48 protein-coding genes (1 of these 48 running past the window's edge) are annotated in these 57,671 nt (G+C 48.1%); 16 read left to right on the top strand and 32 right to left on the bottom strand.

Annotation, left to right across the window (positions count from 1 at the left end):
* Positions 1-30: 30 nt before the first annotated feature.
* On the top strand, positions 31-825 hold the full coding sequence (locus tag PTQ21_RS10925) for an SDR family oxidoreductase (protein WP_063564608.1): 795 nt from the start codon (positions 31-33) through the stop codon (positions 823-825).
* A 156-nt stretch (positions 826-981) separates the two neighbouring features.
* Here PTQ21_RS10925 and PTQ21_RS10920 read toward each other — a convergent pair whose 3' ends face one another.
* The gene (locus tag PTQ21_RS10920) at positions 982-1,743 is read right to left on the bottom strand and encodes a YwaF family protein (protein ID WP_274569860.1); all 762 of its coding nucleotides are present in this window, start codon (positions 1,741-1,743) and stop codon (positions 982-984) included.
* Between the two features lie 227 nt (positions 1,744-1,970).
* On the opposite strand from PTQ21_RS10920, the gene PTQ21_RS10915 reads away from it, so the two are divergent.
* Positions 1,971-2,945: a ring-cleaving dioxygenase gene (locus tag PTQ21_RS10915; protein WP_063564610.1), complete on the top strand. Its 975-nt coding sequence runs from the start codon at positions 1,971-1,973 to the stop codon at positions 2,943-2,945.
* Between the two features lie 103 nt (positions 2,946-3,048).
* On the opposite strand, the gene PTQ21_RS10910 is transcribed toward PTQ21_RS10915, so the two are convergent.
* From PTQ21_RS10910 to PTQ21_RS10900, 3 genes are all read right to left on the bottom strand, one after another.
* On the bottom strand, positions 3,049-3,762 hold the full coding sequence (locus PTQ21_RS10910) for a stalk domain-containing protein (protein WP_274569859.1): 714 nt from the start codon (positions 3,760-3,762) through the stop codon (positions 3,049-3,051).
* Between the two features lie 247 nt (positions 3,763-4,009).
* A complete protein-coding gene (locus PTQ21_RS10905; protein WP_274569858.1) occupies positions 4,010-4,855 on the bottom strand; it encodes a hypothetical protein in 846 nt (281 codons plus the stop codon).
* A gap of 169 nt (positions 4,856-5,024) precedes the next feature.
* Positions 5,025-6,302, bottom strand: a complete 1,278-nt coding sequence (locus tag PTQ21_RS10900; protein WP_090807939.1) for a methyl-accepting chemotaxis protein — start codon at positions 6,300-6,302, stop codon at positions 5,025-5,027.
* A 321-nt stretch (positions 6,303-6,623) separates the two neighbouring features.
* On the opposite strand from PTQ21_RS10900, the gene PTQ21_RS10895 reads away from it, so the two are divergent.
* Positions 6,624-8,054 (top strand): aspartate ammonia-lyase, encoded by a 1,431-nt coding sequence (locus tag PTQ21_RS10895; RefSeq protein ID WP_063564614.1) that lies wholly within the window; start codon positions 6,624-6,626, stop codon positions 8,052-8,054.
* 158 nt (positions 8,055-8,212) lie between these two features.
* Here PTQ21_RS10895 and rpoN read toward each other — a convergent pair whose 3' ends face one another.
* Both rpoN and pruA read right to left on the bottom strand, forming a co-directional pair.
* The gene (rpoN, locus tag PTQ21_RS10890) at positions 8,213-9,517 is read right to left on the bottom strand and encodes an RNA polymerase factor sigma-54 (RefSeq protein WP_274569857.1); all 1,305 of its coding nucleotides are present in this window, start codon (positions 9,515-9,517) and stop codon (positions 8,213-8,215) included.
* A 118-nt stretch (positions 9,518-9,635) separates the two neighbouring features.
* A complete protein-coding gene (gene pruA / locus PTQ21_RS10885; RefSeq protein WP_063564616.1) occupies positions 9,636-11,183 on the bottom strand; it encodes an L-glutamate gamma-semialdehyde dehydrogenase in 1,548 nt (515 codons plus the stop codon).
* Between the two features lie 245 nt (positions 11,184-11,428).
* On the opposite strand from pruA, the gene PTQ21_RS10880 reads away from it, so the two are divergent.
* The gene (locus tag PTQ21_RS10880; RefSeq protein WP_063564617.1) at positions 11,429-12,352 is read left to right on the top strand and encodes a proline dehydrogenase family protein; all 924 of its coding nucleotides are present in this window, start codon (positions 11,429-11,431) and stop codon (positions 12,350-12,352) included.
* A gap of 216 nt (positions 12,353-12,568) precedes the next feature.
* Here the strand turns inward: PTQ21_RS10880 and PTQ21_RS10875 are convergent, their stop codons facing one another.
* The 3 genes from PTQ21_RS10875 to PTQ21_RS10865 are packed head-to-tail and all read right to left on the bottom strand — an operon-like array spanning position 12,569 to position 16,547.
* On the bottom strand, positions 12,569-14,323 hold the full coding sequence (locus tag PTQ21_RS10875; protein ID WP_274569855.1) for a beta-propeller fold lactonase family protein: 1,755 nt from the start codon (positions 14,321-14,323) through the stop codon (positions 12,569-12,571).
* Between the two features lie 54 nt (positions 14,324-14,377).
* Positions 14,378-14,734 carry a hypothetical protein gene (locus tag PTQ21_RS10870; RefSeq protein ID WP_072735198.1) on the bottom strand — a complete coding sequence of 119 codons (357 nt, stop codon included), beginning with the start codon at positions 14,732-14,734 and terminating at the stop codon, positions 14,378-14,380.
* A 58-nt stretch (positions 14,735-14,792) separates the two neighbouring features.
* Positions 14,793-16,547 (bottom strand): beta strand repeat-containing protein, encoded by a 1,755-nt coding sequence (locus PTQ21_RS10865; RefSeq protein WP_274569853.1) that lies wholly within the window; start codon positions 16,545-16,547, stop codon positions 14,793-14,795.
* A 455-nt stretch (positions 16,548-17,002) separates the two neighbouring features.
* On the opposite strand from PTQ21_RS10865, the gene PTQ21_RS10860 reads away from it, so the two are divergent.
* Entirely contained in the window at positions 17,003-18,697 is a 1,695-nt protein-coding gene (locus PTQ21_RS10860) for a sigma-54 interaction domain-containing protein (RefSeq protein WP_274569851.1), read from the top strand.
* Between the two features lie 280 nt (positions 18,698-18,977).
* On the opposite strand, the gene PTQ21_RS10855 is transcribed toward PTQ21_RS10860, so the two are convergent.
* Positions 18,978-21,047 (bottom strand): nSTAND1 domain-containing NTPase, encoded by a 2,070-nt coding sequence (locus tag PTQ21_RS10855; RefSeq protein ID WP_274569850.1) that lies wholly within the window; start codon positions 21,045-21,047, stop codon positions 18,978-18,980.
* A gap of 344 nt (positions 21,048-21,391) precedes the next feature.
* Between PTQ21_RS10855 and PTQ21_RS10850 the strand changes: the two genes are divergently transcribed.
* Positions 21,392-21,676: a hypothetical protein gene (locus PTQ21_RS10850; RefSeq protein ID WP_139295722.1), complete on the top strand. Its 285-nt coding sequence runs from the start codon at positions 21,392-21,394 to the stop codon at positions 21,674-21,676.
* Positions 21,677-21,730: 54 nt separating this feature from the next.
* Here the strand turns inward: PTQ21_RS10850 and PTQ21_RS10845 are convergent, their stop codons facing one another.
* Positions 21,731-23,401 carry a PucR family transcriptional regulator gene (locus PTQ21_RS10845; RefSeq protein ID WP_274569848.1) on the bottom strand — a complete coding sequence of 557 codons (1,671 nt, stop codon included), beginning with the start codon at positions 23,399-23,401 and terminating at the stop codon, positions 21,731-21,733.
* A gap of 190 nt (positions 23,402-23,591) precedes the next feature.
* On the opposite strand from PTQ21_RS10845, the gene ald reads away from it, so the two are divergent.
* Positions 23,592-24,725, top strand: coding sequence for an alanine dehydrogenase (gene ald, locus PTQ21_RS10840; protein ID WP_063567665.1), 1,134 nt, complete (start codon positions 23,592-23,594; stop codon positions 24,723-24,725).
* Between the two features lie 150 nt (positions 24,726-24,875).
* Here the strand turns inward: ald and PTQ21_RS10835 are convergent, their stop codons facing one another.
* A complete protein-coding gene (locus PTQ21_RS10835) occupies positions 24,876-25,793 on the bottom strand; it encodes a PD-(D/E)XK nuclease family protein (protein ID WP_338020324.1) in 918 nt (305 codons plus the stop codon).
* 264 nt (positions 25,794-26,057) lie between these two features.
* Between PTQ21_RS10835 and PTQ21_RS10830 the strand changes: the two genes are divergently transcribed.
* Complete coding sequence (locus PTQ21_RS10830) at positions 26,058-26,741, top strand: hypothetical protein (RefSeq protein ID WP_063567667.1); 684 nt, start codon at positions 26,058-26,060, stop codon at positions 26,739-26,741.
* A 126-nt stretch (positions 26,742-26,867) separates the two neighbouring features.
* Here PTQ21_RS10830 and PTQ21_RS10825 read toward each other — a convergent pair whose 3' ends face one another.
* Positions 26,868-27,755 carry a helix-turn-helix transcriptional regulator gene (locus PTQ21_RS10825; RefSeq protein WP_063567668.1) on the bottom strand — a complete coding sequence of 296 codons (888 nt, stop codon included), beginning with the start codon at positions 27,753-27,755 and terminating at the stop codon, positions 26,868-26,870.
* A 130-nt stretch (positions 27,756-27,885) separates the two neighbouring features.
* On the opposite strand from PTQ21_RS10825, the gene PTQ21_RS10820 reads away from it, so the two are divergent.
* Complete coding sequence (locus PTQ21_RS10820; RefSeq protein WP_274569846.1) at positions 27,886-28,773, top strand: sugar phosphate isomerase/epimerase family protein; 888 nt, start codon at positions 27,886-27,888, stop codon at positions 28,771-28,773.
* 75 nt (positions 28,774-28,848) lie between these two features.
* On the top strand, positions 28,849-29,904 hold the full coding sequence (locus tag PTQ21_RS10815; RefSeq protein WP_274569845.1) for a Gfo/Idh/MocA family protein: 1,056 nt from the start codon (positions 28,849-28,851) through the stop codon (positions 29,902-29,904).
* 307 nt (positions 29,905-30,211) lie between these two features.
* Here PTQ21_RS10815 and PTQ21_RS10810 read toward each other — a convergent pair whose 3' ends face one another.
* Positions 30,212-31,531 (bottom strand): glycoside hydrolase family 125 protein, encoded by a 1,320-nt coding sequence (locus tag PTQ21_RS10810; RefSeq protein ID WP_072735189.1) that lies wholly within the window; start codon positions 31,529-31,531, stop codon positions 30,212-30,214.
* A 247-nt stretch (positions 31,532-31,778) separates the two neighbouring features.
* Here PTQ21_RS10810 and PTQ21_RS10805 point away from each other — a divergent pair, with 247 nt between their 5' ends.
* On the top strand, positions 31,779-32,837 hold the full coding sequence (locus tag PTQ21_RS10805) for a LacI family DNA-binding transcriptional regulator (protein WP_274569844.1): 1,059 nt from the start codon (positions 31,779-31,781) through the stop codon (positions 32,835-32,837).
* A 149-nt stretch (positions 32,838-32,986) separates the two neighbouring features.
* Here the strand turns inward: PTQ21_RS10805 and PTQ21_RS10800 are convergent, their stop codons facing one another.
* The 3 genes from PTQ21_RS10800 to PTQ21_RS10790 form a co-directional block, all read right to left on the bottom strand.
* Positions 32,987-34,585, bottom strand: coding sequence for a DUF4179 domain-containing protein (locus PTQ21_RS10800; protein ID WP_274569842.1), 1,599 nt, complete (start codon positions 34,583-34,585; stop codon positions 32,987-32,989).
* Positions 34,566-35,138 carry an RNA polymerase sigma factor gene (locus tag PTQ21_RS10795; RefSeq protein WP_064641084.1) on the bottom strand — a complete coding sequence of 191 codons (573 nt, stop codon included), beginning with the start codon at positions 35,136-35,138 and terminating at the stop codon, positions 34,566-34,568. Before PTQ21_RS10795 ends, PTQ21_RS10800 begins: the two co-directional genes overlap by 20 nt.
* 198 nt (positions 35,139-35,336) lie before the next feature.
* The gene (locus tag PTQ21_RS10790) at positions 35,337-35,852 is read right to left on the bottom strand and encodes a mismatch-specific DNA-glycosylase (RefSeq protein WP_274569840.1); all 516 of its coding nucleotides are present in this window, start codon (positions 35,850-35,852) and stop codon (positions 35,337-35,339) included.
* A gap of 121 nt (positions 35,853-35,973) precedes the next feature.
* On the opposite strand from PTQ21_RS10790, the gene PTQ21_RS10785 reads away from it, so the two are divergent.
* Positions 35,974-36,894 carry an AEC family transporter gene (locus PTQ21_RS10785; protein ID WP_063567676.1) on the top strand — a complete coding sequence of 307 codons (921 nt, stop codon included), beginning with the start codon at positions 35,974-35,976 and terminating at the stop codon, positions 36,892-36,894.
* 196 nt (positions 36,895-37,090) lie between these two features.
* On the opposite strand, the gene PTQ21_RS10780 is transcribed toward PTQ21_RS10785, so the two are convergent.
* From PTQ21_RS10780 to PTQ21_RS10760, 5 genes are all read right to left on the bottom strand, one after another.
* Positions 37,091-37,342, bottom strand: coding sequence for an RNA-binding protein (locus PTQ21_RS10780; RefSeq protein ID WP_063567677.1), 252 nt, complete (start codon positions 37,340-37,342; stop codon positions 37,091-37,093).
* A gap of 247 nt (positions 37,343-37,589) precedes the next feature.
* On the bottom strand, positions 37,590-40,268 hold the full coding sequence (locus tag PTQ21_RS10775; RefSeq protein ID WP_274569836.1) for a polynucleotide kinase-phosphatase: 2,679 nt from the start codon (positions 40,266-40,268) through the stop codon (positions 37,590-37,592).
* A 2-nt stretch (positions 40,269-40,270) separates the two neighbouring features.
* On the bottom strand, positions 40,271-41,713 hold the full coding sequence (locus PTQ21_RS10770; protein WP_274569834.1) for a methyltransferase domain-containing protein: 1,443 nt from the start codon (positions 41,711-41,713) through the stop codon (positions 40,271-40,273).
* A 25-nt stretch (positions 41,714-41,738) separates the two neighbouring features.
* Complete coding sequence (locus PTQ21_RS10765; RefSeq protein ID WP_274569832.1) at positions 41,739-42,542, bottom strand: nucleotidyltransferase domain-containing protein; 804 nt, start codon at positions 42,540-42,542, stop codon at positions 41,739-41,741.
* 24 nt (positions 42,543-42,566) lie between these two features.
* Complete coding sequence (locus PTQ21_RS10760) at positions 42,567-44,060, bottom strand: TROVE domain-containing protein (protein WP_274569831.1); 1,494 nt, start codon at positions 44,058-44,060, stop codon at positions 42,567-42,569.
* 435 nt (positions 44,061-44,495) lie between these two features.
* On the opposite strand from PTQ21_RS10760, the gene PTQ21_RS10755 reads away from it, so the two are divergent.
* Positions 44,496-45,851 (top strand): helix-turn-helix transcriptional regulator, encoded by a 1,356-nt coding sequence (locus PTQ21_RS10755; protein ID WP_274569829.1) that lies wholly within the window; start codon positions 44,496-44,498, stop codon positions 45,849-45,851.
* Positions 45,817-46,692 carry a WYL domain-containing protein gene (locus PTQ21_RS10750; RefSeq protein ID WP_274569828.1) on the top strand — a complete coding sequence of 292 codons (876 nt, stop codon included), beginning with the start codon at positions 45,817-45,819 and terminating at the stop codon, positions 46,690-46,692. The genes PTQ21_RS10755 and PTQ21_RS10750 overlap by 35 nt, the downstream gene beginning before the upstream one ends.
* Positions 46,693-46,843: 151 nt before the next feature.
* Here the strand turns inward: PTQ21_RS10750 and PTQ21_RS10745 are convergent, their stop codons facing one another.
* The 6 genes from PTQ21_RS10745 to PTQ21_RS10720 form a co-directional block, all read right to left on the bottom strand.
* A complete protein-coding gene (locus PTQ21_RS10745; RefSeq protein ID WP_274569826.1) occupies positions 46,844-47,341 on the bottom strand; it encodes an LURP-one-related/scramblase family protein in 498 nt (165 codons plus the stop codon).
* Between the two features lie 135 nt (positions 47,342-47,476).
* Positions 47,477-48,217, bottom strand: a complete 741-nt coding sequence (locus PTQ21_RS10740; protein ID WP_063567683.1) for a hypothetical protein — start codon at positions 48,215-48,217, stop codon at positions 47,477-47,479.
* On the bottom strand, positions 48,214-48,912 hold the full coding sequence (locus tag PTQ21_RS10735) for an ABC transporter ATP-binding protein (protein WP_063567684.1): 699 nt from the start codon (positions 48,910-48,912) through the stop codon (positions 48,214-48,216). Before PTQ21_RS10735 ends, PTQ21_RS10740 begins: the two co-directional genes overlap by 4 nt.
* Positions 48,905-49,315 (bottom strand): GntR family transcriptional regulator, encoded by a 411-nt coding sequence (locus PTQ21_RS10730; protein WP_063567685.1) that lies wholly within the window; start codon positions 49,313-49,315, stop codon positions 48,905-48,907. The genes PTQ21_RS10735 and PTQ21_RS10730 overlap by 8 nt, the downstream gene beginning before the upstream one ends.
* A gap of 189 nt (positions 49,316-49,504) precedes the next feature.
* Complete coding sequence (locus tag PTQ21_RS10725) at positions 49,505-50,371, bottom strand: aldo/keto reductase (RefSeq protein ID WP_274569823.1); 867 nt, start codon at positions 50,369-50,371, stop codon at positions 49,505-49,507.
* A gap of 35 nt (positions 50,372-50,406) precedes the next feature.
* Positions 50,407-50,976 (bottom strand): STM3941 family protein, encoded by a 570-nt coding sequence (locus PTQ21_RS10720; protein ID WP_083584837.1) that lies wholly within the window; start codon positions 50,974-50,976, stop codon positions 50,407-50,409.
* A gap of 343 nt (positions 50,977-51,319) precedes the next feature.
* Here PTQ21_RS10720 and PTQ21_RS10715 point away from each other — a divergent pair, with 343 nt between their 5' ends.
* Together PTQ21_RS10715 and PTQ21_RS10710 are read left to right on the top strand one after the other, a co-directional pair.
* On the top strand, positions 51,320-53,320 hold the full coding sequence (locus PTQ21_RS10715) for a S9 family peptidase (RefSeq protein WP_274569821.1): 2,001 nt from the start codon (positions 51,320-51,322) through the stop codon (positions 53,318-53,320).
* 360 nt (positions 53,321-53,680) lie between these two features.
* Positions 53,681-54,877 (top strand): MalY/PatB family protein, encoded by a 1,197-nt coding sequence (locus PTQ21_RS10710; RefSeq protein ID WP_274569820.1) that lies wholly within the window; start codon positions 53,681-53,683, stop codon positions 54,875-54,877.
* 235 nt (positions 54,878-55,112) lie between these two features.
* Here PTQ21_RS10710 and PTQ21_RS10705 read toward each other — a convergent pair whose 3' ends face one another.
* The 4 genes in view from PTQ21_RS10705 to PTQ21_RS10690 are tightly spaced (at most 2 nt apart) and all read right to left on the bottom strand, a layout consistent with a single transcriptional unit that may run on beyond the window.
* On the bottom strand, positions 55,113-55,715 hold the full coding sequence (locus PTQ21_RS10705) for an ABC transporter ATP-binding protein (RefSeq protein WP_274569818.1): 603 nt from the start codon (positions 55,713-55,715) through the stop codon (positions 55,113-55,115).
* Entirely contained in the window at positions 55,705-56,661 is a 957-nt protein-coding gene (locus PTQ21_RS10700) for an oligopeptide/dipeptide ABC transporter ATP-binding protein (RefSeq protein WP_274569817.1), read from the bottom strand. Before PTQ21_RS10700 ends, PTQ21_RS10705 begins: the two co-directional genes overlap by 11 nt.
* Positions 56,662-56,663: 2 nt before the next feature.
* Positions 56,664-57,647 (bottom strand): ABC transporter permease, encoded by a 984-nt coding sequence (locus PTQ21_RS10695; protein WP_274569816.1) that lies wholly within the window; start codon positions 57,645-57,647, stop codon positions 56,664-56,666.
* Positions 57,644-57,671, bottom strand: the final stretch of a protein-coding gene (locus PTQ21_RS10690) for an ABC transporter permease (RefSeq protein WP_274569814.1). Its footprint extends 968 nt past the window's final position; the window shows 28 of its 996 coding nt (coding positions 969-996); the start codon falls outside the window, past its right edge; its stop codon occupies positions 57,644-57,646. The genes PTQ21_RS10695 and PTQ21_RS10690 overlap by 4 nt, the downstream gene beginning before the upstream one ends.

The following is a 57,671-nucleotide window of genomic DNA, read 5'->3' as shown; positions in this document are numbered from 1 at the left end:
TGATAATCCATACGATACGGAGGGATCAGGATGACTGAACAACGTTTGCAAGGGAAAGTTGCGATTGTAACCGGAGGTGGCTCAGGAATTGGTCAGGCAACAGCCATTCGTTTCGCTGAGCATGGGGCCAAAGTGTTCATGCTGGACCGGACCCCGGAGAATGCTGAGAAAACCAAACAGACGATTGAGAATGCAGGCGGAGAAGGCCACGTCATTGAATGTGATATATCCAAACCGGACAACGTGCAGAAAGCAATCAATCAGGTGGCAGAGCAAGCTGGACAGCTTGATATTGTATTTGCCAATGCGGGCATCAACGGCACGATGGCTCCCATTGAAACGATGGAACCTGAGGACTGGGATCAGACGATGGGCATCAATATGCGCGGTACGTTCGCAACTGTGAAGTACGCCATACCCCATTTGAAAGACCGCGGAGGAAGCATTATTATTACGAGTTCCATCAACGGTAACCGTGTATTCTCTGGCATAGGGTTCTCTGCATACGCTTCCAGTAAAGCAGGTCAGACGGCTTTTACAAAGATGGCAGCATTGGAACTGGCTCGTTACAAGATTCGTGTCAACGCCGTCTGCCCAGGAGCCATAGACACGAACATCGATGACAACACCTATCCTTCGGACGATCTGAAAGAAGTACAGATCCCGGTTGAATTTCCGGAAGGTCATGAACATCCACTCAAAGGTGAACCTGGAACGTCGAAGCAAGTCGCCAATCTGGTGCTCTTCCTCGCTTCCGATGAATCTTCCCATGTGACCGGTACCCGGATCTATGTGGATGGAGCGGAATCTTTGCTCCGTGGATAAAGATTAGAAACATGTTCCATGTGGAGTTAACAGCCAAACATCCCGCTAACGATCTGGATATCCAGACCGCTGCGGGATGTTTAGTTTGAAATATATCTTTATAGAAGAACGAAGAACAGCTCCCGCTGCCTACTATCGGTATCGGATGACCTTTAACTAGAGCGCTGAACTCTTTCCTCTCTTCACTCGATTATTCAGCCGCTCCGGAATGGCAAAGAGCAGGACGTACATTAGGGAGAACATGACTAACGCCAATACCTCTTCCCCAAGAATGTACAAGGGGTAGGGGCCCAACATGTCGAGCACTGAAGGCGTATTCGGTTTGTGTCTCAGGAACATATAATTGGCGTCAAGCAGGACATCCACACCATATACGACCAACGCAGCCACGTTCACGAATATCATCGAACCCAACACAGATCTCCAGCTTGGACGAAGCTGTTCCACCCAAGTCATATAGAGCAACGCCAGAATAATACAAGCGTGAGCAGTAAAAAATTGAATGAAACGAAAATGTGCAAAACCATAACCGAGATTAGGCGTTACAATTGCCATCAATGCCCCTGCTATTCCTGCGAATAACAATGCAGAATGCAGCAGTCGGCTGCGTGTCAATAATAGCAGCGCAGATAACAATAGTGACAGACTGCATAACTCCAGCGGCAATGAAGTCTGTAGACTCCACACATCCCCATATACATACCAGAACTGAAGCACAATCTCACAGCCGAACATGACACATGCCAGAGCGATCCGAAAGGTACGACGTGTGTGCGGTGCCCAGGACCGCAGCCAATTCCGAAACAGGAATATCAATATAACCAGTGCAGCAATCACACCGATCGCCCATAGGTGGGAACTGGAAAACAGCATAAACGGTTTTGCATCATAAGGGTCTAGCCACTGAGGATAAGCCATGTTCCTCTTCTCTCCTTCTCATTACACAAACACAGTTTATCTCTTTAATGTTAACTTTTTCATTTTGTCATTGAATGAATGCACTGTCCAGATGGAATTCTAAATTAGGATTGTATTTTAAATATCTTTATGTTAAGATAAATCCAACAACAAAACACACAAAAAGTTAGTAACTTTCTTAACGGAAATATTATAAACAATAAATTAGCCACCAGGAGGAATTTATAATGCAAATTAAAGGACTTCACCATGTATCTGCACTGACCGCACACGCCGCTGAGAATTATCGGTTCTACACCAACGTCATGGGTTTGCGACTGATCAAAAAAACAGTCAATCAGGATGATGTTTCGGTCTATCACCTCTTCTATGGAGATGAAAAAGGGAATCCGGGTACCGAACTTACTTTCTTTGAAATTCCGATGGCCGGACAGACACGCGAAGGCGTGAACAGTATCTCAGCAACATCACTTCGTGTTCCTAGCGATGCAGCCCTGACTTACTGGCAACAGCGTTTTGACGAATTCGATGTTCCTCATGGAGAAATCACTGAACGCGGTGGGCGTGCCACTCTCTCGTTTACGGACTTTGAAGGACAACGTCTGATTCTGGTTTCTGATGAACACAATACAGGTGTTGCAGGGGGCAAACCTTGGGAACAAAGCCCTGTACCTGTCGAGTATGGCATTGTAGGCTTAGGCCCAGTCCATCTTACCGTTAGAGATGCGTCCCTTACGGCTCCAGTTCTTACTGAACTGCTCGGCTTCCGTCAAAAAGGAACCTATCCTGCTTTTGTCGCAGGCCAACCCGATGTACTCGTCTTCGAATCCGGTGAAGGTGGAAATGGCTCTGAGGTGCATGTCGAAGAACGAAATGACCTTGCCCAAGAACGCCCTGGACGAGGCAGCGTGCACCATGTTGCCTTCCGCGTCGATAATGAAGAAGAACTGAAACAATGGGTAGAACGGGTTCATAATTTCCGATTCCCGAATTCCGGTTTCGTAGACCGTTTCTACTTCCGCTCCCTGTACTTCCGTGAAGCCAATGGCATTCTGTTCGAGCTGGCAACCGATGGTCCCGGCTTCGACACGGATGAAGAATTGGCTCATCTTGGAGAGTCCCTGGCATTGCCTCCATTCCTTGAAGGTCGCCGTGCAGAGATTGAAGCGAATCTCAAACCGCTCGATACAGCAATTCGCTAACCTGATCATACGTCCCAAAAGAACAAAAAAACGATTATCACTATGCCAATCCGGAACAACCATCCGGCTGATGCATAGGCGATAATCGTTTTTAATATCTCGTTTATTTTTTGGTTAAATATGAGGTCGTCAACGGAACAAACAGGGAGGCACCCGGGTCCTCATCAACGATTTCAACAAAGACGGCATCCGTGTCTGCAACATCCACGTCTACCCCAACCAATCCGTCTTCAGGAGCAAGCGATACCGTCTTGAGCGTTGTATTGTTTTCGTCCATAATCTCAAGCTTCTGTGAACCGCCAAGAACAGCCAAATCGAGATGAAGCTTGGCATACTTTTTCTGGGTCATAACTTGGAAGCTCTTGCCTTGCTTGGCTGTGTCGGTATGCAGGTAAACATCTTTGTAATCTTTGCCTTTGTACGCCGTTTCGGCCGGATCTTTGGTATGCCAGTCCGAGGTGCCCAAGGCTGCAGTTCCCAGCGAACTTAATGTCAGCTTGCCGGTTTCGGATGGCGGTGCAGATCCATTACTGCTGCCAATGTTAACGGATGATGTCGCGCTGTCATACGTAATTTCTGTACCGAGCAGTGTGCCGACTGCACGCACTGGCAAATAGGTCGTTCCGTTGTAAGTAATCGGCAATACCGTTTTCCCATTAGCATCTTTGGCTGTTACCGTCGTCCCGTTTAATTTCAGAGATATCTTGCTGTTCAAATATGCTTTGATCGGTTCCAGACCCGTTGCTGCGAGTGCGCCAGTGCCGATGCCGAGAGTTAGTGTACCCACCATTAAGCCCAATACAACCTTCTTCTTCATGAATGATCCCTCCTAAAGTATGAAATAGATGAGTTCCATCCTTTATACATTTAAACGACTAAAGTGTTTGTGTCAACCATTTCATGGTAAATCTCTGAAAAAAAATTCGATTTTGGATAGCACAAAGCGAGGCTAAAGGTACATCATTTTTTCAGCCTCACCCGTTTCCCTCTGTCATTTCAGACCGTGGGGACATATTTTTTTATCATTGTTCTCAGCTATTCTGCGCTTCTCTGATTACTTCCGATCAATCAAAAGATTCATAGTACTCATCTTCATACTCTTCCGTGCTGTATTCCAAGTCCACAGCCTGCCACTCGCCATCTTTATAGTCATAGGCAAAGTTCAAGTCACCGTCATATAAACCCATACCGTATGCACCGGATGCCGACACAACCAACTTGCCATTCTCCACACTGTAATAAACAACACCGCCGAACTTGAGCTGCTCGTTATACACTCCCTCGCTCGTGTCTTCCTCCATTAGGGAAGGTTCTGAATGAACACCATCAACGGTAACGTTGATCGTCACCTGACCTGGTGTAACACTGATTTTCGAATTTACATGCTGCTTCACAATCTCATCCAGTGATTGCATCTTCATCTCTTCCAGCGTTTCTGGATCGATAATATGTGCTTCACCCAGATAGATGCCTGTACCATGACCAGCTGTAAACAACACAACAATCTCCTTCTTGCCATCTCCATTCAGATCCAGTTCGTGCACTTCGGGTTTGTAGGATCCGCCTTCTCCTTGCCATTTGCTGAATTCACGTTTCTTGCCGTTCACTTCCAACACCATTCCGTTATATATATATCCTGAACCTTCGACTTTCATGGGGTATAGTCTTACATTCTCATTTTCTGGAGCAACCGAAACGTACTCTCCCTTTACAGGAATCGTTTCCTTCGTTGTAAACGCTGCTTCATTCATTGTTTCTATATTGGAAGCCACGACCGCTGAGGTCTGGCTGGATTGATCATCTATGTTAAGCTGTTTTTGCGATTCATTCATGGTTCTGGCAGACGAAGTTGTACTAATCGTCGCTACCGCCAAAATAATCATCAGCAGGATACCTGTCCAAGTTTTCAATATGCTGGGCTCCTTAATCTGTAGTGGAATACTACCATTATATCTTCATTTATCGCCCAAGCGTTGCGATTTTGTTAATGTTTCATAAAAAAATCTTTACATATTTCAGTTTCTACGAAAGAACGTTCGGCTTTAACCATAATAAGCAAAAAAACACCCCGGAAACAGCTTAAGGCTGCATCCGAAATGCTTTCGTTTTGTCCATTAATCGATCTGTTAACTGTCTCAGTTCTTCAGCCGAGGATGAAATCTCCTGCATAATTGCCGTCTCTTCATGTGCCGCATCCATAATCCGTCTTGCCTCATCCGAGAAAGATCCGGCTTTCCCTTGAATCTTTTTCACATGGCCGTGCGTTTGTTCTACGCGGCTGGTCTGTTCCCCAATTTTGGATCCGATTTCATGAGCGCCCTTCATAAACACTTCTACCGTACCTGTAAGCTCCTGCAATGTCTGATCAACAGAGATCGTGCGCTCGGACTCATTCACAACGAGGCCATGCTGTTCATGAATCAGTTGGGCTGTATCCTTGATACGCTGCTGAACACGGCTGATCAGCTCATTAATCCGATGCACCGATTGTTTGCTCTCATCTGCCAGCTTACGAATCTGCTGAGCAACGACAGCAAAGCCCGATCCCTCTTCTCCCGCACGTGCAGCCTCAATGGAAGCATTCAGGGCAAGCAGCCCTGTTTCCTCTGCAATGTTTTTGACAGACTGAGTAATGGCTTCAATATCCGAGGCTTCCTTCTCAAGCAGGACCATGATGTCCCGGGAACGGTTGTGTGACTCCGTCAGCTCGTCCATTCCTTTCATCAAAGAAGAGAAGGTCTGCTTCGTATGATCTACAGAACGTTCCATCTGGCCGGACATCTCTGTCATCCCAATCGACTGACTGTGCATACGCTGAAAATCGTTCAACATCTCATCCGCTGTAATCAAAGACTGATGTGATGTCGTCTTCTGGTCTTCCACACCCACAGCAATATGATCCACCGCATCAGACATCATCTCGATCTGCTCCGCTGCCTGGGCGATTGCTTCACTAAGTGACTGGGCGTTCTGTGAGGTTGTACGTGTACTATCTGTAATATCGTTTACAATGCTTCTCAAATTAAAAACCATTACTCGAAAAGCATCATATAATACAGTAATTTCATCCTGTGTTCTCCGCTCTGGAATCTCGGCCGTCAAATCCCCCGATGAGACTTGTTGTGCCGCACGGGACAAATGCACAATTGGACGAGTCAACCAACGAGAGGCAAACCAGCCCAGAATCGCGTTCCAGCATACGCCCATGATGAGTACGATAGAGATATACAACCAGCTTGGCATGGAGAACGAGAGCCAATCCTGAAGGAAAAATATAAAAAAGCCGCTAGTTCCGTACGTAATCAGTGAAATCAGTACCAAACCTGCGACGGTTTTTGCGCCTAAAGTCCATTTCATATTCACACCTCATAGTCCTTTTTTCCTATTTTACCAATAGATAACCAAATTACATGTGATTTAGATCACTGAAAACGACAAATTAACACCCATCTTATTCTTCATGCATGACTTCTCCTCTAAGTGGAGCATAATTGATAAGACGAGTTTTGACTGACTGAACCTTTAATCCACCAAAGTGATATCCTTAATTTAAATTATTTATCGGCAAGTAGGATGAAATGATTTAGCTTGGCATCCATTTTGCTTAAATGATATACTGAGTGCGCTTCGGCATTGCCGGAGCTGACCTATTTTTGGATGCCACTGGAGGCGAACGAAATGTCTACAATGTCCACAAGGACGGAGAAAGATTTTATTGGAGAAAAAGAAATTCCTGCTTATGCTTATTACGGAATACAGACGGTTCGGGCTGTAGAGAACTTCCCGATTACCGGCGTTCCTGTACACCGGGAACTGATTACAGCTCTGGCTGCGGTGAAAAAGGCTGCGGCAATCACGAATATGGAGCTGAAGATGCTGCCACGCAAAATTGGCGATGTCATCGTCATGGCTGCTGAAGAAATGATGAAAGGCCATCATCTGGATCATTTTATTGTTGACTCCATTCAGGGCGGTGCAGGCACCTCCATGAATATGAATATGAACGAAATTCTGGCCAATCGTGGACTGGAACTGTTATTGCAGAACAAGGGTGACTATTTCCACTGTAACCCGAATAACCATGTGAACATGTCCCAATCCACCAATGACGTGATCCCAACTGCACTGCGCATTGCTGCGTATCGGTTGTCGGAAACGTTGCTTGATACGATGAAGCGTTTGCAGGATGCGTTCCGCAAAAAAGAACAGGAATTTAACGATGTAGTCAAAGTAGGCCGGACACATCTTCAGGATGCTGTGCCTATTCGACTTGGACAAGAGTTCGGTGCCTATGCGCGTGTTATCGGACGTGATATTGAGCGTCTGGAGTTCGCAAATCGCCGCCTGCTCACCATTAACTTGGGTGCAACGGCTGTAGGTACAGGTCTCAACGCGAAACCCGAATACATCGTTAAAGTCACGGAGCATCTGTCCGATGTGACAGGATTGAATTTGCAAACGGCCGAGGATCTTGTGGATGCCACACAGAATACGGATGCCTATCTGGAATTGTCGGCTGCACTGAAAGTATGTGCTGTCAGTCTGTCCAAAATCTGTAACGATATTCGTATGATGGCTTCTGGCCCACGCGCAGGATTCAATGAGCTGCGTCTTCCACCGCGTCAGCCAGGTTCGTCCATTATGCCGGGCAAAGTGAATCCGGTTATGGCGGAAGTGATCAATCAGGTATCCTTCCAGGTTATGGGGAATGACCATACGATCTGCATGGCCTGTGAAGCTGGTCAATTCGAATTGAACGTCATGGGCCCTGTTATTGCGTTCAACTTGCTGCAATCGCTGAAAATCATGAATAATGGTATCGACGTCTTTACTCGTTATGCCGTTGAAGAGATGGAAGCGAACCGTGAGCGTTGTGCATTGATTATGAAGCAGAGCTTTAGTGTAATTACAGCGCTTAATCCACATCTGGGCTATGATGTGGCAGCCTCCATTGTGAAGGAAGCGTTGAAGACCGGAAACACCTTGCAGGAGATCATTCTGGAACGGGGTCTACTGACACCGGAAGAACTGGAAGAAATTTTGCATCCGGAGCAGATGACTACTCCTGGTATTGCAGGTGAGCACTTCCTGCACAATATGGAACGGTAGTAAGCTGTTTAAGTTCCACTAATGAATATTTACATTGACACTCCGATGATAGAACAACCTTCCGATTGCTGTTAAATCGGAACGAATAACCCCCGCAGACCGTTACCACGGCTCGCGGGGGTTACTTGTTTAGGATATATAATGAAGGCAAACGTCATTCATGCCCAGCGCTTCCGTTCAAGTGAAGGCAAAATCTGAAGCTCTTCCCTGTATTTCGCAACCGTTCTGCGGGAGATAACGATGCCTTCATTCGCGAGTAATGCGGTGAGTTGGCTATCCGAGTATGGGCGTTCCGCCCGTTCAGAACGAATCAGCTCTTTCAGTCTGAGCTTCACCGCCGGCGCAGAGGCCATTTCTCCATTCGTTGTTTCAAGACCTGATGCAAAAAAAGCCTTGAGTTCAAAGACACCATGCGGTGTCTGAACATATTTGCCATTGACCGCACGGCTCACCGTCGACTCATGCATGCCGATGGCCTCTGCAATAATCGCCAGATTGAGCGGCTTCAAACCGGCAGGTCCTTCACGCAGAAAAGATTCCTGTTCGCTCATGATTGCAGCTAGGACACGCATCAGAGTTCGGCGACGCATGCGTACACTGCGAATGATCGCTCTCGCCTCTGCTGCCCGGCCTGACCATACCTCATCTGCATCAATCTCCTTGATCCAGCGATAACAAGCTTCGTTCAGGGATACCCGCGGCACACCCGCTGAATTTAAACGTAGAGAAAGTTCATCATTCCTTATCTGCACAACGGCATCCGGAATAATATAATGTGGACGTTCCGTACAACCGATGGATCTGCAAGGTTTCGGGTCTAGACAAGCAATATAGTCATAGGCTGCCTGAGCCTGCTGTGAAGAAATCCCTAGTCTTGTTCCTGCTCTGCCTGGGTGGAAACGAACCAACTCCTCCAGACCTTTCGCCACCATGTACTCCGCATGCTGGTTAGCTAATGGATCACGCCTAATCTGAAGCAACAAGCATTCACGCAAGTTGCGCGCTCCCACACCTGCCGGGTCCAGCGACTGGAGAATGTCCAGGGCTGCTTCAGCCTCAGGCATCGATATTCCCCTTGCCGATGCAACCTCAGTCAATTCCATCGGTAGATAGCCATCATCGTTGACACAACCAGCCAAATATACAGCTGTTGTCTCCATTGCAGGTGTAAGATTCTGCAACCGAAGCTGAGATATCAACAGTTGTTCAAGTGTAGGTTCAGCGCCTTTCATCTGTAACAGCGGATCATAAGAGGAGAACCTCTCCTGATTCAACCGTCGGGGAAGACGGGTGCGCAGGGTAGAGGGCTCTTCTAGCTCAAGCACCGGATTTTCATCCGCCGCCTCCTGCAAATAACGAGTCAGCTCCTGACCCGACAAGGTCAGCAGATGAATGGATTGCTTCATCTCCGGCGTAATGGATAATCGAATACGCCCCTCCTGCACCAACTGAAATCCTAACATCCGTCTCCCCCCTTAAGCGCTACTCAAGCTACTCCAGTATACTGACGAACAAAGACTATTTCAGGAAATGATAGCATAAAAACCAAGCGATTACAGCGGGCCCAGACCCAATTTTCAACTAATATTTCTCGGATACCAACTTCGCTTGGGTGAACAGCAGCAAGTAGTCTCTTCCCCCTGCCTTGGAATCTGTTCCCGACATGTTAAATCCGCCAAATGGATGTGTACCCACGAGTGCACCTGTGCATTTACGGTTAAAGTATAGATTCCCCGCAAAAAATTCCCGTCTGGCTTGTTCCAGATGTTCGCGATTGCGCGAGATCACCGCACCTGTCAGTCCATAATCGGTATTATTGGCAATATCCAATGCATCCCCGAAGGATTCTGCCTTGATAAAGGCCAACACCGGTCCAAAAATCTCTTCCTGTGAAATCCGCGCTTGCGGGTCCACATCGGCAATAATGGTCGGTTCAATGAAATAACCTGCCTCGTTTCCTGTACTACCACCGAGTACAAGGCGTCCTTCACCCTTGCCTATTTCAATATATTCTGTGATCTTGGCATACGCCTTGTCATCGATAACCGGACCTACCTGATTTCCGACTTCAAGCGGACTGCCCATGCTCAGTTGCTTGGTACGTTCAATCACTTTTTGCAGTACCTCGTCATATACATCTTCATGAATAATGGCACGGGAACACGCAGAGCACTTCTGTCCCGAGAAACCAAACGCTGAAGCCGTGATGGATTCCGCAGCCAATTCCAGATCACTGTCGCTATCTACAACAATTGAATCCTTGCCACCCATTTCAGCAATCACCCGTTTAATCCATTTCTGTCCCGGCGCGGTGCGTGCTGCACGCTCATTGATCCGCAGACCGACATCTCTGGAGCCTGTGAAGCTAATAAAACGGGTGAGCGCATGGTCCACCAGATAATCGCCAACCTCACTGCCCGGTCCTGGCAAATAGTTCACTACGCCGTCCGGCACACCCACTTCTGCAAGCAGCTCCATGAATTTGGCAGCAATAACCGGTGTTGTACTGGCTGGCTTCAATACAACCGTGTTGCCAGATACCAATGCAGCAGAAGTCATACCTGCCATAATCGCCAGTGGGAAGTTCCATGGTGGAATTACAACTCCCACACCAAGCGGAATATAACTCAATTCATTATCTTCGCCTGCAATTCGTGTGAGCGGCTGTGGTTCACTCAGACGCTGCATCTCACGGGCATAAAACTCCATAAAATCAATAGCTTCCGCTGTATCTGCATCCGCTTCTGGCCATGTTTTGCCTGCTTCGTACACCATCCATGCCGAAAATTCATGCTTACGCCGCCGCATGAGCGCCGCCGCTTTGTACAAATAACGGGCACGTTCATTCGGGTCCGTATGTTTCCATGTGCGGAATGTTTCCGCAGCTGTTTGGATGGCCTGCTCGGCAAGCTCTTGATCGGCCTGATAGATCTTTCCGACGATCTGATTTTTGTACGCAGGATTCACGGAGGATACCGTGCGGGCGCTTGTTATTTTTTGTCCACCAATAATAATGGAGTATTCCTGGCCAAGTTCAGCCTCCACCTTGCGAAGTGCGTTCTCAAAAGCTTCCCGGTTGGCCGGGACTGCAAAGGATGTGAATGGTTCGTTAACAAAAGGGATATTCATGAATGATTTCCTCCTTCAGATGTGGGGGTTCGCTGGCTGTTTGCCTGAGTTGCCATGCATTTTACTCATCACCCAATATATGTAGCAAGATCCGTGCCAACTCCGGTTGATGAAGGAATATTTTTTAAAAATAAATATTATCCTTCAAAATTACCGCCCATTTTCTTCTATGCAGAACAACCTTGGCATGATTATTGCTTGATATCTTTGTTATAAAGAAACATGATCCATAAGGAGGAACCCCGATGAGTATCGGAACCGAAATGTACCGTAAAACGCTGCTGACCGTCGCAGGTAATAAAGCTGTGGAGAATCTCTCCATCAAATACGGCAAAAAGCTGGCTGGAAAGTTTATCGCAGGCAACACACTGGAAGAAGCTCTCGAAGAGATTCGGGTACTCAACAACAAAGGCATTATGGCTACACTGGATCATCTGGGCGAGGGCATTACCCATTTAAGAGAAGCCGCGTTGTATCGGGATGAGTATATACGTCTGGTCGAAGGCATTGCCCGTCAGGGTGCAGACTCCAATGTCTCGCTAAAACCAACCCAAATGGGACTCGCGCTGGACCCTGAGGAAGGTTATCGAAATATACGTGCGGTTGCCACCCAAGCGAAGCTGCATAATCTGTTCGTCCGGATCGATATGGAGGACAGCCCGTTTACCCAAGCGACTTTGGATATTGTGCGCCGTTTACACTCGGAGGGACTGGATAATACAGGTACGGTACTGCAAGCCTACTTGCATCGTACCGTAGAAGATACACGTGATATGATTCGGGAAGGAATCCGGCTACGTCTGGTGAAAGGTGCTTACAAGGAGCCTGCATCCGTAGCTTATCAGAACACTTCAGAAGTGATTGATCAATTCAAAACGATGATTCGCAATCATCTGGATCAGGGTGTATACACTGCGGTTGCTTCACATGATGACCACATTATCTCCTGGACCAAGCAATATGCGAAGGATCGGGGAATTTCCCCGGATGCATTTGAATTTCAAATGTTGTACGGTTTGCGTATGGGCGAGCAGGAACGCCTGGCCAGGGAAGGCTACCGCATTCGTTGTTACGTGCCCTATGGAACCATGTGGTATCCATACTACACCCGCCGTCTGGCCGAGAAACCAGCAAATCTCTGGATGGTGGTCAAAAACATGTTCAGATAATTTCTCGACTGGACTCAGACATAAAAACACAAGCATAAAAAAAACAAAAACCATGCTGCCACTTTCTTTCAGGGCACATGGTTTTTCTGTATACACAGCATTCCAGAGCATCCAACTTTTCTTCTCTCCGGCTTATCTCTTAATGTCTAAAAAATGAGCATCCCCAATTTAAAATGTCTATTTTTTTGGACACATCAATTAATTGATGCATTCTCATTAAGGATTTATCCCTATTCCCAATGGTCCGGAATTTACGGTAATTGTAGCTGTAACGGTATTGGTATTTCCATCAATAACCGAGATCGTGCCACTCGTATTGTTCGCGACATAAACTCCATTAGTTAAAGGATCCACTCCTACACCGGATGGTGCAGATCCCACTGGAATGGTGGCAACGACGGTATTGGTATCTCCATCAATGACAGATACATTATTGCTGCCGTTATTTGCAACATAGACAAAGTTCGTATTTGCGTTCAGTCCTGCTTCAAACGGCCCAGTCCCTACTGGAACGGCAGTTAGAACGGTATCGGAAAATCCGCTAATAACAGAGACCGTATCGTCCCCATTATTTTCCACATATAACCGGTTATTTGTTGGATTCACCGCTACTCCCAACGGCTGTGCTCCTACATTAATAGTATTTACGACGGTATTGGTACCTCCATCAATGACAGAAACTGTATCGTCCCCTACATTAGTTACATAGATGAGGTTGGTTATCGGATTTACCCCTACACCAAACGGTTCAGTACCCACTGGAATGGTAGTCACAACTGTGTTGGTATTTCCATTAATAACGGAAACGGTGTTGTCGCTGAAATTATTCACATAAATGAGGTTCGTGTTTAGATTCACAGCTATTCCCTCTGGCTGAACACCCACTGGAATGGTTGTGACGACGGTGTTGGTATTTCCATTAATAACAGAAACAGTATCATCCCCAAAATTAGTTACATAAATCAGGCTCGTGTTTGAATTTACTGCTATAAACTGGGGTTCGCTGCCCACGAGAATCGTGGTTACAACGGCATTGGTATTCCCGTTAATTACACTAACATTATTACTTCCAGAATTAGCTACATAAATTAAATTCACGGAAGTAGGTATACCAGTGGCTCCTGTGGCTCCCGTGGCTCCCGTAACTCCAGTAGCTCCCGTTGCACCTGTTGCACCTGTAACCCCAGTAGCTCCCGTGACTCCTGTTCCTCCGGTAACTCCAGTATCGCCTGTTGCCCCTGTTGCTCCGGTAAACCCAGTAACTCCCGTTACCCCCGTTGCACCTGTAACACCAGTAGCTCCCGTAACTCCAGTAGCTCCCGTGACTCCTGTTCCTCCGGTAACTCCAGTATCGCCTGTTGCCCCTGTTACTCCGGTAACTCCAGTATCACCCGTTGCCCCTATTGCACCTGTAGCCCCAGTAACTCCCGTGACTCCTGTTGCACCTGTAACACCAGTAGCTCCCGTGACTCCTGTTCCTCCGGTAACCCCAGTATCGCCCGTTGCTCCTGTTGCACCTGTAACACCGGTAGCTCCCGTGACTCCTGTTCCTCCGGTAACCCCAGTGCTGCCTGTTGCCCCTGTTGCTCCGGTAACGCCTGTTATACCCTGAGACTCACCCAGCAACTCCTGAGAAACCAACCGATGAGCCGTCACCAACTCACCTTCAGCATCTTTGCCCCAGACAGAAATTTGCGCTTCCGGAGCAGCCGTGTCTGCAGTTGAAAATACAAACTCGAACCCATCAAAATTCGCCACATAGTCTTTGGTCATAACCTGATTAGGCAACACATTAAATAGTTCTTCCACATACAACGTTCTAACCCCATCCAAGAAGTACCCCAAAAGAAGTACATTATACACATCAGTCAAATTTCGGTTATCAATTTTAATTGTGACAAATTGAGTGGGACGTGTACCCGTTACACCTGAAATATTATTTTCAATGGGACCAGTTGATAAAATGGTCATTCAATCACCCTCCTTTGTACCATGACTTAATTCCCCTCAAGTTGCCTATCTATTTCATCCCGAGCCTAATTGTTCGGCAGATACTAGTCGGTGCGCGTCTACCAACTCACCCATTGATGTCTTTCCCCACACGGAAACCTCGGTCTCATTCACAGCTGGACCACTGATGGTGAATACGAACTCGTAAGCAACGAAGTTTGTACTATAATTCCTTGTGAGTACCTGGTTAGGAAACACTTCGATCAACTCACTGACATACATCGTTCTCTCACCGTTCAAGATGTAACCATAAATCTGAAGAGCTGAACTATTGACCAAATCCCTGTTCACAATCCTCACCGTTACAAAACTCGAAGGATTCACACCAAGAACTGGACTATTGTCAATGGGTCCGGTTGATAGAACAGTCATACAATCCCCTCCTTCAGGCAGCCTATTCCCCATTCTGCTTCAGAGCTCATAGCTTGAGTTAGCTGCTCAATTGTTGAATAAGAATAGACGCATTGGCATTGATCTGTGATCCACCTGCCAGAGTTTGCAGATCAACAGTCGATGCACTTGAATGATTTCGTAATGTCAACACATCACCGGGAGCGGCGGTGATAATAATCATTCCTGGATTCGGTTGAGTGCCGGCTCCTGAACCATAGACACTACCGCCTACAGGGGCTCCGTTTTGATAAAGGGTGAATTGGTTTGCCTGAACGCCTGCAACGATGAAGAATATCGCATAGTCCCCAGCATTACCAATAATAATTCCAGCCGTACCCGGTGTATGAGTAATGTTAGTAAGGTTTTCATTGCTATCGAAGGTTATATCCGTCTCGGTAGCTACAGACTGAGTTGAAGTATTAAAAATGTAGCCATAGGACGACAAACCTTGCCCTGTAGAACCCGTGGCTCCTGTCACTCCGGTGGCGCCTGTTGCACCCGTCACTCCGGTGGCTCCGGTTACTCCTGTCGCTCCAGTGCTGCCTGTTACTCCCGTCACTCCAGTGCCGCCTGTTGATCCCGTAACCCCGGTATCGCCTGTCGCTCCTGTTACTCCAGTCCCACCCGTTGATCCCGTCACTCCGGTGCTGCCTGTTGATCCTGTCACTCCAGTGTCGCCTGTTGATCCTGTCACTCCAGTGCTGCCTGTTGATCCTGTCACTCCAGTGCTGCCTGTTGATCCTGTCACTCCAGTGGCTCCCGTTGCCCCGGTAGCGCCTGTTGCACCTGTGACTCCAGTATCTCCAGTTGCACCCGTAACCCCGGTATCCCCAGTTGCACCCGTAACCCCGGTATCCCCAGTTGCACCCGTTACTCCAGTTACTCCAGTGCTTCCTGTTGATCCCGTCACTCCAGTGGCTCCTGTTGCACCCGTAACCCCGGTGGCGCCTGTCGCTCCTGTTACTCCTGTTGCTCCCGTTACTCCTGTTGCTCCCGTTACTCCAGTGGCTCCTGTTGCTCCTGTCACTCCAGTGTCGCCCGTTGATCCCGTAACCCCGGTGGCGCCTGTTGCTCCCGTTACTCCAGTGGCTCCTGTTGCTCCTGTCACTCCAGTGTCGCCCGTTGATCCCGTAACCCCGGTGGCGCCTGTCGCTCCTGTTACTCCAGTGCCGCCTGTTGCTCCTGTCACTCCAGTTTCGCCCGTTGATCCCGTCACTCCAGTGCCGCCTGTTGCTCCTGTCACTCCAGTGGCGCCTGTTGCTCCTGTCACTCCTGGTACTCCGGTGGCGCCTGTTGCACCCGTAACCCCAGTGTTGCCTGTTGCTCCCGTCACTCCGGTGGCTCCCGTTGCTCCGGTTGAGCCTGCCCCTACACCTGTGGCACCTGTTGCACCTGTGGCTCCTGTCGCTCCGGTTACACCTGTTATGCTCAGGGTTTCACCCAGCAACTCCTGTGATACCAATCGGTGAGCCGTGACTAACTCTCCTTCGGCGTCTTTGCCCCATACGGAAATTTGCGCTTCCGGGGCAGCGAGGTCTGCTGTGGAAAATATAAACTCGAACCCATCAAAATTTGCGCTATAATCTTTGGTTATGACCTGATTGGGCAACACATTAAACAGTTCTTCTACATATAACGTTCTGACTCCATCGAGATAGTACCCCAAAAGGAGAACATTATATACATCTATTGAATCCCGATTATCGATTTTGACGGTGACGAATTGAGTGGGGCGGGTACCGGTTACACCTGAAATATTGTTTTCAATGGGTCCGGTTGATAGAATGGCCATTTCATCATCCTCCTTTTTTATTCTTCTTCATGCGGATTGAGCCTTCGTATAGCATTATTCAGAAGTTTCTTAATGGTGTGGACAATTCATGTTCTATATGAATAATCACTTAAACAGCCCGGTACTGGGTGAGAGATAACAGTGTAGTTCACTGTTTCTAATGTTAGTTTTAATAACTCATATCTCCCCTAAAATTTTAATTCGCCCATTTTAATTAACAATTATTCCTAAACTGCAAAAATGAAAGCGCATAACAAAAATAATAAATTGATATCCCTCTCTTCTGCGCCGATATCATGTATGCTTCATGTCAAAAAATATATACACACTTCATTTGGAAAGCTATAATATGGGTAACCATCATCCCCCCAATCATTTCAATTGGGGGCCACTTGTAAGTAGCTCGTGCAACAGGTGTACTTTCCGAAAGTTATGCCCTAACTGAGGTGATATCGATGAAACATTTACTTCCAGAATTAATGACCTTATTACGTACAGATACGAGTATCCTGGATTCGGGCCTCCCCATGCCCACCATCCCTTCAACCACTGGACTGGCAGATGCCATCCCCCTTTTCAATACCAGTCCTTATCTGTTAATTCAGGATGATGGACCTCTATTGGGCTATATCGCTGTATCCGATGTTCTGCAAGAAATGATGCATGCCCATCGGCTTATGGAAGCTTATTTCGAGACAACACTGGAGACAGCAGGCTCAGCTCTGACGTTGATTAATGAAGAAGCAAAGGTGACCTACTGGACATCGGGTGCGGAGCATGTTTTTTCCATTCACAAAAAAGATATCATTGGGAAACCGGCAGCGGATTTCTTTCCCCCGGATCGCCTTCAATCGCTAAAAACGTTATATACAGGGGAAACCGTGTATCGAAAGCAGCACCAACCAAGACCCGATCTGTTCGCCCTGATTAATGCACGTCCAGTGCAACTCGATGGACGTATTGTAGGCGCGGTTGCCGCCGAAGTGGATATAACAACCGAAATTCGTCTGCATCAAGAGTTATTACATATGACATCCAAAGTCCAGCATCTGGAGAAAGCCGTTGCCCGTCTGCGCCCGGATTCCGATCCGTTTGCCAGAATCAAGGGTAGCAGTCCGGTAATCAACCATTGTCTGGAGACTATACGCAAGATCAGTACTACCTCAGCTACCGTGCTCATTCTAGGAGAGAGTGGAACGGGCAAGGAGCTATTCGCCAAAGCCATTCACGACCTGCGTGAACCGCAGACAGCGCCGTTTATTGCCATTAACTGCGGAGCTATTCCTGGTTCATTATTTGAAAGTGAGTTATTTGGCTACGAGAAGGGTGCATTTTCAGGGGCTGATCCCAAAGGAAAAAAAGGGAAAATTGAACTGGCCGAAGGCGGTACGCTCTTTTTGGATGAAATAGGTGAAATGCCGCTGGAGCTTCAGGTGAAGCTATTGCGTGTATTACAGGAGAAAAGTTACTTCCCTGTTGGCGGAACACGTATGAAACAGGCAAGCTGTCGGATTATCGCCGCAACCAATCAGAATCTACTGGGCATGATTGCCCGCAATCAGTTCCGGGAGGATCTCTACTATCGATTAAATGTCATTAACCTCGTCATCCCTCCCCTGCGTAAGCGCAAGGAAGATATTTACGAGTTGACACAGACCTTCCTGCAAGAGTTTTCCTTGCTCTATAATCGTCATATTGAACTGGTCCCTCCCGAGGTGTTCAAGCTGTTATTCCAGTATGACTGGCCGGGTAACGTACGGGAATTAAGAAATGTGATTGAACGGATTACCATTCTCACCACGGATGGCGAGGTCAAGCCTGAATATCTCCCTGACACCTTTATTTCATCCATGGATGAGGCACAATCCATTTTGAACGAGACGGTACAGCTTCATCCACAGTCTGGCCTGGAATCGGGCTCGTCTCCTTTCTCCGAGAGCACGGACCCTTCTGTTCCAATACATGAAGAAGAAAAAGAGGAGTCGACGGATCCTTCCACCCTATCCTATCAGGAGCAGTTGGACATCTATGAGTCGGAACTCCTGCTGCAATACCTGAAAGCCGCCGGAGGCAACAAAAGAACACTCGCCCGGCAGCTCGGCATCTCCAGAGCAACGCTCTATAACCGCATGAAGAGGCTCGGTCTATGACCAGCCTCTTCTTGTCGTTATAACGGTACTGACGGAACCCTATTGCCACCATCATCCAGATAGAAGAACTGGCCGACTGGTTAGCGGAAACGAATCGTTAATGCTTCAATTTCACTAACCTATCGGCCTCATGTAACCCTGGATCTTATAGTCACTGATTGAGAATGATTCCATCAAAAAAAACACACAGGACCAGCTCTATAGGCCGGTTACTGTGTGTTTTTTTGGTTTATTCCGATAATGCTAATTTCCAATGAAATTATATTATGCTTTCTATCACCTATAGCACTCTTGCCAGTCGGACCAAAGCCGCTCGCAGATGCCGATAGAATGTCGCCCGACTCATCGAGCATGCTTGTGCTGCGGCAGTTGGATTGCCAGCATGTGTCCAATAGGCCGTGTATAACAGCATCTGATCCTGCTGGGAGATACCATGAACCCGACCCTCCAGCAAATCCAGGATATGAGTCTGTAATTGAATTCCATCCGTCATGCCATTCACTCGCGCTGCGGACTCATGCAATTCTCCGGGAGAGTGCAGATGAGTCAACATTTTGCGTACATCCTGTTCGGACCAGGGAACCTGATTCACGCCAGATGTCCCCTGTTGTAACCCGCTGCTCTTTGTATCCGGACCCAAAAGGGACATCACCCAGTCACCGAATTGCCCGCTACGTAAATCCAGATCCAGCACAGATGCCTGATCTTCATACAAGTCACATAAACGAGTACGTGCTCTTTTACTCCGAAAACCAATGTTCTGCAAAAACAGCTTCAGATACGGATTGGTTGCGACCAATATGACCCTGGCCCCTTCTCCCAGTAGTGACAGACGATCCAGCGACATATAACCCACAAGTTCTTCACGTTTGTAACCTGGCACATCATCCCTTGCTGCAGCGAGTACCGCAAAGTGAGTATCCGTCTGGTCCGGATCACAATCCAGCTCTTCTGGTGTGAAACATTCCTGCATTTCGGCCGGAAAATATTTGCACAACATCCCGCTGCTCTCCCGGTGCACGAGCACCGTAATGAACATCGCGATCGGATCGCCCTCCTTGTCACGCATCAGTACAATTCCCTCAGGATAACGCTGTGCAAGTTCGTCTAAAAAAGCAGGATAAGACGGCGCCTGCCAGGGCTCCACACTATATTCACACCACTGTTGGAGCAATTTGTGCAACGCCGGCAAATCTTCCGCTCGCATCACTTCCATCGGAGAAAATAGTGAATCTGCCGATACATCAGCATACTTCCGATGCTGTAGCATGGATTCCTGACACAAAAGGAGCATTTTCCTGGTAATCTGGCGTCTCTCATGTGGACCCGCTTGTTCATGGAGCGGCTTCAACAGCCCCGCTATTCGCACACGCATGGCTTGCAGACGCTGTGGTTCACGTTGGCGGAAATCCCGAAGCAAATGCAGTCTGGCCATATCATGCAGCGCCAAACCATTAGGACCGGAACGGATAAATGACATACGCCTCAGGACGTTGTATTCCTCAAGCGTCACCTCTGTTTGCAGCACAGATGCCAACAATTCCTGATTCGCCGTTTCCAGCAGCGTTAATACCTCTACCATTGGGTGCAGGCGGGGAAGCGTCAATTCAAGCAGCAGCCTGGCACTAATCATTTGTGATACTTCGGTCCAATCGGAGATGGGAATATTCCTGCGCTGATCCGCAGCCTCTACAGCAAGCGCTAACCCGAGCGGATGTCCATCCGTCATACGCGCAATCGTCCCCGCTATGCTCCTGTTCAATGATCCCGCCAATGCAATGTATTCGGACACTTCTTCACCCGTAAAATGTTGAAGAGGCATCTGCACGAGGCGCTGCCGCAACCTTGGATGTGTCCGCCATGCTGAAGCCGGCTCCGGTCGTGAGGCCAGAATAATAAGTACTCCATATAACGGGAGCTTGGATACGAAGACTTCCATAAACCAACTCTCCAGAAGAGCCAGCTCCTCATAATTATCCACAGCAAGGACCAGCCGCCTCTGAACTGAAGTTTCACTCAGCAGGCTTAATGGCCGCTTGTTACCATCACTCCCCATTGTCTCAAGTCCCAATGTAGAGGAGAGATACTCCAAAAAAACTGACGGTGTAGAGCCGCAGGATCTGCCATCCATCCATATGGCAGTTGCCCCCTGGTTTCGAGCAATGGACAACATCTCGGACAGCAAGGATGATTTACCGATCCCCCCCATGCCCGTAACTGAAAAAATGGTTAAAGGTGCTTCCGGATTGCTGAGCCATCGGTCCAACAGCATCAGTTCCTTGGCTCGACCCACAAAACGTTTTCCATGACCATAATGGCTGTCGTATTGAATCTCACTACTGTTTTCCATCTGTGTCCTCCGTACTAGATACTGGTACTTTCCCTTAACCGTATTTTCTCACAAGTTGAGACTATATTGAGACGCACAGTTACATGTGAAGTGATAAAATCTAGATAAAAGCCAAATTATAGTAAAATACACAAAACAGCTGTATGCAAACGTTTAACACTGGGTACATACATCTTTCATGAGGATGTTCAACATATTCGCCATTCCGCTAATCGAGCACACCAATCAAGTGGGCATTTGATGTGATTCAGAACGCTGAAGTCCATAAGCAGCTACTATTTTCAAACTTCATGCTTCCCTTTCAGAACCTATACAGCCCGATATTCCAGGAAAGGCGGATTTGTGTGAAAAAAAACCTCGATATCTGTAATCTGAGCGGACAACTAGGAATCAACCGTGAACGACTTGATGAATGGTTGCGTCAAACCGATGTTTCATCCAAAAAAATGGAGACGGGAACTCTTCCAGAGCGCAGCTCTTCACCATACCGCTTGGCTGCTCCCACCTCACTATCCCTTGCACCTTCCTCTGGCCAACCGAGACTGTTTCGCGGCCGCCGTCCGGATTCTGGCAACCCTGTATTACCGAGAGCATTACGACAAACTCGTCGCATCAGTAAAAATTGCTAGACTGTGCACATCTTTCAATAACGCACAGTCTGGACTGTCTTCCAGCCTGATCCATCAAGACGAAAAATCCTGTTCCTCCTCGATCATGGCATGAGCAAGCAGCGCCATCTCCAGGCAGATTCTTCTTTCCTGATCCATAAAATCAGGTCCCATTAATTCTTCTAACTTCTCCAATCTATTGTACAGAGTTTGCCGATGTATGAACAATTGAGCAGCTGCATCCCGCTTGGAACCGAAGTTTTGCAGAAAGGCATCCAAGGTCTCCACCAGCCTTAGATGATGTGTCCGATCATATTCAATCAGAACACCCAGATAGTCATTCACAAAAGGCTGCAGAAACGATTGGGGCAATGCTTTTAACATTTGATATATACCCATACGTTCGTAAAAATGAATATGTTCTAGCCGATCTACGGATCGTGAAACTTCGATGACCTGATACGCTTCCCGCAGACTGTCTGGCAATCCTGTTAAACGGTTACGCACCTTGCCAAATCCGGCATGGATCGTAACCTGCTTCAGGTTGCGACTCGCAAATCTCTTCACATCAACAATAATGCCTTCAAGTGACTTTACCAGTTGATTTCGTGTGGATGTCTTGCTCTCTTCCCTGGCACAGCATACATATACCTGATTATTTTTCAGCATGATGAGGCTGGCCAGATTGTTCTTTTTGAGTAACGAACGCAGCAGAACCAGAATATCCTGATGGTTGGTTTCCATTCGCTCACGGCCGATGCCTTTCAGACGGTGCTCCATCTCAATAACCCCGCCGGCAAACCAGTACTGTCCCTTTACCAGCAAACGGAGCCCCATTCGGGTCTGCGCCTGCTCTTCATGAAGAATGTTACCGTTCATCAGATCCTGGATCAGTTCATTCTGGTTGCGTACCATCTTCTCCTCCAAAAACTGGGAGCGCAGAGTCAGTGCCGCCGCAGCCTTTGCTGTATAATCGAGCAACAGCTTAAGATACTCAACGGGTGCTGAAGGATGTACAACCATGCCTACCGCGGAAAAAACCTGACCAAAACATACGACCGGGTGACACAGTAACACCTGTTCCTCATCCAGATGGAACCATAATTCGGTGTCTGAATCATTGAGATCCAGATGCTCAACCTCCTGTTCGTACCATGTGTAGATCGCTTGCTGTGTCTCCGAAGGTAGCTCCGGCACAAAACTGCCCGGTTCCATGGACGAGATATACACAACCGGTTTGGCCGCGTATTCATGCAGAAGATGAAGTACAGCCGACATGTCTGTACTCTGTAATGTTCGCTGCTGAAGCTGACGGGAATAGGTTTCCAGACTCTTCAGCAGTTGGTGTTGATGATTAATAAGCAAAGCGTGAATATCTTGCGTGATCTCAACAAAACGGACCGGTTGCTCAAACACGATAAGCGGGAATTGATGCCTGTCAGCCAGTTCAATCAATTCTTCGGGAATGCCATGAATGCTCGTACCAAATTCCACGCAGAGCCCCGCCGCTTCGCTCCGGATTAACTGGAGCAGATATTCTTCGCGCCCTTCTTCCGATTGAAGCCATAGTCCAGTGGATAAAATAAGATCATGGGGACTTACAAATGGAGAAACATTGGTAATCTCCAACACATGAACCCATCCAACCTGACGTAATGTTCCTTCTTTCCCCGCAGCAAGCCGGGCTTTGGCAAAGACGGGGCGAGCCAGAATATCCTTTATCGTAAACACGCGGTCATTTCTCAATATCGATCCCTCATAGTGTCATTTTTTCTTACATTATAAGCGATGGGTAAATGTCCTGAATAGTCTTTTCTCGACATTATGTTGAATCAATTCTTCAAAACATAGACATGAGGTAAGGTGCAAAACGATGATCCAGGTCATAAACTTGTAGTATAAGCTAACAACCATTAAATGGACGAGGTGCATGGCGATGAGAATCGGAATTCCGAAAGAAATCAAAAACAATGAAAACCGTGTAGCAATGACCCCAGCTGGAGCTGCTGATTTTGTCAGAGCCGGACATCAGGTCATGATCGAACGTGGCGCAGGATTGGGCAGTGGATTCACAGACAACGAATATCAATCGGCTGGAGCGGAGCTTCGGGATACAGCTTCAACTGTGTGGGCTGAGGCAGATATGATCATCAAGGTCAAAGAACCCCTTGCCAGCGAATACGCCTATTTCCGTCCTGGCTTGATTCTCTTCACCTACCTGCACCTCGCAGCGGAACCTGCACTGGCAAAGGCACTGATTGAAAGCCGGGTAACCGCCATTGCGTACGAGACACTGGAAGTTAACGGTACGCTGCCTCTGCTCACACCGATGAGTGAAGTTGCCGGACGGATGTCGGCTCAGATTGGAGCGCAGCTGCTGGAGAAAACGGAAGGTGGCAAAGGCATTCTGTTATCCGGCGTACCCGGCGTAAGCCGTGGCAAGGTCGTCGTTATTGGTGGCGGGACGGTGGGCACGAATGCCGCCAAAATCGCGATTGGTCTGGGTGCGGATGTGACCATCCTCGATTTGAATCTGAATCGTCTGCGCCAGCTGGATGATATTTTTGGCAATCAGATTCATACGCTGGTATCGAGTCCATCCAATATTGCGTCGGCTGTTGCGGCTGCCGACCTGCTGATCTGTGCGGTGCTGATTCCAGGCGCCAAAGCGCCAACCCTAGTCAGCGAGCAAATGGTCACCACCATGGCACCCGGTTCGGTCATTGTCGATGTGGCGATTGATCAGGGCGGAATTGTGGAGACCATTGATCATATCACGACCCACGATGAACCGACCTATGTGAAGCATGGTGTGGTGCATTACGCGGTAGCGAACATGCCGGGCGCGGTGCCGCGCACGTCTACGGTGGCGCTGACCAACGCCACCATGCCTTATGCGCTGCAGCTGGCGAACCACGGTGCAGCCGCCGCGATTCGCGGCAGTTCGTCCATTCGCAGCGCGATAAACGTGCTGAATGGACATATCACGTATGAGGCGGTTGCCCGGGATCTCGGGCATGCCTATGTTCCCGCAGGACAGGCGCTGGAGAATACCGCCGCGGTCCAGTAATCTTGATATGACCGTTCACCTGGCGCCTTGTCGCCGGCCTGTGGAACGTAATAGAAGCGCCAGTCCGGGCAGATCCTGTCCAGGCTGGCGCTTCTTGTTTTATTTTTACATGAAATAGGAATGAGATCTGAAGATGCTTCGGGTGGCGCTCTATACTACACGTTCGCTGCACACCTCACGGAAATTACAGTCCCGGCAAGCGCGGCGTGAAGGCATTGGCGTGAAATACGAGACGTCCTTGGGACGGTTGTAATACTCATCATCCACACAGGAGCGCATCTCCGCTATATACCGCCCCACGTTCTCCTCCACCTTCAGGATATCCTCTTCCGTTGCCGTAAACTCTCGGTGTGTCCCGGTTAACAGGTACTCCACCCGCAGCTCAATCTGCTCCAGTGGAACCCGGTAATGCTCCCTCACATAGGATGCGTACAGCATCAACTGATCCGAGAAGTCATCCTCCTTGCCCGTTTTCCAGTCCACAATGACGATGTTGCCGTTGCTGCGACGATATAACAAGTCCATCTTCACATACACACGCGTATCGTGCAGCATCATCGTATCCCATTTCTCAATCTCCAAAATATCCGTACTCGCACGGGACAAGTCCTCCCACGTGAGCGTCTGATACAGATTGCCGACACAGGCCGAGGCTCGTTCTTTAATCGTAGCAATCCGGTCATTCAACGTGTCATCCCCGTAATACATCTCGGACAACATCACCCGGTTCTTGGGGTCGAGCCGCCACTGATCCTGATCCATTGATTCGACATACGCCTGATTCAGCAGCTTGCGCATCGTCAGTTCCAGAAAGTGCTCACGAGGTTTATTCTTGCCTTCTTCCCTGCTACGTACCGCCGATTCACACATCCGATGTGCGAGGTCACCGAATACGAGGTATAGATTACTTAGCTGCTTCAATCGATACAGACGTACCTGCATCTCATCAGCCGACTCTGCCTTCCAGCCGTTATGAGCTCCATAATAATGATAATAATATTTGCGCAGGCACTCATCGAACATACTCGCCCGCGACTGCGAATAAGACCACTGCGGGTATTGTGCCATAAGATATTCTGCCTTTCTGTATGCCGGATCTGCATGAGATCCCTTAATGCTCACAGTATATAGGAAAGGGCAAAAACGCCGCAAGCACCCTTCCGTAATTTTCTTCTATCCGCAACCGTTTCCGATTCAATGCGTAACGTTTATATAGTAACATCACCAAAAGATGAAATTACAACGCAGAACGCATACTATACTAAAAGAGTACAGGATTTTGCAGTTAGACAGATGAATTGTACAGGCATATCCTAAAAGGAGGCACCACCCATGAATCGACCGGATTGGTTCCAGGCGGAAGAAGCATTACAACAAATCCAAGTCATCGGAAGCGACCGGAATGAGCTCGTGAACATCATTGGCCATGTAGAAGGACTGAATTGTATTGGTACAGGAACGGATGCGGCGGTATTTACGTATGACGGCTTGCCACAGTATGCCTTCAAGATGTACTCAGATCATGCCCTGGACAAACTTGAAAATGAAAAACAGGTATATGAGCAGCTCAAAGGCCTGCCCTACTTCCCTACCTATTACGGCAGCGGCCGGAATGTTCTTGTGATTAGTTTTGAAGCGGGAGATACCTTGCTCGAATGTCTGGAAAAAGGAATCCCGGTCCCCGAGCAGGTCATGCTCGATGTGGACGAAGCTCGTGAGGCAGTACGCAGCCGTGGCCTGAATCCACGGGACATTCACCTGAAAAATGTAATTCTCCAGAATGGACGCGGAAAAGTCATCGACGTCTCGGAGTATATTCAGGACGGCAACGATAATCGCTGGGAGCATCTCGTCTGGGCCTATCACAATATTTATCCACGGATCAAAGGTACGCCCATCTCCCCACGCATGCTGCAAACGATCAAATGGGGATACAATCAACTGGATCAGGCCAATATCAAATTGGACGACCTCTCCAAGAAGGCCAACCGATTATTCTCGAAATTCATGAAATAAGCAATGTTTATAAAACAGATCAAATGTTTGTTCTGATATCTGATATTCATAAAATAATCCGGATTACTCGCGCATCTCTGGCGGTGATCCGGATTTTTGTTTGTACCCTGTTGACGCAAGGCCTTCCTATTTTAACCGCCCCTGCGAGGGTGTCATCCCTTTGTATTGTTTATAAAGCTTCGTAAAATAGTTAGCATTATCACAGCCAACCTGAGCAGCGATCTCGGTAATGGTAAGGCTGCTCTCCTGCAGCAACTGTTCGGCTTTCGTCATTCGGCACCCATTCACATATTCTACAAAGGTGCGTCCAGTCAGTTTTTTGAACATTTTGCAAAAATGATACGTGTTCAGCCCCACCTGACCGGCTGCCTCGGTAACGGATATTTTCCCTGTTGGCTCCGCTTCAATCTGCTCAATCAAATGTTTGAATCGTTCTCGATTGGGAAAATACGATCCCTTTGTTTTATCAGGAAGCTGGTGTGGCATAAATGTACGGGCAAGCAGTGTGAACAAGGCATGCAGCTTGGATTTCACAACCAGTTGGTATGCCAGCGGCTGTGAGGCCATCTCCTCGATGGCTTCATCCAACAGGGAGTAATAGCCTTGGCAAGCTATGTCGTGCTCCGCCGGTTTTACCGGGAACCTTACCTTCCCCTCCAGATAGGGAGCAACATATTTCAAGTGAACGGGATCATGGGTAAAATCATGAAATAATGCACTGTTGAGCACAACCGAATCAAAATGGATATCCCCTTCCTCCAGAGCATACCCAACATGCAGCGCCCCTCCAGGAATGATAATAACCTCACCTGCTTGAGCTACGTAAGGCCTGCTGTCGATATGAAACAGTGCACTTCCCTTCCGCATAAAAATCAGTTCAAAGTGTTCATGCCAGTGCAAGTACAGAATGCATTCTTCCGTTTTCATCCCCCAGCAACGATTCTGGAACAGCTGAAATGGATGCGATTTATGGTCAATGCGGGTATTTTCGTGAAGCGCTTTCAGGTCCAGCACGCTGTCTCCTCCTCTCCCCACAAGATCAGACTAATATTGCACAAGATTGTATAGAGCCATCCGGCAGATGCCCGGCTATAATGAGTGTGTCACGAAGTACTATAAGCCAATATTGGAGTGAAATACAACCATGAATAATCCGTTACGTATAGGCACACTTGTAGGTGGACATGACGCAGTCCGTGTCATTCCACAGATTATGAAACATGGCTTCGAATCATTCAATCTGACCTTCTGGCAAACGACTGGTGATCTGGACCTCGCCGAGACAGCCAAACGTGTCCGTGAAATCGTGGACGAACAGGGAATTGTCATCTCTGCAGTAAGTGTGTTTGGCAATCCGCTCACCGGAGCCGGAGATAATGCCGATACACTGGCCAGTTGGGAACGGGTGATTGACCATGCCCAGCTCTTCGGAGCGGATATCGTCTCCGGGTTTACCGGACGACTGACCGATCAACCGATTGACCAATCCATCCCACGGTTCAAGGAAGTGTTTGGAGAACTGGCACGCCGGGCTGCAGACCAGGGTGTACGCATTGCTTTTGAAAACTGTGATATGGGCGGTACATGGCAGACAGGCGATTGGAACATTGCGCATAATCCAACGGCCTGGGAGATGATGTTCGATGCAGTTCCTGACGAAAACATCGGATTGGAATGGGAGCCATGCCATCAAATGTCCAGCCTGATCGACCCGATTCCGCAGCTGCGCAAGTGGGCGCCTAAAGTGTTCCATGTGCACGGCAAAGATGCCACCATTGCCTGGGACATCGTCAAAGAATATGGCGTGCACGGCCCACGAGAATTCGTCTGGCACCGTACGCCTGGATTCGGGGATACCAACTGGTCCGACATCATTACGATTCTGCGCCAAAACGGGTATCAAGGAACGATTGATATTGAAGGCTGGCATGATCCTGTCTACAGAGATGAACTCGAAATGACCGGACAGGTGCACGCGTTAAAATATTTGAAACAATGTCGTGGTGGAGATTTTGTTCCCAATCCGGTATAGAAACGGGATTAACATGGAGTGGCATGATGTCCATTGCACGAACATAGAAAATGAAAAGTATAAGGAGATGATAGGATGAGTCATCCTTATCGGGTAGTTGTGGCAGGCTGTGGGGCCATGTCCAATACCTGGGTTGATTACGCCATGCAGAGACCGGACACGGAAATTGTAGGGCTTGTCGATCTGCATGAACAGACTGCCGTTGCACTCGCTGCACGACACGGTCTCTCCTGTCCCACGTTTACGGATATCAGTGAGGCCATTCGAGCAACTGATGCCAATATCGTATTTGATGTCACCATTCCAGCGAGCCATCACGGCATTGCAATGACAGCGTTACAACAAGGATGCCATGTATTTGGCGAAAAACCTCTGGCGGAATCCTTCTCTGACTGTGAAGATATTGTTCAGACTGCACGCCGTACGGGCAATATTCAGGCTGTGATGCAAAATCGCCGTTTCGATCCACGTATTCGCGCCTATCGGCAGTTGATTTCCGACGGAACGATTGGCCAAGTCGGTTTTGCAGGGGCAGATTTCTTCCTGGGTCCACATTTTGGAGGATTCCGTGACCTGATGGATAGTCCATTGCTGCTGGATATGGCGATTCACACCTTCGACCAGGCACGTTATATTCTCGGTGCCAACCCGGTCTCGGTGTACTGCCACGAATTCAATCCTCCGGGGTCATGGTATCAAGGCAATGCGATGGCACTATGTATCTTCGAAATGTCCGATGGCTCCGTGTTTAACTATCGCGGGTCCTGGTGCGCAGAAGGTGTGCCTACTTCATGGGAAGCATCCTGGCGCGTAACCGGAGAAAAAGGAACCGCCATCTGGGATGGCAATGATGACATTTATGCTGAAGTTGTCTCGGCGCAACATCTGGATGCGGAAGGCAAACCGTCCTTTTTCCAACCGTGTGAGCGGATTGAGGGATACCTGCCCGTCATGGAGAAAACCGGACATCACGGCTGCCTCGAAGACATGTTCGCTGCACTGGAATCCGGACGACTGCCTGAGACCGATTGCAGTGACAACCAGTTCAGTATGGCCATGGTTCTCGCATCCCTCGAAAGTGCCCGCACAGGTCAAAAGGTGCTCATTGCGGATCTGCTGAAAACCACATAGCGAAGCCGTGAGTCACATATCCTTCCTCATAAACCAAGCCCAAACTGCGAATCTTTAGCAGTTTGGGCTTTTTGTCTACTCACTCTTCTATTCTAGAAATGATGTAGCCGAAAAAATGTCATGCCAAATAGCAAACGCAGTGCAGGGAACGAAATCGATTCTGGAGAAACGAAGTGCTCGCCTTTATCACCGGATTTCCCCTTACAAAAAGGGAATCAAAAAATCCGGGGATAACAGCGATCGAAAGAACGATTCGTAACCGGAACGACTGCTTTGCAGGCAGTTATTTTTTTGAACTTACATCATTTTATAGAATTCCTTTTTTCATTGCCTTGTACACAAGCTGCGAGAAGAGGCTGTTCGACCAAGCAAACCAGGGCCTTGTGAACGTGTTTGGATCATCTGAATGAAAACCTTCATGCATGTACCCGGTACCTGCATCTGTGTTCTCCAGCAGATCTATCATCTCCAGCATTTCCTTATCATTGTCTGCGGTCAGACCTTGCATGGACAGCGCCATATGCCAGACGTAGCCGGGAGGAGTATGAGGGCTGCCGATGCCTTTGGCTGCTTGTCCTTCATAATAAAACGGATTTTCCTTGCTCAAAATAAAGCGCCGTGTATTCTGGTACACGATGTCCTCGGTGGAAGCATACTCCAAATACGGAATAGACATAAGTCCCGGGGTTCCTGCATCATCCATTAGGCAAAAGTTGCCGTAACCATCCGTCTCATAGGCATAAATCTGCCCATACTCGGGGTGACGGTAAGTACCGTATAAGGAAATACCGTGTCGTATTTCTTCTTCTAAATGAGCCATCTCGCTGACCAGCTTCTCATCTCTGAATACCCACCTCGCAATCTCCCCCATTTGACGCAAAGTCACCGCTGCAAACATATTTGCCGGGATATTATAATGAAAATCACATGCATCATCACTGGGGCGGAAACCGGACCAGATCATCCCGGTATAGTTTACCGGCATCCCCAATCCTTCGTTACGGAGCGTATCATGGGCTGGACAATTCCGGCGCATGAATCGATATGGGGACTGCTCACCATGACGCTGCTCCGTTTTCCACAGACGTACTACGCTCTCCATCACCCTCTTGAAACGCTCGTCAAATATATCCGTCAATTCCGTCTCACGCCAATACGCATAGGCGAGCCGCATAGAGAAACAAAGTGAATCCAGCTCAAACTTGCGTTCCCACACCCAAGGCGACATCTCTGTCTCATCATTCGCATCCCAATGCCATCCATTAGCCGTTTCGTTAAACGCATTGGCATAGATATCGATGTCCGCATAGAATGTATGCCGTTTGATCAGCCCGCCAATGATCCGCTGCAGCTGTTCGTCTTCCTTTGCCAGCGGAACGTAGTGCATCACCTGCTCCACTGAATCACGCAGCCACATTGCCGGGATATCCCCTGTAATAACAAAGGTTGTCCCATCATCCAATAGCTTTGTCGTCGTTTCCAACGTGTTGGGAAAACAGTTACGGAACTGTGCCAGCAATCTGGGTCTATGTTGCAGTCGTTCCTCGGCCTCGGTAAGAATGTTCTGCACAGCTTGCGGTAATTCCAGATGCGGCATGGGGATTTTCGGTAATCTGAACTGTTCCATGGATGTCGTCTCCTTTGAATTGAAGTTTCCATATTTGTTTGCATCGTTTCATTCAATGATTTGTGTCGCATTGTTATTTTCGTTATGATAAATTATAATAACATTATTATTTGTAAGTGTACTGTGCCGGAAGATGATCGTCAATTCATAACGGATGGTATATTAAAAAATAAATTGGATCATATCTTGTAGATTGAAATGGCTCGTTGGATTTATGCAAATTGTTTACATATGAAGGAGTAATGAAATGTCACGTAAAGTATCTATCCAGTCGCTGGCCGACCAGCTTGGATTATCCAAATATGCCGTCTCCCGTGCACTCAGTGGCAAGACTGGTGTCAGCGAAGCGACTCGCGTCCGTGTGCTGGAATTAGCCCGTGCCTTGGGATATCGCCAAAGCACCCCAGGAAGCAGCACTGTTCCAAATGGTATGCATGCAGAACAATCCGAGCCCCCATTTGCTCTCATCTGCATGAATCAGCTCAACCGGGGTGAGCCCCACTATTGGCAGCGCGTCCTCTCCGGCATGATCTCTGCCTGTAATGAAAGAGGATGGCATCATGCCATTGTATCTCCCTCTCTGGGAGTCGCTGATGAACACACGCCTCCAGAACGGGCAATCGCTCCTCACTTGGATTGGGAACGTTGTGCAGGAGTCATCGCCATGGGCGCTTTCCCCCATGCAGTCCTACAACGACTGAGCCAGACAGGCCGCCCCATTGTGCTCGTGGATCATCAGGAGCCACTGTTGAACTGTGATACCATCAGCCATGATAACCTGGAAGCAGGCATTACTGTGGCGAGATATTTAATGTCGATGCAGTGCCGCCGCATCGGTCTGATTACGGATGATGGCCGGGCTGCCAGCTTTGCGCAGCGGAAGATCGGCATCGAACTGGCTTTGAACCATTTCCACGCAGATAGCAGTCGGTTGACCACGTTCAGAGAATGGAATATTCCTTATGAGAACGGCGAATGGATTGACCAATTGGCTGCCACAATCAAAAACATGCCCGCCGACGAACGGCCTGATGCCTGGATTGGCGTCAATGATGATATCGCCTTGCAGTGGATGAATAAGTTGCAGGAAATGGGTTTCTCCACACCTGGGGATTGTCTTGTCATCGGTATCGATAATGTGCATGCCGCCGCTACATCGTCCCCGCCCCTGACCACAGTCAACCTGTGCAAAGAGGAGCTCGGTCAGCGTGCGATCGAAGCTTTGCAGCGCAGGATTGAACGCCCAGGAACACCAAAGGAAACGGTCATGTTATCCACGTCCCTTATCCCCCGGGAATCGGCTTAACTCAATGTGCACAACTTTTTTAGCATCAGCACAACTTAACTTTATTGAATATCAAAAAGGCCCAGCATTTTATTATGCGGGGCCTTTTATCACTATCTTATTATTCATCTAAGTTTAGTCCATTGTTAGCAGAGAATAATTCATGACTGTTATTTCTGCCAAGGCAGGCTTGTGTACGACGGAAGATCTACTTTCCAATCCACATCATGGTACTCTCGGTTAATTATTGCTGTTCGTTTTAAGGTTAATTTTGTTCCATCTTCTTTGTAAAAACCACGGATGACCAATTTCAGATTGTCTGCAACGTATTCTCCGTCATTATTAGGCTGGTCTGGATAACCGATGACTTGAACAGGATACTCTTTTCCTTCCGGATCTACAGCCACCCAGCGATCGCCATTAAAAGCATTTCGGAACGTACCGCTTCCCTCCAGGACTAATGAGTAGTTTTTGTCATAGGATTCCCACACCGGTTTGAAATTGAAATCAGAAAATAAAATTTCATCTCCATATTGTTCAAATTGCAGTACGTAGGTGTAAATTTCAGCATCCTTACGCATCTTTTCCAGATCCACTTCCACCGACTTCTCTCCCCACACTGGTATGGTGTATCCTTCCAGGACAAAGCGAATCTTCTTCGCATCCACCGTAACAAAAGCAGGGTCCCATGTCTCCGATAACTTCAATGGACCACCATCCATTAATCCACTCAAATCTCGGAACCGGAACTTGGCTTGACGGGCATCTGGTCTGCTCCCGTTGAATATTCGATACTCACTCGTTTCAGGAATTTCGAGGTGATACATCAAGTCCATATCATCTGCCCAATCTTCTCCGACTTTGGCACGCAGTTTATCATCCAGACTGATGTTCATATCAAGGCGGGTCCCGTTTGGCGTACGTACTAGCTGTGTCATGTCCAGTTTCAAACCCTCAGGAGTGGTGTAGGTATTGTTCATAGGAGCCTCAACAGCCAGTGATTTGGCTTTGGTCATATCGATGTTGAATTGGAAGCTCCAATCTATCACAGCATTTTTATCTTCGTATGATTTTGTCTCAAAATTATAATAGCTTCCTACTTTTAGATGCCCAAGTTCTCCACGCACGATCACCTGATCCGGGATATCATCATGCAACTGAAATACAAATCGTTCAGCTGCCGAACCGCTTGTTCTGGTATCCTGCGCGAGAGTTGCAACCTGTCGCCCCTGATCGTCCGTAATATGAATTCTCCCCGCCTCTGGAGATATCGCAAAAAGCCCTAGCCCATCAGGTGTTGTTTGTTTCATTGTGATCACGATTTGAGAGCGATCTACCAACACATCTTTGATCTTAAGCGTGTAGCCCTGATCCTCAATGTTGATATTCGGATTAAACACTAGACCGAGTGGCTTCAAACGTTTGTAATCATCGGCATAATAGGAATACTTAAGTTCCTCTGGAACAGGTATGTTAGGTAATGGCGGGTTATTTACGGCATTTACCGTTGGTTGCGTCGATTTTGCTGTGTGATCAAAAGCAAACCAGGCCCCTCCCACAAGGATCACAACTGCCGCCGCTGCGATTCCCGTACGGCGCATCCAATGGGACTTGGAAGCCTTTTTCGTAAATGGATCCCCGTCTTCTGCGCTCACCATGGACATTCCATCCAGTTTCCGCATCACCTCAAGCGTAAAGTCCGCATCCGGTTCCTCACGAAAGAAATGCTGTTCCCACAATCGATCCTCATCATTTGGAATAGGCTTCATACGTCGATAAACCTCCTTTGCGCTCCATTTGTTTCTTCAACGTTTTCTTCCCTCGATAAAGTGCATTACGCACTTGTGCGGGGCTCATGTCCGTGATATCTGCAATCTCTTCGTAGCTCAGCTCATTCGTATATTTAAGCAGCAGCACAAGCCGATACGACTCTGGCAGTTGGTCCATCTGGCGATATATTTCACGCTGCATTTCCTTATGCAGTACATGTTTCTCTGGTGTTTCACCATTGGTTTGTTCCAAGCCCGTATGAACAGCGGTCATCACAGGTTTCTGTTGCCGCATAAAATCCCGCATCCGATTCACAGCGATGGTGTATACCCAGGACGAGAAACTGCTTCCTTCCCTTCGTGTCGGAAGATAGCGGTAAATCCGAAGAAACGTATCCTGAGCGAGATCCTGTGCATCCTGATGACTCGCACCCATTCCACGCAAAATGCCGAAGACTTTATTTTTATATCGATCCACGAGCACAGCGAATAGCTGTTTGTCCCCCGCAATAATACGCTGAATGAGCTCCTCCTCTGGTATCTGTTGAGTCATGTAATCCCCCTTCTCTACAGCTTCCATGCATGGTTCTGTACTATATAGACGGAAACACTTCCTGAAACCTCTCACTTTATCCAAAAAAAAGAATTCGCGCCACCCGGTGTAAACCGGATGGGCGAACTCTGCAACCATTGAAGTTTCATTATTGCTGCGGCGCTTGCTGCCATGTGGAGTTTCTTTTTTGCTTCGTTTTCAGTCCTCCCTGCTTTTCTCTGAGACAAAGTCACTGAGCTGTGAATAGATCGCTACAATCTCATCCATCGACATACGCACGAGTCCACTGGATGACGGGGCTACAAATTCATGAATTTCCTTAACGACCGGGTCGTCCTGAAATCCCCATTCCACTTTGGCACGCTGACTGTACTGGGTGTATACCCCTTTCCCAACAAAACAGGCGATGTCTGGTCGGTATTCCTCCAACTTTTGCCGTAAAATATGCCGTCCCTCTGCATATTCTTCCTTTGTAATGTCGTCCATACCTCTTGTCGGTCGGGCCACAATATTCGTAAATCCGTACCCCAGCTTCAGCAACTCTCCATCCTCTTGTGCATCATATAAACGAGGGGTCAATCCGGAACGTTCAAGAATGCGCCAGAAACGGTTTCCTTTATAAGCATAATGATGACCTGTCTCTCCAGAAGTGATGCTGGGGTTGAATCCAATAAATAATATCGATAAACCATAATCCAGATGATCTGGAATCATAATGAAAAGCCCCCTTATCTTTTTTAGTCATTTACATCTTTCATCTGTGTATAAAATGATATAATGGTTGAAGTATTTTCGAAATCGGACTGAAATTTTCATGAAAAAGGAAGCTGAACTGATGATTGCAGACATCATGCTTGAAGTCGTCCTGCCCGTCTTTCTCCTGATTGCCGTCGGGTCCTGGATGCAAAAGGTGTTCAAGTTGGACTTGTACACCCTCGCCAAAATCAATTTCTATTGTATTACCCCCGCAGCCGTCTTTATGAGCATGTATCACTCCGATATGTCGGGGGAATTGCTCGGAACTGTCACGCTTTTTTACGCCTTATATGTACTTATTCTCTATATTGTGGGGTCTGTGTTCGCACGCTCGCTTCGCATGAACAAAGGCATGAAGGCTGCCTTCAACAACAGCATCATGCTGGACAACGCAGGCAATTATGGTCTGCCCATCAACTCCCTGGTATTTCGTGGTGATCCGCTGGCCTCTTCCATCCAGGCACTGGTCATGTCTTTACAGGCATTGCTGACATTTACCTATGGTGTGCTGTCCATTCAGGGTGCGAAGCTCAAAGGCAATTACCGTGCGGTAATCATTGGATTTCTAAAAATGCCCGTTCCTTATGCACTGTTGCTCGGCATTTTGTTTCATATGGGGAATATTCCATTGCCCACTTTCCTGTCTATGCCGCTGACTTACGCGCAGCAAAGTATGGTCGCTGTAGCATTGTTGACACTTGGCGCCCAAATTGTGAAATATCCAATCCGCCTGTATCGTCTTGATGTGTATATTAGCACATTTCTGCGTTTGCTGATTGGCCCGGCCATCGGGATTTCGATTGTATTGCTGCTCGGTTTGCAAGGTATCGCCGCTCAGGCTCTTATTATCGCATCCGGTATGCCTACTGGAGTCAATGCGTCCATTCTGGCCGAGGAGTATGATAACGAGCCAGACTTTGCGGCCCAGACAGTTTTGATCTCGACGCTGCTTAACATCATTACAATTACTGCACTGATTTCCTTTGCGAAGACGTTCTAATGCCATATTTAAAAAAATGTCCAGTTCACTCTCCTCCAAGGAGCAGTGAACTTTTTGGTTATGCGGATATGGATGATATAACAGCTCAACTAAAAAAAGTCCAACGCATCCATATTCCGGATGCACTTGGACCTCTTTTGTTATCTTCATATGCCATCTGATCAAGTCTGTTGTTCGACTTACCAGCCTTAAAAAACTAAGATTCACATGTCGTCCGTTCAGGGAACTTACCGCCTTCTCTGAACAAACATCGAACCAGTCGCTGTGCGGCCCGATTGAAATAAAAACTCGGACTGACACCCTCGACCTGAACAGGTTCCAGTTCTTTCACACTTTCCTTGACCTTATTCATTTCAATGAGTCCCATCTTCCGCTCATTCGGTCCGAATCGATAAATAACCTTTTCATCGTCTTCCGTCTGTTTCACCAACAGAATCATTGACGCCATACAGGTTACCCCCTATCGTTACGTTGTGAGATTCCAATGACCACTTGCTTACTATTAATTATTACCCAGAATGGATTGGAAACATATAGGGCTTTAGTTATTTATATTAACCTTAAAAATCCTAATTTTAATTATCTCGAATGAAATATTTTGACGAAAAATAAACAAAAACAGGCTTGGATATACCAAACCTGCCCTATTACCTTGCATCCAAAGGAATCAGAAGTCTCATGCTTCACCGATTCTATTACAAACGTGGGTCCACCGGTTCAGACTCCAAAGCCAATGTTGCGAGCACACATTCATGCACTCTTTCCACAGGCTCCATGCGCACAAAACGCTCGATTCCCTCCATACCCAAGGCACTTTCCATCAGAGCGTGGCGCTCTTTTTTGGACGTTTTGCGTTTGCTGAGCCGGGACAAATTGTCCGGTGCGAGGTAATCCATACCATAAATGATGTGCAAATACGCACGACCTCGTACTTTAATCGCAGGTTGGATCATTTTGTTGTCGTTCCAGGCACGGAATGTTTCCGGCTTAATGACAATACCTTCATGTCCTTCTGCCGTGATTTCATCCCACCAACGAATGACCTCATCTTCATCTGCCCTATCTGCAATTACGTGATATTCTGTTTCCATCATCATCGTAGACATCCGAGCGAACTCACGATTTTGCTCCATATGCCATTCATGTGTCTGATTCCAGAACGCTCCGGTGCTATGTGCCAAGGTATGAAACGGCGCAATACGAATATCTCCGATGTCCTCTACATCCCAGCAATATTTCTGAAATACGTCGCGGAATGTTCTAGCATTGGCGAGCTTACGTTCTGTGTCCTGCAACCACTCCTCCACATCTCGGCCTGCCATCTCGGCTTCACGCAATTTGGTTACCACCAATTCCCGATCCATCAATGAGGCCTCCGCTACATGTGCATACTGCGATGAGATCAGCTCCCGCGCTTTCAGATTCCAAGGTACAATCTCTGCATCGAGTAATACGAACTCCGTCTGATGACGGTCAAAATAACCCGCTGAGATCAAATCCGCATGTAATCTTGATAACACCTCCTGCTCAATCGTCCGGTCAAAAAAGGAACGTCCTGTCCGGGTCACAATGTTCCCCAGCATTGGTCTTCCCACCCGCTTCTCAGCTATCTGTTCGTCCCGGAACAGGAGCACAATGCCACGGCTTCCCATATGTTTTTTCTCCGCTACCATCCGTGTAACACCCTGAGATCGGTAGTACTGGAACGCATCCCGCGGATGTTCCAGATACCCTTCAACCGAAGAAGCTGTTGGTGGTGGGCTCATCGTAGGCGGGATGTAAACCAGTTCCTCCAAAGGTACGGTAAAATGGGAAAACGTATCAATCGCCGCCTTCGCCACCTCAGCATGAATGGATACATCCATTCGGCTTCCGGTTTGCACTGTGAATCCTTCCTTGAACTTGCGCAAGTTAGGCGGGGCAAATCTTCGCCGTTCCCAACGTTTAAGTGGACTATCCGGATCTTGAGCGTAATCCTGCTTCGCGGGAACACTAATTGCCTCGCGTTCCGGCATCCGCCACGCTGTGAGCATGCCACCAAAAACAACACCTTGATCAATATTGACCGTGTCATTCACTATCGTTGGATATGGATGTGGATCGTGTCCCCAGACAATACATTCACCAGTAGCGTGATCTACGTACCAATCCTTACGTATCGGTCTGCCGTACTCATCCGTTCCTTCCACATCACCGTAGCGGCAATAATCCTGAATGCGTTTAGACTGTTTCCCGATAAAGTGATCCCGGATCCCTGCATGTGCTACAACTACCTGACGTACGCCATTTCTTGAAAAAATAAGATGCGATGGCGCATCAAGCAGAAATGTCCTTAGTTCTTCTCGTACTTGCATTGCCGTCTCTTGGCCCTGCTCCTGCTCCAACTGAATAAGCTCGGCCTCCACATATTCATCGCCATGACTCAACGTAACGTCACGACCATCCAGATAACGTCCTATCTTCCAGCCATGATTGCTGTCGATCATGTAGGCCAGTCCGGATGAACAATGCCGCTGCCAGAACAATAGACATTTTAACGATTCTGGTCCACGACTGGTTACGTCTCCAACCGAAACCAACTTCCGTCCTTCTGGATGATAGTAAAGCCCACTTCCATCCTTATCCACATATCCGAGTCGCAGAATTAATTCCATCATTTCTTCATAACAGCCGTGAATGTCTCCAATGATGTCGATACCTGTATCCATATCAATCACAAGAGGGTTGGATGTACGGATAAACGAGAATTCATCGGGCTGTTTCAGCACATAATTAGTGTCGAAGCCATCTTCACGGATGGAGCGTAGTGTTCGTTTAAACTGCTGCAACTGTTGTTTCACCCTCTGACGTCCGCGCGGATACTCTCGCTGAGCATCACGTTCGAGCAGTTCTTTTTCAGGGATATCCAGTACGACAGCAATCACGGGCACATGAGCTTTTCTGGCAATTTGAATCAAACGCTGACGATCCTCCGGATACAGATGAGTGGCATCAACCCAGGTCAGCTTGTTCAGACGGCAACGGGCCCCAAGCATCGCCTCCATCGCTTCAAACGCCTTGGCAGATACCTGCTGATACTCGGCATAGATTACGTCTGCTTCGCTACGAGGCCGATGTTTCCAATCCACATACTCGTCATCTCCAATTAACATTCGGAATTGGTCAGATGAGACTGCTTCGGTTCTTCGGATGACACCTTCTACAACGAGACGATCCAACAACGTGCTTTTACCACTGTTCGAAGGCCCCACCAGAACAACGATGCCTGCATGCGGCAAGCGAACTTCACGCTGTCTTCGATCCAAGGTATTTGCCTCATCGCCCTGGCACCTGACTGTATCTTCTATCTCATTAGGCTCCCTGTTGTTCTTCATGATTAATTCTCCTTTCTCCGCTCAAAAATGACCAGTTGTGTAGGTTGTCCGTATTCCTCTGCGTAATCACCAATACCCCTTATTTCAAAAGTATAATTCCCTTGAAGTGCCCATTCCTCACATCGTTCAGCCAATTCCGCCCGAGTCCACTCGAAACGATGATCATGGTGACGGAAGCTCTCCTGCTCCATCGCATACACTTCGTTGTACTCTTTGTTCGGAGTCGTCACCAGCAACACATCAGGTCGATAATCATTCATAATGGTATCCATAATTCCGTTCAAGCGATACGCTTCGATATGCTCTATCACTTCACACAGGATCATGACATCCTGGTTTTGCATCTGTTCATCAAAATAATAGAGCGAACCGATCACAGGCTCCGGCATAGCAATGACCCCACTGCGATCTTCCAGCTTCGCAAAGCGCTCCATAGCTCTAAGCCGTGACTGACCTGATGGTTCAACGGCCAGAATGGATTCCACGCCCGAAATGTAGGCTAAGCGAGCAGAAAGCTTGCCTTCCCCGGCTCCCATATCGACAATACGCCGTTTGACTGGAAGACCTGTAACCACTTCCGTGATTGCACGATAACGCAGTTCATTTAATCTCACTGGTGACTCAGATCGCTCAACCTCACCTGCGGAGCCATCTTGAATCCCCTCATCACTCTCATTGATATCCTTATCCGAAATCTGATTCAACTCACCTGCCTGCTCAACCGAAACAGACAAAGCCCCTTCCTGAAGCTCATACTTCCGAATTAGTTCAGAAAATCGCAGTGTACGTCGGACAATAAGCTCTTTCAACGGATGGTTTTCCAGCCATCCTTCGCCATAACGTTTGATCTTATCAATCTCATCTTCACTGATGAAATAATGTTTGTAGTTGTCCAACACTGGGATCAGCAGAAATAACTGACGCAGTGCATTTTGCACCGTGACCTGTCCGTGCAGCCTAACACGGCGGATGGAGCTTTTCTTTTTCAGATCAAACGTATAAGACAACTCATCTCGCTCAAGGGTAACTGCGTAGCCAAGTGACGTGAATAGTTCCTCCACAACCCGATCAGGTAGGTCCGATGCCACGGGTCCAAATGACAGCTCCATATCGAACAGGTGATCCACCCATTGCACATAGTCTTCCTTCGGTTTACCATTCAGTGCCGTCCCCAGCGCAGGACGTATGTAAGAGCAGAACAGACTGCTCGTTACAAATTCTCGGTCATTAATGTATTGTGTAATGTCGTAACCGTTCGGAGTGCCTCTTACCAGATCAACAGGATCAGGCTCGGCATGAATCAGCACTTCCGTTTCGCTCTCGGTATCGGTGATGTACACAATTCGTACGCGTACACCTTTTTCCATCCGGTCATATACGTTATGTGGATTCTTCGCCAGCAAACGCGATACAGCTCCTGACCCTGCTCCTCTTGCTTTCATCATTAGATGCATCAGTTCTCCTCCATTCTTATTCCTTTGCCGCCCACACCTCTTGTAATGCAAAACGGAAAATACGGTCCAATTCTTCAAATTGAATAATCTGCTCATTCTCCATCTGGCCGGCCAGTCGTTCAAAATGCTCGATCTTCTCCGCTAAGAAAGTCTGTATTGCTGGCAACTGCGGCTCCAGATCCAGTTCCTCGCCCGCCTTTTTCCGGCGTAGTAACTCATGAATCTCCGTATACAGCGGTGTAGTCGCAGTTACAAGCTCTTGCACCAGCTCTTCGAAGGCCATCGGCGGCATCGCATCATAACGTTCGATCCAGCCACAGGCGAGCAGTGGGCGCAGCACATAGAAATACTTTTTGATCTTCACCTGCTCACCCTGCAGATAATCCCGGAAGTTTCCCTTCGCCATATTCAGATAATGGTACATACAGGACTTTGGCGAGAAGGTCAAAGGCGACAGTGCACGAATATGCTCTGCCACGCTGTACGGTTCGTCATACTGAATCGGGGATTGCAGCCACTCCAGCAGTGGTGGATTCGACTTGCGAAACAGCTTCAAGGCTTTGCGCAAATCCCAACCATTCATATCGAGCTGATCACTGATTGGGCGTTCGATAACATCCCTTTTATCCTCAATGGACAAGTACCATTCCAGCGGTCTCACATACAGGAAACGAACATCGTAATCGCTGTCCTGTGAAGGAAATCCCCATGCCCGGCTGCCCGATTCACAGGCATAAATGATCCGTACCTGCTCCTCCTCTTCAATCTGCTTCAGCTGCTGTCTAATCGTATCTCTCATTTCTTCATGAACATGAGTCATCTCTGTGGCCTCCACATTTCCAATTTAAATCTCTATCTCTCTCACCCGGTTCGCAAGTGTATCATATCCCGTTATAGTCTCAGCAATATACGTCAGTACCGTTTCACTCCACCCATAGATATAAAAGGTTTTGCCATCCCGTGGCGGTACCATTGCCTGCTGATAAGGTGCAATATCCACAATAAATGCCTTCAGGTCCGGATTCATCATCCGCCGATAACGTACAAGCTCAGCATATAACGGACTGCCTTCATTCTGCTGTTCATCGGTGATCATAATGATCTGATCCACTTTCTCTCCAATATCCCGAAGCTCTCGTACAGGCCGTCCCGTGTCGGTTCCACCTTGTGCGCGAATCCGGTGAGCTTGGGAAAGGATGCTTTCATCCATCTTGGGACGAGCATCTTCAACCATATGGTCGAATAACCAGAACAGCGAGTTGCCTCGTGTTTGTTTATATAGCGCCAGTGCCAGCACCGAACCAATCCGCAAATAATCCCCTTGCATGGAACCGGAGCGATCCAGGAAAATGGCGGTTCTTCCCGGCAGCGATGGCAGGTTGCCAATCGATAGCTCCACCGCTTCCCGCAAAGCATAGCGCAGCTCTTCTCTTGCGATCATTTCATATGCACTGGCGAATCGGAAAGGTAAGATGCGCGATTTACGCAGGGCTTCCGCATCCGTTAGACGGCCCGTTACGTAATCGATATTTTTCGATTTTTCAAAAACTCCCGCCCGATCCATTGCATTCAGATGACGTAACAATGCAAAGGTCGGCATCTGGGACATTAACGCCTCCCATACCGTACGTGTCGGCTGCATGATCGATGTGACCACCGAATACGGCAGTTTGCCTTTTTCGATCAGATGCATCCGACTTGCCGGGTTTGGGGTAGCCTTCAATTTTTCCAGCGCCTGCAACTGCGGCAGGTCCGTAAGATCCACCTCATGTCCTCGCAAATAACGGAACAAGGCTTGTTGCTTCATATCTGTTGGCTTGGGGTGTGCTGTAGCGATCATATCGCCCAGACTGTATCCTCGCCCTCGCCCGTTGTATTTGATCGCCCAATATTCAGTGATGCCGTTCAAAAATTGACTCACCTGGCGCTTCACCGCTCGACCGCCCTGCCCCCGACCCGTTCCTCTTAGAATCGTCAGAAAATCAGCCAAGTCAGCCGGTGTCTGTACAACCTTGGAGAATACCTTTGCAAACTGATCCGGGTCCACCTTAGACAGCAGTGCCAACCCGTATAGAGGCTGTAACCGCATCAAACCTTCATTACGAGCATAGACCAGCGCCCGCGCCATAAACCCTGCATCGACCTCAGCCATCTCCTGATGACTGACCATCGCATCATCCATCAGTTGCTGTGTATCTGCATAAAACGTATTGTTCAATGTATTGGTCATCAACAACTGTATATATTGTTCCTCCACCAATCGGTCATAGGCTCCGTAGCCCCCATGATTACGTGTCGTTGGCTGAGGTTGGTTAAATAATTGTTTTGCTCTGCTCATCACTCATGACCTCCCGGTGTGAGTCTATTTACTGATATTCCATAATAAAATGTTCCGAGGAAAAAGGTGGGAAGGTATAATACCCGCTCTACCGCTGAGCTACACCGCCATGAACGGCGGCGATTGGATTCGAACCAACGACCTGGTCGATTAACAGTCGAAGTAACCCTCCCTGGCGCCTCGGAACCTTGATCCGCAGAGTTTGTTGCTGTCCCGCTTCACAACCTTATTATGCCTCACACGTCTGCACGCGAACATGGCGAAAGTATGGCGACCTCCATAAGTTTAAAATGAAACCAGCCACTCATCCTGATACAATGTAGGGATATAGTAAATGGGAAGATCACGAATGTTTCTATATATCGCAGAATTGTTCTGCCAACATAGTCATCCACTATATCCGCCTGACTCCAGGCCACCAAGGAGTGAATATTCATGGCTAAAGAAAGCTTTGACAAAGAAATTCAATTTCTGCGCATGTTGTCCCTGACAAGTGGTGCGTACAACCGTAAACAGTATGCCGAACGACTCGGCATCTCCGTACATACTTTTGATAAAACCCAACGCAGATTAAAAGAAATCATGCAGACCGTCACTGACCAACGATCAGGCTCGGAACCAAACAAAGAAATGGCGGATCTCGTCCGCTTCCAGTACGGAGAATCTGCAGAGCCCATGCTGCTCTTCCTCTTTCGCGCCAAGTCGATGAAAGAGACTGAAGTCCAGCGACTTTCCGTTCTTTTGCATACCCTGCAAGATCAAGCTTTAACCGCAATGGAATTACTGGATGCCTGCTGCGCTGAACTTCCAGAGGAACTGGCGCTGCCTGACGAAAAGACCATTCGCTCCGATCTGAAGTATCTCGAAGAAGTGGGGGTGATCCGCAAGGAACCTGGCGGCAGGCCATATCGTTACCTTTTGCAGCAGGACGTACTTACGGGTCTATCCGTGGAAGAACAGTTGGAGTTGTATGATTTTGTGGATATTATGGCAAACACTCAGGTTCCGTCCGTACAAGGCTATATATTGCGGGACAGTCTCAAAAAGGCCATTGCCGCAAGTTATCCGCAGGAAGAAGCCATCGAGCCATTCATATATAAATACCACTATTATTCACGCATTCTGGACGAAGCACATCTGTACACTCTGCTTAGTGCAATTCGCCAACGAAAACATGTCAAGTTTCTGTACTATTCACCCAAAAAACCGTCCAGCTACAGCTCGCAGAATACGAATCCACGCTTTGAACGGGAAGCAGGCGGACGATCCAACCGGATCGTACCACTTGAAGTGGTCTATGACCATCAGTATGGTCGCTGGTATGTCATTGGATATCAGGGACGCCGTGGCTTTGTGAAATTCCGCATGGAAGGCATTACACAGCTGGAGGAACAGGATTCGATTGAAGAAGGATATATGCTCGAATTGAAACAACAGTGGGCCGAGATCAGCCGCTACAGCTGGCTAGTGGATACGGGGAACACCGTAACGGTTCAAGCCCGCTTCTTCCATCCTCAGGACAGCCAACGTAACTTCATTCTGGATCGGGTTCGTTTGCAAGGCCAATGGGGAACGATTACGCCCGAAACGGAACATACCTTCCTGTATGAAATCCAGGTCAACGGTATCACCGAGATTAAGCCGTGGCTTCGGAGTTTTGGCTCAAGCTGTGAGGTGATCGCTCCACAGAGGCTGCGCCAGGAGATGATTAAGGAATGGAAGGAGATTGCGCAATATTATGAATCTGTTCGAGAAGATGTTCAACTACCAGATGATGACGAGATTGAATGAAACCGGACTGTTCACCTGGACATCCCAGGAACGGGCCTGGCTGCGCATGATGCTGAATCACCCTGCCGCACCAGAAGCGCTGCACCCTGACACGTTGCACAAAATGCATGACATGCTGGATGCAGAGCAGGATCTGGACCTTCAGGATTACCTGACCGAAAAAGCCAAAAGTGAAGAAAACAGTGTCTTTCATCCGCTGCTCAAACCATTACGGCAGATGATTTTGCATCATCAAGGGTTTCGCTTGACAGGGCGTGTACGCAATGGACGAATCAGCCAGGATCAGTTTGGATACCCCTACAAGCTCGAATATTCCATGGTCAAAAAAGAATGGTACGTACTCTGGTATGCTCCACTCTACAACAAACTAATGTCTACGAAGCTGCACAGCATCATTACCGCGGAAGCCCAGCCGCTTCAACCGGAAACTGCTTCTCAATATGCTGCCAAAATCTCGATTTTAACGGAGAACCGAAAGACCACCGTGACGATCGAAGTGCTGCCGGAGTTCAATCAGGAGTTGTCGCGAATTCTGTATGCCTTTTCCTGCTTCGAGAAGCAGGTCGAATTTGTGGAAGCCCAACAGACGTACCGCATTGAGCTGACCATTCCGCGTAATGAGATGGATTACGTACTGTCCAAAATGCGTTTTCTGGGCAAACGGGTACGGATTGCAAACAATGCTGCGCTTCGAGAGCGAATGTCCGAGACAGCCGCCAAAGTATTAGCACGCTATGCGGAAACCGAGCTTGAAGCAATGCCTGAACGGACTTCTGGAGGAGTACGGAGCCACCCCATTGAAAAGCCTTTCGCCAATGCAGACGACAGTGATTCTGCATAGCTCATGTTAGTTGTGATTCGTTAAACGTCCGACTTATGCAAATGGGAACGAATAGCGCGTGTTCGTTTCATTAGAATAATATAATACAAAAAGGGCTGTCCCCCGGTATGCTAACGACCTAAGGGACAGCCTCTTTGTTCATATGTTTTCTCTACGCGCCACTACCGGCAGCCGAGTTCCTTCTTTTATTAATCGCATGCACACCCATCACAACCGCTATCAATTCATACGTATCCAGATGTTCTGATTGGTTGTCTAACATAAATGTGCCTGAACCGAACCAGCCACTTGTACGCCTGAAGCTTGCCACAACTTTACCGCCCATCCCGGTGATATCATATTCATTTGAAAACGCCGGAGCGGAGACATCATACACACCACGCGGTCCTGCATCGTACTCATACTTCTTACTGAAGAAACTGATCCTCGCCCGTAAGACACCCCATTCCCTTCCATCGGCTGAGGTTACATCCCAACGGTTACTTAACATGCGGAATTTACCACTGCAAATGAGTCCTGAGTTATCGAATACATCAAGCGATGAACCAAAGGCACTTTTCAAATCGAGATGACCTGCCTGTTCCTGTTCATGGTTCATAATCTCGGTGTACCCTGCATTAAAGAAATTATCTCTGAAATAGAGTTCCATGGAATTCCTCCCTTACAAGAAATAAACCTTCTCCTATATTGTAAAACGACATATATCCCTATTTACGTATAAGAACTGGGAATTGCTTCAAATAAAAAAATCTGCCAGCTAAATTGCAGCTGACAGAATCTTATCTTAAACTTCAACTTTTTTATTATTCAGATACACAGCAACACCAACCAAAATCACAGCCACGATGATTTCAAAAATAATACTGGCCCATGTTCCATCTGACCATGTAATCCGATTGGACGTAAAGGAGAGCGCTGTGCTTTCTTCAGTGAAATGAAATAATTCGTTCGAATTAAAACGACCCGAGAAGATGATATTCTCCAGCCAGCTAATGACATTGACTAGTACGAAAAATGCGACAATACTGATCCACGGTCCTGTTTTAAAGCGGAAGCTGCCTCCGATAGAAATGGAGAGGAAGATGATTATGATGCTGAACATAGCCACCCACCAGAGAAACAGCAACACATTAAGAATCTCCGAAACATGAATGCCCGAATCGTTAATGTAGCTGGTAAAGTTAATCCCTGTATGCGTTGTACTGTAAATAAAGTAGTGAATGGCAGCAACAACCATTAAGCCCAACCAGCAGAGTGTTCCGAATATGATCGGAGACAAGACGTGAGACAGCCCTGTTACCGGCACAAGACGACGGTTGAACGAACGGATATTGGATCGGTATGTCTTGATCATTTTCACATAAATGGCCACACCTGCTCCGACATATGCAATGACACCTATAACACTCCCTGTTACTTCAGAAAAAAACAATGCCAGCCCAATTTGAACGATAATCAATACGGCTAACCCAGCCAAAAGCGTATTCCAATTCCTTCTAAAGTCATACTTCAGCAATGTCATCATTCCGCATAGACCTCCTTGAACATCTCATCCACACTTTTACCGTACTTGAGACGCAGTGTCTCCACTTCTTCCCGCATCACCAATTCCCCTTCACGGATGAAGATCACTTCATCAAAAATTCGTTCAATATCCGTTACGAGATGTGTAGAGATGATCAGACTGCTGTCTTCGTCATAGAACTTCACAATCGCATCCAGAATTTTGCCACGTGCAACCGGGTCTACCCCGCCAATCGGTTCATCGAGCAGATAAAGACGAGCTTTACGGGAAAGAGCCAGTGTTAATTGCAGTCGTTCATTCATGCCTTTCGACAGATGTCTTACCTTATCTCCCTCTCCAAGCTTCATGAAATCAAGCATCTCTCTCGCTTTCTCTTGATCAAAATCAGCGTAGAAATCGCGGTAATACGCAATCGCGTCCCGTACCTTCATCCAACTCTCGGTTAATGGGCGGTCCGGCATAAAGGATACCAGCGACTTCGTTTCCAAACCTACAGCTTTTCCCGTAACACGAACATCTCCACTGCTGGGGTGCAGAAGCCCTGCAACCAGCTTCATCAACGTACTTTTACCGCTGCCGTTACTGCCCAGCAGACCTACAATTCGGCCTGGTGCGATATCAAGCGTGATGTCATGAAGTGCTTTCTTGCCGCCATACGTTTTGCTCACATGGTTCAGCTCAAGAATATTACTCATTCCCTGTTCCTCCTCTTCCATCACGATGCAGTGATTGCTTTCCCTCTGCAACGGCATCCGCCACGATATTTACGATATCCTGTTCTTCGATGCCTAGTTCCTGCATTCCTGTCAGAAAACGCTCCAGCAATTCACCAGCCATCTCTTTTTTGATCGTCATAATTTTCGACTCCTCACTTGTCACGTATCGACCCAGACCTCGCTTGGTTTCAACCACTTCTTCCCGCTCCAACTCCTGAAATGTTCGCTGTACTGTATTGGGATTGATCTGTAATTCGGCCGCGAGCTCACGAACCGAAGGAATTTTATCGCCTGCCTTAAGTGTTCCGGTCACAATCTGTCTTTTGATGTACTGCATAATCTGCAGGTAGATTGGCAAGTTGTTGTCAAATTCGATGCTCACAATGTCCTCGCTCCTCTCTGTATCTGTGTATTAGTTACATAGTACACTAGTGATTTGTTGTTGTAAAGCCCATTTATTTAAAATGGCTCCAAATGCAAAAAAAAGAACAGATCCTCAGATCTGCTCTTATTATTCTTGATTCTTCCAACTACGGTCATTGTATGATGTAATCGGTCTGACAAGAAGTTTCTATACGATATCCAAAGGCACTTTACCCTTAGGTGCAGGGAATGCCTCATTCAACCGAACAACTTCATCTTGAGTCAAAATAACGTCCATCACCGCAGCATTTTCTGCAACATGATTCAGCTGTACAGCTTTCGGGATCGCCAGTATGTCTCCATCCCTGATAACCCAGGATAACGCAATTTGCGAAGGACTGACTCCTCGATCCTTGGCAATCTCACGGATGACTGAATGCTCCAGTAACTCTTTACGAAGCCTGCCACCTTGGGCCAGCGGACAATAGGCCATAACAGGAATACGGCGTTCCCTCAACCAGGGAAGAAGCTCGTATTCAATACCACGAGAAGCTGCATGATACAGCACCTGATTCACTGCACAATGCTGACCAGCTGGAATGTTCCATAGCTCCTGCATGTCCTCTGTATCCAGATTCGAAACACCCCAGCGCAGAATTTTGCCTGATTGTTTCAGCTGTTCCAGAGCTTCAACCGTCTCTTCCAACGGCACACCTCCACGCCAGTGCAGCAGGTACAGATCCAAGCGATCTGTACCCAGACGCGAAAGGCTGCGCTCACATGCGGTAATCATCTGCTTCCGATCCGCATGATGAGGATACACCTTGGATACCAGGAATACATCATCACGACAGTCTTTTATCGCCTCACCAGTGACCTCTTCCGCCCCGCCTTCAGCATACATCTCAGCCGTATCTATTACTGTCATTCCACGTTCAATACCATAACGCAGTGCCTGAACTTCTTCTCTCCGACTGGATTGCTTCTCACCCATATACCATGTTCCCTGTCCGATTGCAGGCAGTGTTGTCCCATCGGGTAGCTGGATCGTACGCGTCTGATTTCCTTGTTGCATCTGTACTCCTCCAATCTGACAATATTCCTCATTATCTATTCATTATTAAACAGATCAAAGTTACTTCCTTCACTCGCCCTTTCATTCGATTGCTTCCAACGCTCCACCATCATGATATACAACTGGTCCAGTGGTAATGAGAGGCTGTTCTGGGCAATGCTTACCGTAGCATCGACTATGCTGCTGTTTACCGTCATTAATTTGCGCTTCATCCCATTCTGACGATCAAGAAACGCTCTCTCGTCCCACAATTTAACCCCAATCATCTTCTGTCCCATGAATTCATACATAAAAATATTCTCAACATCTTTCCAGGCAATTAACCCTCCTGATGTGTAAGAAGATGAATCCACAAACCCATGTTCATCGACAACAAAGGAAGGTTCCTTCTTAATCATCTTCACCAGGCTGTAGCAGAGACAAAGCCCAAAAAATATAATGGAGAACAAGCCTATAACGGAAGAAATGGCAGATCCCTTGGCTGAAGAATCATCAAACATCAAAAAAAATCCGGCTGCTACAAAAAGTGCCGCCCCCACTGTAAGCCATGCCATTCGCTTCCGGCTCGGGTATTCCACGTGCTGTTGATCATAGGATGTGGACAAAGTGATGCTCCTCCTTCATGGTGACTGAGACAAGAATGATCTATATAAACGGGGTACAGCTCATTAAATGAGCTGGATTACCAAATATACCTAAATAGCATTGTTCATTAAACAGATTCAACTGACATTAAACATCATTTTCAGACAGCTTTTCGTCCATTTCATGACTATTCAACATTAGGATTCGTCATGCTTCCAATAATTCCTTTCGGGCACAGGCGATATTGTTAAGAAATAGGAGTACGTTCGTTCAGAATCGTGTTGTCCTGCCTCATGCTTTCCGTTAATATAAATGGAAAGGTTAGGAAATTAAAACAATTTAATCGTGGTGGGAGGACAAACAATGAATAGTCTGCGCGGCATAACATCGGAAGATCTTTTTCAGATTACATGGGTTAATGATCCAACTCCGTCTCCTCAGGGCGGACAACTGGTATATGTAAGTCGGAAAACAAACGAAGCACGAGACGGTTATTCTTCTCACCTGAGACTCCTTAACCTGGAGAACCAGAAGGACAGAGCTTTCACATCCGGAGATAAGGATCACGCTCCTGCTTGGTCGCCGGATGGTTCACAGCTTGCTTTTTTACGAGAACATGAAGGCAAAACACAAGTGTGGCTGATCGCCTCAGATGGTGGAGAAGCACAGCAAGTCAGCCATTTAAAGCATGGCGTTAGCTCCCTGCTCTGGTCACCGGATGGGCTCACTTTGCTTGTTAAATCATCTGTGGACATGAGTGAAAAAGACGAAGATGAAACGGAAGACATAAATAAAAAACTGCTGCAAGAACTTGTCGTGGATCGAATTCGAATGAAATCTGACAGCGGTGGATTGTGGAACGGTCGACGAACCCATCTCTTCCGTGTTCCAACTGAAGGCGGAGAAGCGATCCCTGTAACTACAGGCCATTATGACGTCGGGGACTATGTGTGGTCGCCGGATGGGGAGTCCATTGCCTGGATCGCTCAGTTTCCGGAAGAAGGCGAGCAGCATAACGATTACACCCTGACAAACCATGTGTATCGTGCCAAGGCTGACGGATCTGACGTGCAGCAGTTGACTCCGGAAGGATACTCTTTCGGCCGGCTGACGTACGCACCTGATGGACAATCCCTTGCACTGCTTGCCAGCGACCGTTCCTATGGAAATGCTACGTTGGTCAAGCTCTATACCCTTCCGATCTCAGGCGGCCAACCCGTATGTCTGAGCAAGGATTGGGATGTACAGATCAATCATAGCCTCGTTGGTGATATGCGCTCACACTTAACTAATACGGGCCCGGTATTCAGTCGTGATGGTTCATCCATTCTCTGTCTTGTTACTATTGAAGGTAGCGTCCGGATTGCCCGATTCGCACGAGATGGCAGCCATGCCGAATACATCTTGCCGGACGAGAAAGAGTTCTATCAATTTGCTGAGCTCGAAAATGGACAGATTGTGGCAGGCGTAGCAGACGTACTTCATCCTGGTGATCTCTTTCTGTATACCCAACCTGATGAAGTTGGGGCCGAGCCTATACAATTGACCCATAGCAATCCTCAACTGGATGAAGAAATCCAACTTAGCACACCGGAGACCTTCTGGTTCGATTCCTCTGATGGCCTGCGACTGCAAGGCTGGATGCTGAAACCGGCTGGTATGGTGGAAGGGGTCAAAGTCCCAACCATCCTTGAGATTCATGGCGGTCCACATATGATGTATGGCTTTACATTTATGCATGAGTTCCAGATCCTCGCAGCACAGGGGTATGCTGTTGTATATATCAATCCAAGAGGTGGGCTCGGATACGGGCAGCAATTCGTGAATGCCTGCCGGGGTGACTATGGCGGCGGGGATTATCGTGATCTGATGGAAGCCATGGATTATGCGTTGTCCCGATATTCGTTTATCGACGAGTCCCGTCTGGGCGTCACTGGCGGCAGCTATGGTGGCTTCATGACTAACTGGATTGTTGGACATACTGACCGTTTCAAGGCAGCCGTCACTCAGCGTTCCATCTCTAACTGGCTCTCGTTCTACGGAGTCAGTGATATTGGATTCTTTTTCACGGAAGACCAGATTGGCGGTAATGCATGGGATGACACCGAGAAGTTATGGAAACACTCCCCGCTTGCATATGTGGGTAATGTCAGCACGCCGCTGCTGATTTTGCATGGTGAGCAGGATCTGCGTTGTCCGATTGAACAAGCTGAACAACTATATGTTGCCTTGAAGCGACGCAAACAGACCACTCGGTTCGTTCGTTTCCCGGGAGCCAATCACGAGCTGTCCCGTGGAGGTCACCCGCACTTAAGGGTACGTCGTCTGGAGCATATTGCCGGATGGTTTAACAAGCACTTGTAACGCCATAATAAGATCATATTTATGAAATAAAAGATAAATATTCTTCCTCTTGCTACCTATGTCTGCCTGAGCGGGAAGAATTCAGGATTAGCAAAAAACCACCAGTAGAAGCGGTCATATCATGACCTTCTCTGGTGGTTTTTTGCTGTTTGGACGTTTGGATATGGGACAGTTACTGCGTTCTGCGTTACTATCCATGCACAACCTCGAATCATTGTTATTACATGAATATATTCCTTGATGCAGCTCTATATAAAATTGAATCCATCTGGCGGTTACAAGTTGCGAAATCACCAAATTTATTAGATAATAATCTGTCGATTGTAGTCGAAGGAACGGATTTCAAGGGGGATTTAAGCAATGAGCAAGAACAATAATCATACATTTGACGAGCCGATTAATCGGCTCTCCACGGGATCAGAGAAATGGGATGCGCTTGAGGAGATCTTTGGTGTTGCAGATGCACTCCCCATGTGGGTTGCTGATATGGATTTCGCCGCTCCACCATCGGTCATTCAGGCGTTGAAGACTCGAATGGAACATGGGATTTTTGGCTATACGGTGCGAACAGATGCGTATCACGCAGCGCTATCGGGATGGATGGAGCGACGTCACAACTGGAGCATTAACGATGAATGGGTTGTATTCACCCCAGGTATTGTGCCTGCACTCAGTATTGCTGTACAACGGTTCACCGAACCGGGAGATGCAGTAGTAATTCAGACTCCGGTATATGCACCCTTCTATGATGTGGTACGTGGTCAAGACAGAGAACTGATGACTAATCCGTTGGTGGAGAACGATGGACATTACTCCATGGATTTGGAACATCTGGAATCCTGCCTGAAGACGGGTCGGGTCAAAATGTTAATTCTGTGCAGTCCTCACAACCCGGTCGGACGGGTATGGACTCGTGAAGAACTTCAAAGCCTTGCTGCACTCTGCGTGCAATATAATGTACTCATCGTTTCAGATGAGATTCATGCCGATCTGGTCCACCAACGCGGTGCGCATACAACAATGGCCCTTATTTCTGATGCTGTCGCTGATCTCAGCATCATCTGTACAGCACCAAGCAAAACGTTCAACATTCCAGGTCTCTGCACCTCCAATATCATCATTCCAAACGCCCAGCTGCGGGAATCATTCATGCAGGGCGTGAAAACGATGGGACTTGCCAACATCAGCACGTTGGGAGCAGTTGCATCCGAAGCGGCCTACAACGGTGCTGAAGAATGGCTGGATGACTGTCTTGCCTATATCCGCGGAAATATGGATTACGTGCAGGAGTATGTCGCAGAGCATATGCCTCAAATCGGAATCCGACTTCCAGAAGCGACTTACCTGCTGTGGATGGATTTCCGAAAGTTGAATATCCCACATGCGCAGCTGTGTACGATGCTGCTCAAGGAAGCGGGACTCGCCTTCAATGATGGAAGTATCTTCGGAGCAGAAGGCACAGGATTCATGCGCATAAATTTGGCCTGCCCACGTTCAACAGTGGAAGAAGCCATGCGCAGATTGTCTGTGCTAATGGGCAGGCTGTCGACCAAGTAAGTTGAAATACGTTAAAGTAAATTAAAGACGCTAACGAATCGGGCATAAGGAGTCTACGATTCGTTCCAACAACGAAACTAGAATTTCGTCTAATAACTCGCGCTCGTTTCATTAAAGCGCTGAGTTCGGTAAAATTGCAAAAGGGGCTGTCCCTGTAGTCAAATCCATGATTCATGTTCATGATGGACTACTCGGACACCCCTTTTATATTGGAAAACGGTTTATACCCCGTAAGTTATGAAGTTGGCATCTGCACAATCCGATCACATAACCTGTCCAGCAACTCCCAATCATGGCTGATGATCAACAGTCCCAGGTTACGCTGACGCGCGATATTCATCACGGTATGCCAGATCTGTGCCTGTGTGATCGCATCCAGCATGGTGGTCATCTCATCAGCGATCACGTAACGAGTTGCTGTGCCGAGTGCACGTGCAACGCAGAATCGTTGCAATTCTCCGCCTGACAACTCACCGGGCCTTCGATCCAGCCAATTCATCTGGATACCCAAGTCATCGAGCAGCTCCTGATCCTCGATCATGGCTTCCTTCAAGACACGGCGCATGCGCCAGCGTGGATTCACCGCTTTCTCCGGATGCTGGAATACAAGTTGGACCGGACAGGCTCCGGTTTTGGGAAGCGGCTTCCCATCCAGCAACACTTGACCTGCCAACGGTTCCACATACCCTGCAAGGATACGCCCAAGACTTGTTTTTCCACAGCCACTGGGCCCCCACAAGCCAACGACCTCCCCCTGCGGTACTTTCATACTTATATCCTGAAATACCCAAGCATCTTTACCATAACGATACCCTGTCTTTCTAGCTTCAAGTGGCATGAACGCACCTCACTTCCCCACCACGAACTTTGCGCAGCTCAGGACGTTCGTTCGTGCAAGCCATGGTCGCTCCAATGCAGCGTGGTGCAAATGAGCATCCTTCTACCTGCTGCCGACCTGCTGCAGGCTGGGTACCAGACAGATGTTGAAAATCATTTTGCGGCAATGCATTCCAGAGCGCCTTCGTGTATGGATGTCTTAATCTTTCGCCCTTTCCCGTAAAATCACAAACCTGCGCCGTCTCCACATTGGAGCCTGCGTAAAATACGGATATGCGGTCTGCTGCCGTCAAAGCAGTCGTAATATCATGGGTAATCCAAAGGATGCCGACGCCTTCATTGGCCAGTTGACGAAAATGCTTCATCGTTTCAGCCAGCACTTCGGGATGGATGCCAGGTGTTGGCTCATCTGCAATAATGAGTTTTGGAGCACCGGAGGTGGCCGTTGCCATCAACACCCGCCGAGCCATACCACCTGACAGCTCAAACGGATATTTGCCCGACGTGCCCTGTGGCAATCCATAACGTCCCGTCAGTTCCTGCTCTGCCTTTTGCATCGTGGATCGGAGCGTCGATCGGTGCTTACGCCCTGTCTTTTGGCTTACAGGTTGAACCTGCCTGCCCACCTTCAACAACGGATCCAAATAACTGACCGATTGGGGAATGTACACCATTTTATCTCCACGCAGATGAAGCTGCCGATCCATGGTCAGGGGTTCGCCTGCATAGCTAATCCGACCTTCTATCGTCGCATTGGCAGGAAGAATGCCCATGATCGCCTGCGCCAGCACACTTTTGCCAGATCCACTTGCCCCTACAACGGCGACAATCTCCCCTTCATTGACAGACAGATTCAGATCCTGAATAACATGGTTCTCCTCGTGCCCAAACCATCCCCGAGCACGCCGGAACGAAACCGACACTCCCTCTACTTCAAGAAGAGGCATGTTTACACCACCTCCCTTGAACTGCCGGTTCCCGTTAATGTCTTCAGACTACCGCCCAACACATCAAACGCACGAACAACCAACAACAATGCGAGACCTGGGAAAAAGGCCAACCACCACATCCCTGCGGATAAATATCTCATCGACTCTGATAAAATAATACCGATCGCTGGCTGCTGCGGCGACAGCCCCAGCCCCAGAAACGTAATCGCTGCCTCATGCAGAATGGCATGAGGGAAGATCAGCAGCACTCCCACGAATAGCTGCGGGATCAGATGAGGCAGCATGTGCTGCACCGCAATACGAATTCGCGAATGACCCAATCTGCGTGAGATGTGAATATACTCTGCTGATCTCAACTGAATCATCTCTGCCCGTACAATCCGGGCCAGATTCGGCCAATGGGTCAGGGCAATGGCTAACGCCACCCCAGGCAAACCTCCACCGAACACAAAAGCTAGCATCACCAGCGATACCAGGTGAGGAACACTCAGGAAGAGGTCAATGATCCATGAAATGACCCGGTCCGCAGCTTTCCCTGAAGCAGCAGCAAGACCCAGCAATAGCGCGATAAGTCCGCCGCCACAAGCCGCGAGTAACCCCACCTGAATGCTCGTTGCCAATCCTTTCAATGTGCGCATGAACATATCTCGTCCCAGCCAATCCGTACCGAAAGGATGCGCCCAAGCCGGAGCCAGATTCCGATCCATCAAGGAGGTCAGCGTCGATTCAGCGGGCAGCAGTCTGCCTGTCAGCCACACGGTTGCAATCCATGTCACACCCAGGCCACCCCAGATTATCGCCCATTTGCGCGGATTACGGAAACGAGAATTACTGCCACCTGAATAACCTTTCCCACCATGAGTACGTGGATGTACTGACCTCCAATTTCTCTTGTTCCCCGCCTCACTTTCGGGAGAGTTAACTTTCGGATGCTGTGCAGTCTGAGCCGCAGGCCGGGAGGGACGTTCCAATGTCTGTTTCATCCTATAGCCTCCTCCTTCATGCGC

It is taken from the genome of Paenibacillus marchantiae, assembly GCF_028771845.1.
GTDB classification, from domain to species: domain Bacteria; phylum Bacillota; class Bacilli; order Paenibacillales; family Paenibacillaceae; genus Paenibacillus; species Paenibacillus marchantiae.
This window is presented reverse-complemented; position numbering and strand designations above follow the sequence as displayed.

Bases quoted from the DNA above. Each gene is read 5' to 3' on its own strand.
- PTQ21_RS10875 (WP_274569855.1), bottom strand. From the start codon at position 14,323: ATGACCATTTTATCAACTGGTCCCATTGAAAATAATATTTCAGGTGTA.
- PTQ21_RS10895 (WP_063564614.1), top strand. From the start codon at position 6,624: ATGTCTACAATGTCCACAAGGACGGAGAAAGATTTTATTGGAGAAAAA.
- PTQ21_RS10755 (WP_274569829.1), top strand. From the start codon at position 44,496: ATGGCTAAAGAAAGCTTTGACAAAGAAATTCAATTTCTGCGCATGTTG.
- PTQ21_RS10915 (WP_063564610.1), top strand. From the start codon at position 1,971: ATGCAAATTAAAGGACTTCACCATGTATCTGCACTGACCGCACACGCC.
- PTQ21_RS10775 (WP_274569836.1), bottom strand. From the start codon at position 40,268: ATGAAGAACAACAGGGAGCCTAATGAGATAGAAGATACAGTCAGGTGC.
- pruA (WP_063564616.1), bottom strand. From the start codon at position 11,183: ATGAATATCCCTTTTGTTAACGAACCATTCACATCCTTTGCAGTCCCG.
- PTQ21_RS10695 (WP_274569816.1), bottom strand. From the start codon at position 57,647: ATGAAACAGACATTGGAACGTCCCTCCCGGCCTGCGGCTCAGACTGCA.
- PTQ21_RS10880 (WP_063564617.1), top strand. From the start codon at position 11,429: ATGAGTATCGGAACCGAAATGTACCGTAAAACGCTGCTGACCGTCGCA.
- PTQ21_RS10805 (WP_274569844.1), top strand. From the start codon at position 31,779: ATGTCACGTAAAGTATCTATCCAGTCGCTGGCCGACCAGCTTGGATTA.
- PTQ21_RS10855 (WP_274569850.1), bottom strand. From the start codon at position 21,047: ATGGAAAACAGTAGTGAGATTCAATACGACAGCCATTATGGTCATGGA.
- PTQ21_RS10910 (WP_274569859.1), bottom strand. From the start codon at position 3,762: ATGAAGAAGAAGGTTGTATTGGGCTTAATGGTGGGTACACTAACTCTC.
- PTQ21_RS10790 (WP_274569840.1), bottom strand. From the start codon at position 35,852: ATGATTCCAGATCATCTGGATTATGGTTTATCGATATTATTTATTGGA.
- PTQ21_RS10750 (WP_274569828.1), top strand. From the start codon at position 45,817: ATGTTCAACTACCAGATGATGACGAGATTGAATGAAACCGGACTGTTC.
- PTQ21_RS10860 (WP_274569851.1), top strand. From the start codon at position 17,003: ATGAAACATTTACTTCCAGAATTAATGACCTTATTACGTACAGATACG.
- PTQ21_RS10925 (WP_063564608.1), top strand. From the start codon at position 31: ATGACTGAACAACGTTTGCAAGGGAAAGTTGCGATTGTAACCGGAGGT.
- rpoN (WP_274569857.1), bottom strand. From the start codon at position 9,517: ATGTTAGGATTTCAGTTGGTGCAGGAGGGGCGTATTCGATTATCCATT.
- PTQ21_RS10865 (WP_274569853.1), bottom strand. From the start codon at position 16,547: ATGGCCATTCTATCAACCGGACCCATTGAAAACAATATTTCAGGTGTA.
- PTQ21_RS10795 (WP_064641084.1), bottom strand. From the start codon at position 35,138: ATGACTCAACAGATACCAGAGGAGGAGCTCATTCAGCGTATTATTGCG.
- ald (WP_063567665.1), top strand. From the start codon at position 23,592: ATGAGAATCGGAATTCCGAAAGAAATCAAAAACAATGAAAACCGTGTA.
- PTQ21_RS10920 (WP_274569860.1), bottom strand. From the start codon at position 1,743: ATGGCTTATCCTCAGTGGCTAGACCCTTATGATGCAAAACCGTTTATG.
- PTQ21_RS10835 (WP_338020324.1), bottom strand. From the start codon at position 25,793: ATGGCACAATACCCGCAGTGGTCTTATTCGCAGTCGCGGGCGAGTATG.
- PTQ21_RS10870 (WP_072735198.1), bottom strand. From the start codon at position 14,734: ATGACTGTTCTATCAACCGGACCCATTGACAATAGTCCAGTTCTTGGT.
- PTQ21_RS10740 (WP_063567683.1), bottom strand. From the start codon at position 48,217: ATGATGACATTGCTGAAGTATGACTTTAGAAGGAATTGGAATACGCTT.
- PTQ21_RS10900 (WP_090807939.1), bottom strand. From the start codon at position 6,302: ATGAAATGGACTTTAGGCGCAAAAACCGTCGCAGGTTTGGTACTGATT.
- PTQ21_RS10810 (WP_072735189.1), bottom strand. From the start codon at position 31,531: ATGGAACAGTTCAGATTACCGAAAATCCCCATGCCGCATCTGGAATTA.
- PTQ21_RS10710 (WP_274569820.1), top strand. From the start codon at position 53,681: ATGAGCAAGAACAATAATCATACATTTGACGAGCCGATTAATCGGCTC.
- PTQ21_RS10765 (WP_274569832.1), bottom strand. From the start codon at position 42,542: ATGACTCATGTTCATGAAGAAATGAGAGATACGATTAGACAGCAGCTG.
- PTQ21_RS10760 (WP_274569831.1), bottom strand. From the start codon at position 44,060: ATGAGCAGAGCAAAACAATTATTTAACCAACCTCAGCCAACGACACGT.
- PTQ21_RS10700 (WP_274569817.1), bottom strand. From the start codon at position 56,661: ATGCCTCTTCTTGAAGTAGAGGGAGTGTCGGTTTCGTTCCGGCGTGCT.
- PTQ21_RS10780 (WP_063567677.1), bottom strand. From the start codon at position 37,342: ATGGCGTCAATGATTCTGTTGGTGAAACAGACGGAAGACGATGAAAAG.
- PTQ21_RS10830 (WP_063567667.1), top strand. From the start codon at position 26,058: ATGAATCGACCGGATTGGTTCCAGGCGGAAGAAGCATTACAACAAATC.
- PTQ21_RS10815 (WP_274569845.1), top strand. From the start codon at position 28,849: ATGAGTCATCCTTATCGGGTAGTTGTGGCAGGCTGTGGGGCCATGTCC.
- PTQ21_RS10725 (WP_274569823.1), bottom strand. From the start codon at position 50,371: ATGCAACAAGGAAATCAGACGCGTACGATCCAGCTACCCGATGGGACA.
- PTQ21_RS10770 (WP_274569834.1), bottom strand. From the start codon at position 41,713: ATGATGAAAGCAAGAGGAGCAGGGTCAGGAGCTGTATCGCGTTTGCTG.
- PTQ21_RS10705 (WP_274569818.1), bottom strand. From the start codon at position 55,715: ATGCCACTTGAAGCTAGAAAGACAGGGTATCGTTATGGTAAAGATGCT.
- PTQ21_RS10800 (WP_274569842.1), bottom strand. From the start codon at position 34,585: ATGAAGCCTATTCCAAATGATGAGGATCGATTGTGGGAACAGCATTTC.
- PTQ21_RS10785 (WP_063567676.1), top strand. From the start codon at position 35,974: ATGATTGCAGACATCATGCTTGAAGTCGTCCTGCCCGTCTTTCTCCTG.
- PTQ21_RS10735 (WP_063567684.1), bottom strand. From the start codon at position 48,912: ATGAGTAATATTCTTGAGCTGAACCATGTGAGCAAAACGTATGGCGGC.
- PTQ21_RS10745 (WP_274569826.1), bottom strand. From the start codon at position 47,341: ATGGAACTCTATTTCAGAGATAATTTCTTTAATGCAGGGTACACCGAG.
- PTQ21_RS10820 (WP_274569846.1), top strand. From the start codon at position 27,886: ATGAATAATCCGTTACGTATAGGCACACTTGTAGGTGGACATGACGCA.
- PTQ21_RS10715 (WP_274569821.1), top strand. From the start codon at position 51,320: ATGAATAGTCTGCGCGGCATAACATCGGAAGATCTTTTTCAGATTACA.